The 56,981-nt window shown below is 72.6% G+C and carries 49 protein-coding genes and 1 pseudogene (2 of these 50 running past the window's edge); 36 read left to right on the top strand and 14 right to left on the bottom strand.

What is annotated here, in order from left to right; genetic code table 11:
* Positions 1-174, bottom strand: the 5' end (the start) of a protein-coding gene (locus tag EW117_RS03120; protein ID WP_129783543.1) for a MerR family transcriptional regulator. It extends 222 nt beyond the left edge of the window; 174 of the gene's 396 nt are visible here — the first part of the coding sequence; its start codon is at positions 172-174; its stop codon lies beyond the left edge, outside the window.
* Positions 175-233: 59 nt separating this feature from the next.
* Between EW117_RS03120 and EW117_RS03115 the strand changes: the two genes are divergently transcribed.
* Both EW117_RS03115 and EW117_RS03110 read left to right on the top strand, forming a co-directional pair.
* Positions 234-1,469, top strand: coding sequence for an MFS transporter (locus tag EW117_RS03115; RefSeq protein WP_129783541.1), 1,236 nt, complete (start codon positions 234-236; stop codon positions 1,467-1,469).
* A gap of 134 nt (positions 1,470-1,603) precedes the next feature.
* Positions 1,604-3,298, top strand: a complete 1,695-nt coding sequence (locus tag EW117_RS03110) for a vWA domain-containing protein (RefSeq protein WP_129783539.1) — start codon at positions 1,604-1,606, stop codon at positions 3,296-3,298.
* A 16-nt stretch (positions 3,299-3,314) separates the two neighbouring features.
* On the opposite strand, the gene EW117_RS03105 is transcribed toward EW117_RS03110, so the two are convergent.
* Together EW117_RS03105 and EW117_RS03100 are read right to left on the bottom strand one after the other, a co-directional pair.
* Positions 3,315-3,593 (bottom strand): hypothetical protein, encoded by a 279-nt coding sequence (locus EW117_RS03105; protein ID WP_129783537.1) that lies wholly within the window; start codon positions 3,591-3,593, stop codon positions 3,315-3,317.
* A 119-nt stretch (positions 3,594-3,712) separates the two neighbouring features.
* Positions 3,713-4,987, bottom strand: coding sequence for a hypothetical protein (locus EW117_RS03100; protein WP_129783535.1), 1,275 nt, complete (start codon positions 4,985-4,987; stop codon positions 3,713-3,715).
* A 189-nt stretch (positions 4,988-5,176) separates the two neighbouring features.
* Between EW117_RS03100 and EW117_RS03095 the strand changes: the two genes are divergently transcribed.
* Entirely contained in the window at positions 5,177-5,449 is a 273-nt protein-coding gene (locus EW117_RS03095; protein ID WP_207211726.1) for a hypothetical protein, read from the top strand.
* A 25-nt stretch (positions 5,450-5,474) separates the two neighbouring features.
* On the opposite strand, the gene EW117_RS03090 is transcribed toward EW117_RS03095, so the two are convergent.
* Entirely contained in the window at positions 5,475-6,758 is a 1,284-nt protein-coding gene (locus tag EW117_RS03090; protein WP_129783533.1) for a DUF418 domain-containing protein, read from the bottom strand.
* A 53-nt stretch (positions 6,759-6,811) separates the two neighbouring features.
* Positions 6,812-8,959 (bottom strand): DEAD/DEAH box helicase, encoded by a 2,148-nt coding sequence (locus EW117_RS03085; protein ID WP_165362428.1) that lies wholly within the window; start codon positions 8,957-8,959, stop codon positions 6,812-6,814.
* Between the two features lie 127 nt (positions 8,960-9,086).
* Here EW117_RS03085 and EW117_RS29285 point away from each other — a divergent pair, with 127 nt between their 5' ends.
* A complete protein-coding gene (locus EW117_RS29285; RefSeq protein WP_165362427.1) occupies positions 9,087-9,740 on the top strand; it encodes a hypothetical protein in 654 nt (217 codons plus the stop codon).
* Positions 9,741-9,832: 92 nt separating this feature from the next.
* On the opposite strand, the gene EW117_RS03075 is transcribed toward EW117_RS29285, so the two are convergent.
* On the bottom strand, positions 9,833-12,847 hold the full coding sequence (locus EW117_RS03075; protein WP_129783529.1) for a TIR domain-containing protein: 3,015 nt from the start codon (positions 12,845-12,847) through the stop codon (positions 9,833-9,835).
* Positions 12,848-12,998: 151 nt separating this feature from the next.
* On the opposite strand from EW117_RS03075, the gene EW117_RS03070 reads away from it, so the two are divergent.
* Entirely contained in the window at positions 12,999-14,813 is a 1,815-nt protein-coding gene (locus EW117_RS03070) for a RyR domain-containing protein (protein WP_129783527.1), read from the top strand.
* Positions 14,814-14,852: 39 nt separating this feature from the next.
* Positions 14,853-16,022 carry a 1-deoxy-D-xylulose-5-phosphate reductoisomerase gene (gene dxr / locus EW117_RS03065; RefSeq protein WP_129783525.1) on the top strand — a complete coding sequence of 390 codons (1,170 nt, stop codon included), beginning with the start codon at positions 14,853-14,855 and terminating at the stop codon, positions 16,020-16,022.
* 101 nt (positions 16,023-16,123) lie between these two features.
* Here dxr and thiD read toward each other — a convergent pair whose 3' ends face one another.
* Positions 16,124-17,149 (bottom strand): bifunctional hydroxymethylpyrimidine kinase/phosphomethylpyrimidine kinase, encoded by a 1,026-nt coding sequence (gene thiD, locus EW117_RS03060; protein WP_129783523.1) that lies wholly within the window; start codon positions 17,147-17,149, stop codon positions 16,124-16,126.
* Complete coding sequence (locus EW117_RS03055) at positions 17,146-17,736, bottom strand: TetR/AcrR family transcriptional regulator (protein ID WP_129783521.1); 591 nt, start codon at positions 17,734-17,736, stop codon at positions 17,146-17,148. The genes thiD and EW117_RS03055 overlap by 4 nt, the downstream gene beginning before the upstream one ends.
* A gap of 123 nt (positions 17,737-17,859) precedes the next feature.
* Here EW117_RS03055 and EW117_RS03050 point away from each other — a divergent pair, with 123 nt between their 5' ends.
* Genes EW117_RS03050 through EW117_RS29280 form a run of 3 tightly spaced genes read left to right on the top strand, consistent with a single transcriptional unit; the run spans position 17,860 to position 20,092 of the window.
* Positions 17,860-18,888 carry an aldo/keto reductase gene (locus tag EW117_RS03050; protein WP_129783519.1) on the top strand — a complete coding sequence of 343 codons (1,029 nt, stop codon included), beginning with the start codon at positions 17,860-17,862 and terminating at the stop codon, positions 18,886-18,888.
* A 37-nt stretch (positions 18,889-18,925) separates the two neighbouring features.
* A complete protein-coding gene (locus tag EW117_RS03045; protein ID WP_129783517.1) occupies positions 18,926-19,909 on the top strand; it encodes an SDR family NAD(P)-dependent oxidoreductase in 984 nt (327 codons plus the stop codon).
* Between the two features lie 9 nt (positions 19,910-19,918).
* On the top strand, positions 19,919-20,092 hold the full coding sequence (locus EW117_RS29280) for a hypothetical protein (protein WP_165362426.1): 174 nt from the start codon (positions 19,919-19,921) through the stop codon (positions 20,090-20,092).
* Between the two features lie 11 nt (positions 20,093-20,103).
* Here the strand turns inward: EW117_RS29280 and EW117_RS03040 are convergent, their stop codons facing one another.
* Positions 20,104-22,410: a hypothetical protein gene (locus tag EW117_RS03040; protein ID WP_129783515.1), complete on the bottom strand. Its 2,307-nt coding sequence runs from the start codon at positions 22,408-22,410 to the stop codon at positions 20,104-20,106.
* Between the two features lie 139 nt (positions 22,411-22,549).
* Here EW117_RS03040 and EW117_RS03035 point away from each other — a divergent pair, with 139 nt between their 5' ends.
* From EW117_RS03035 to EW117_RS03025, 3 genes are all read left to right on the top strand, one after another.
* Positions 22,550-23,872: a M50 family metallopeptidase gene (locus EW117_RS03035; RefSeq protein WP_277986436.1), complete on the top strand. Its 1,323-nt coding sequence runs from the start codon at positions 22,550-22,552 to the stop codon at positions 23,870-23,872.
* A gap of 72 nt (positions 23,873-23,944) precedes the next feature.
* Positions 23,945-25,087, top strand: a complete 1,143-nt coding sequence (gene ispG / locus EW117_RS03030; RefSeq protein ID WP_129783788.1) for a flavodoxin-dependent (E)-4-hydroxy-3-methylbut-2-enyl-diphosphate synthase — start codon at positions 23,945-23,947, stop codon at positions 25,085-25,087.
* Positions 25,088-25,113: 26 nt separating this feature from the next.
* Positions 25,114-26,073, top strand: coding sequence for a GNAT family N-acetyltransferase (locus EW117_RS03025; RefSeq protein ID WP_129783513.1), 960 nt, complete (start codon positions 25,114-25,116; stop codon positions 26,071-26,073).
* A gap of 28 nt (positions 26,074-26,101) precedes the next feature.
* Here the strand turns inward: EW117_RS03025 and EW117_RS03020 are convergent, their stop codons facing one another.
* Positions 26,102-26,653 (bottom strand): putative glycolipid-binding domain-containing protein, encoded by a 552-nt coding sequence (locus EW117_RS03020; protein WP_129783511.1) that lies wholly within the window; start codon positions 26,651-26,653, stop codon positions 26,102-26,104.
* Positions 26,650-27,576 (bottom strand): DNA-formamidopyrimidine glycosylase family protein, encoded by a 927-nt coding sequence (locus EW117_RS03015; protein WP_129783509.1) that lies wholly within the window; start codon positions 27,574-27,576, stop codon positions 26,650-26,652. Before EW117_RS03015 ends, EW117_RS03020 begins: the two co-directional genes overlap by 4 nt.
* Positions 27,577-27,802: 226 nt before the next feature.
* On the opposite strand from EW117_RS03015, the gene EW117_RS03010 reads away from it, so the two are divergent.
* Positions 27,803-29,629 carry a proline--tRNA ligase gene (locus EW117_RS03010; RefSeq protein ID WP_242504058.1) on the top strand — a complete coding sequence of 609 codons (1,827 nt, stop codon included), beginning with the start codon at positions 27,803-27,805 and terminating at the stop codon, positions 29,627-29,629.
* 73 nt (positions 29,630-29,702) lie between these two features.
* Here EW117_RS03010 and EW117_RS03005 read toward each other — a convergent pair whose 3' ends face one another.
* The gene (locus EW117_RS03005; protein ID WP_129783507.1) at positions 29,703-30,662 is read right to left on the bottom strand and encodes a DUF4439 domain-containing protein; all 960 of its coding nucleotides are present in this window, start codon (positions 30,660-30,662) and stop codon (positions 29,703-29,705) included.
* A 291-nt stretch (positions 30,663-30,953) separates the two neighbouring features.
* Between EW117_RS03005 and EW117_RS03000 the strand changes: the two genes are divergently transcribed.
* From EW117_RS03000 to truB, 6 genes are all read left to right on the top strand, one after another.
* Complete coding sequence (locus EW117_RS03000; protein ID WP_165362425.1) at positions 30,954-31,547, top strand: ribosome maturation factor RimP; 594 nt, start codon at positions 30,954-30,956, stop codon at positions 31,545-31,547.
* Between the two features lies 1 nt (position 31,548).
* Entirely contained in the window at positions 31,549-32,598 is a 1,050-nt protein-coding gene (gene nusA, locus EW117_RS02995; RefSeq protein ID WP_129783505.1) for a transcription termination factor NusA, read from the top strand.
* A 6-nt stretch (positions 32,599-32,604) separates the two neighbouring features.
* Positions 32,605-32,949, top strand: a complete 345-nt coding sequence (locus tag EW117_RS29995) for a DUF448 domain-containing protein (RefSeq protein ID WP_129783503.1) — start codon at positions 32,605-32,607, stop codon at positions 32,947-32,949.
* 176 nt (positions 32,950-33,125) lie between these two features.
* On the top strand, positions 33,126-36,113 hold the full coding sequence (gene infB / locus EW117_RS02985; RefSeq protein WP_129783501.1) for a translation initiation factor IF-2: 2,988 nt from the start codon (positions 33,126-33,128) through the stop codon (positions 36,111-36,113).
* A gap of 90 nt (positions 36,114-36,203) precedes the next feature.
* A complete protein-coding gene (gene rbfA, locus EW117_RS02980) occupies positions 36,204-36,641 on the top strand; it encodes a 30S ribosome-binding factor RbfA (protein WP_129783499.1) in 438 nt (145 codons plus the stop codon).
* 130 nt (positions 36,642-36,771) lie between these two features.
* Entirely contained in the window at positions 36,772-37,827 is a 1,056-nt protein-coding gene (gene truB / locus EW117_RS02975) for a tRNA pseudouridine(55) synthase TruB (RefSeq protein WP_129783497.1), read from the top strand.
* Positions 37,828-37,849: 22 nt separating this feature from the next.
* Here the strand turns inward: truB and EW117_RS02970 are convergent, their stop codons facing one another.
* The gene (locus EW117_RS02970; protein ID WP_129783495.1) at positions 37,850-39,028 is read right to left on the bottom strand and encodes a hypothetical protein; all 1,179 of its coding nucleotides are present in this window, start codon (positions 39,026-39,028) and stop codon (positions 37,850-37,852) included.
* A gap of 122 nt (positions 39,029-39,150) precedes the next feature.
* Between EW117_RS02970 and EW117_RS02965 the strand changes: the two genes are divergently transcribed.
* The 12 genes from EW117_RS02965 to EW117_RS02905 all read left to right on the top strand — a co-directional run bounded on the left by EW117_RS02965 (position 39,151) and on the right by EW117_RS02905 (position 52,690).
* Positions 39,151-39,744, top strand: a complete 594-nt coding sequence (locus EW117_RS02965; RefSeq protein WP_165362423.1) for a TetR/AcrR family transcriptional regulator — start codon at positions 39,151-39,153, stop codon at positions 39,742-39,744.
* 116 nt (positions 39,745-39,860) lie between these two features.
* Complete coding sequence (locus tag EW117_RS02960) at positions 39,861-40,883, top strand: bifunctional riboflavin kinase/FAD synthetase (RefSeq protein WP_129783491.1); 1,023 nt, start codon at positions 39,861-39,863, stop codon at positions 40,881-40,883.
* A gap of 59 nt (positions 40,884-40,942) precedes the next feature.
* Positions 40,943-42,376 carry an ATP-binding protein gene (locus EW117_RS02955; RefSeq protein ID WP_129783489.1) on the top strand — a complete coding sequence of 478 codons (1,434 nt, stop codon included), beginning with the start codon at positions 40,943-40,945 and terminating at the stop codon, positions 42,374-42,376.
* Positions 42,377-42,437: 61 nt separating this feature from the next.
* Positions 42,438-43,118: an ABC transporter ATP-binding protein gene (locus EW117_RS02950; RefSeq protein WP_129783487.1), complete on the top strand. Its 681-nt coding sequence runs from the start codon at positions 42,438-42,440 to the stop codon at positions 43,116-43,118.
* Positions 43,115-44,659, top strand: a complete 1,545-nt coding sequence (locus tag EW117_RS02945; protein WP_129783485.1) for a DUF6297 family protein — start codon at positions 43,115-43,117, stop codon at positions 44,657-44,659. Before EW117_RS02950 ends, EW117_RS02945 begins: the two co-directional genes overlap by 4 nt.
* A 144-nt stretch (positions 44,660-44,803) precedes the next feature.
* Complete coding sequence (locus EW117_RS02940) at positions 44,804-46,690, top strand: peroxidase family protein (protein ID WP_129783483.1); 1,887 nt, start codon at positions 44,804-44,806, stop codon at positions 46,688-46,690.
* 119 nt (positions 46,691-46,809) lie between these two features.
* A complete protein-coding gene (gene rpsO / locus EW117_RS02935) occupies positions 46,810-47,079 on the top strand; it encodes a 30S ribosomal protein S15 (RefSeq protein WP_020016810.1) in 270 nt (89 codons plus the stop codon).
* A 221-nt stretch (positions 47,080-47,300) separates the two neighbouring features.
* Positions 47,301-49,544 carry a polyribonucleotide nucleotidyltransferase gene (locus tag EW117_RS02930; RefSeq protein WP_129783481.1) on the top strand — a complete coding sequence of 748 codons (2,244 nt, stop codon included), beginning with the start codon at positions 47,301-47,303 and terminating at the stop codon, positions 49,542-49,544.
* A 1-nt stretch (position 49,545) separates the two neighbouring features.
* The gene (locus EW117_RS02925) at positions 49,546-50,874 is read left to right on the top strand and encodes a M16 family metallopeptidase (RefSeq protein ID WP_129783479.1); all 1,329 of its coding nucleotides are present in this window, start codon (positions 49,546-49,548) and stop codon (positions 50,872-50,874) included.
* Positions 50,875-50,959: 85 nt separating this feature from the next.
* A complete protein-coding gene (gene dapB / locus EW117_RS02920; RefSeq protein WP_129783476.1) occupies positions 50,960-51,733 on the top strand; it encodes a 4-hydroxy-tetrahydrodipicolinate reductase in 774 nt (257 codons plus the stop codon).
* Entirely contained in the window at positions 51,730-52,242 is a 513-nt protein-coding gene (locus EW117_RS02915; protein WP_242504056.1) for a hypothetical protein, read from the top strand. Before dapB ends, EW117_RS02915 begins: the two co-directional genes overlap by 4 nt.
* Before the next feature lie 76 nt (positions 52,243-52,318).
* Positions 52,319-52,690: an SDR family NAD(P)-dependent oxidoreductase gene (locus tag EW117_RS02905; RefSeq protein WP_242504055.1), complete on the top strand. Its 372-nt coding sequence runs from the start codon at positions 52,319-52,321 to the stop codon at positions 52,688-52,690.
* 57 nt (positions 52,691-52,747) lie between these two features.
* Here EW117_RS02905 and EW117_RS02900 read toward each other — a convergent pair whose 3' ends face one another.
* The gene (locus EW117_RS02900; protein WP_129783474.1) at positions 52,748-53,710 is read right to left on the bottom strand and encodes a TIGR03557 family F420-dependent LLM class oxidoreductase; all 963 of its coding nucleotides are present in this window, start codon (positions 53,708-53,710) and stop codon (positions 52,748-52,750) included.
* Between the two features lie 130 nt (positions 53,711-53,840).
* Between EW117_RS02900 and EW117_RS02895 the strand changes: the two genes are divergently transcribed.
* The 5 genes and pseudogenes from EW117_RS02895 to EW117_RS30725 all read left to right on the top strand — a co-directional run.
* A complete protein-coding gene (locus EW117_RS02895) occupies positions 53,841-54,362 on the top strand; it encodes a hypothetical protein (RefSeq protein ID WP_129783472.1) in 522 nt (173 codons plus the stop codon).
* Positions 54,359-55,588 carry an NRAMP family divalent metal transporter gene (locus tag EW117_RS02890; RefSeq protein WP_129783470.1) on the top strand — a complete coding sequence of 410 codons (1,230 nt, stop codon included), beginning with the start codon at positions 54,359-54,361 and terminating at the stop codon, positions 55,586-55,588. The genes EW117_RS02895 and EW117_RS02890 overlap by 4 nt, the downstream gene beginning before the upstream one ends.
* On the top strand, positions 55,585-56,043 hold the full coding sequence (locus tag EW117_RS02885) for a hypothetical protein (protein ID WP_129783468.1): 459 nt from the start codon (positions 55,585-55,587) through the stop codon (positions 56,041-56,043). Before EW117_RS02890 ends, EW117_RS02885 begins: the two co-directional genes overlap by 4 nt.
* 10 nt (positions 56,044-56,053) lie before the next feature.
* Positions 56,054-56,413, top strand: coding sequence for a PRC-barrel domain containing protein (locus tag EW117_RS02880; protein WP_129783466.1), 360 nt, complete (start codon positions 56,054-56,056; stop codon positions 56,411-56,413).
* A 270-nt stretch (positions 56,414-56,683) separates the two neighbouring features.
* Positions 56,684-56,981 (top strand): annotated as a pseudogene (locus EW117_RS30725) (MFS transporter); its annotated part runs 830 nt beyond the window's last position; the annotation flags it as partial.

Below are 56,981 nucleotides of genomic sequence, written 5' to 3'. Positions count from 1 at the left end.
CGGTATGCCGGCCTGGACCAGTCCGGCCACCCGCCCCAACCGCTCCACATGGGCCTCGGTGTAGGTGCGGTAGCCGTTGGGCGCGCGGTCCGCGTCGAGCAGCTCCTGCTGCTCGTAGTACCGGATGAGACGGGTCGTGACACCCGTCCGAGCGGCCAGCTCACCGATCTTCATGACCCACCTCCGCGCAGGGCTTGACATTGACACCAGTGTCAAACTTTAGCGTTGCGGACATGGAGACAACAGGCATTACCCCAGTCCAGGCGGTCGCAGGTTCCCGCCCCCCGGTGCCGCCCGCCGACGTCCTGCCGTGGCCGTCGCTGCTGGTGCTCGGCGCCGGCACCCTGTTCATGGTCACCGCCGAGATGCTGCCCACGGCCGTGCTCGAGCAGATGAGCACCGGCCTCGGCGTCGCCGAGTCGAGCACGGGTCTGCTCGTCTCGATGTGGGCCGCAGTCGTGGTGGTCCTGAGTTTTCCGCTGGTCCGGCTGACCCGCCGGTGGGACCGGCGCGCCGTGATAGCCGGCGGGCTCGCCGTCCTGGCGCTGTCGTCGGCGCTCACCGCCCTCGCCCCGACGTTCCCGGTGGCGGCCGGCGCGCGCGTCCTGGGCGCGTCCGCCGTCGGGCTGCTGTGGGCCACGACCAACGCGCACGTCGCCGACCTGGTCTCCGACCGGCTGCTCGGGCGTGCGATCGCCGTGGTGCTCGGCGGCGCGACCCTCGGGATGGTGGTCGGCACGCCGCTGGCCCGGCTCGTGGCCGACGCCGCGGGCTGGCGGGCCTCCTTCTGGGCCCTCGCGGTGCTGAGCCTCCTCGCAGCGGTAGCGGTCCGGACGGTGGTCGCCCGCGCGGCCGGGCCCGACGGCACGACGCCGGACGGCAGCGTGCCCGGCGCGGAGGGCATCGCCGTCGCCCGGCGGGGGATGGGACGGCTCCTGGCGGTGACCGGGCTCGTCGCGCTGGTCCTGGTGGGCCACTACGGCGCGTACACGTACATCACGCGCCTGACCGAGGGCCCGGCGCAGGCCCTGCCGGGCGGGATGAGCACCCTGCTGCTGGCGTTCGGGCTCGCGTCGGCCGTCGGGGTGGCGCTGGCCGGCCGGCTCGGCGACCGGAGCGGGCCCGCGCTCGTGGTGAGCGTGGCCGCGACAGCGCTGACCGTGCTGGGCCTCGGCGTCGTGGACGTCAGTCCCGTGATCGGGATCGCCGTCGTCGTGGCGTGGGGAATCGTGTCGGGCGGGATGCCGCCCTTCGCGCAGACGCTGATCCTGCGGCTGGCCGGGCCGGAGCGCCGCTCGTTCGCGGGGGCGCTGATCCCGGTGCTGTTCAACGGTGGGATCGCCGTCGGGGCCGCGCTGGCGTCGCTCGTCGTTGCGGGCTCGGGTGTGTCGGCGCTGCCGCTGCTGGGCGCGGTAGTGGTCGGCGTGGCGGCGGTAGGCCTGGCCCTGACGCTCCGCCGGGCGCGATGAAATCCGGATGAACGGTCGGTATACGTACTGTTCATCCGGGCTATGTCGTACGTCTGATATGCCACGATCTCACCGTCAGGGCGCGTCTGATCGGACCTCCGGCGGACACGCGGAGCCGTCCGGAAGGGTGCGACGTGGAGACGGAGCGGAACAAGGCCGGTGGTGCGGGGCGCAGGGGACCGAAGCCGGTGATCGGGGTGCTGGCGGTCCTCGCGGTGGTCGTGGTGACGGGTGTGGCGTTCCTGATCAACCAGCGGCCGGCGAATCCGGTCACGCTCAAGGTCCTCGCGGGCTCCGAGCTCGCGGACGTCATGGGCAGTGCTGAGCTCATGGACGACCTCGAGGCCGAGACGGGCGTCACGCTCGAACCCACCTACGTCGGGACCTTGCAGGGGGCCGACTCCGTCGTCAACGGCGGAGCGCAGTGCGGAAGCGGGGCCGACACGGGGTGCGACCTGGCGTGGTTCTCGTCGAACGACTACATGGAGCTCCTGTGGGACGAGAAGCGGAGGCTGGTGGAAGGCGCCGAGGAGCCATGGGTGACCCAGAGCGGTGAGACCATGCGCTCGCCGGTCGTGCTGGGCGTGAAGACCGCCGTCGCCCAGCGGCTCGGCTGGACCCAGGACCGGACGGTGCCCTGGAACGAGATCGCCGACAGCGCGGCCGACGGCTCGCTCTCCTTCTTCATGACCAACCCGGCGACGTCGAACTCGGGCTTCTCGGCGCTCGTGGGGGTCGCGTCGGGCTTCGACAGGAACGGCGACGACCTGAACCTGGAGGACGTGGACCCGGCGCGGGCCGCCGACCTGTTCTCCGGCCTGATCCGGACCGCCGGGAGCTCCCAGTGGCTGACCGACCAGTTCGTGGCCCACCAGGACGAGGCCGATGCGATAGTCAACTACGAGTCCGAGCTGATCGCGCTGGCCGGCTCGGGCAGGCTCGCCGAGGACCTGGTGATCGTCTACCCGGAGCGCACGGTGTATGCGGACTACCCGGTCCAGCTCCTGGACCCCGCCCACCAGGACGCCTACGGCGCGATGGTCGAGTGGCTCGCGGACACGGGGACGCAGGAGCGCATCTCCGCGGCCACCCATCGCCGTCCGGCCGCCGAGAGCGGGGTGCTCGCCGACTCGTCGATCCCCCGGATGGACCCGGTCCCCGTGCCCCTGCCCGAGGACCTGAACACCGCCAACGGGCTGATCGACAACTACCTGCGCGACTATCGCGACCCGGCGCACACGATCTACGTGCTGGACACGTCGGAGTCGATGTCCGGGGCTCCGATGAACCAGCTCCGGCAGTCGTTCGGCGACCTCACGGGCAACGACTCCTCGGTCACGGGCGAGTTCACGCGCTTCCGCCAGGGCGAGCGGATCACGATCCTGCCGTACGACACGGTGCCGGGTACTCCGGCGCAGTTCACGCTCGAGGATCCGGAGCTGGACCCGCAGGAGCTGGACCCGCTGCGCGAGCATGTCTCCGGGCTGGTCCCCGACGGTGAGGGGACCGCGATCTACGCCGCGCTGGAGGAGGCCTACGCGCTGGTCGAGGACTCGCAGGCCGAGGGGGAGGGGTACTACCGGTCGATAGTGCTCATCACCGACGGCGAGAACAACGACCCGGACCTCGGCCTCGCCGGGTTCGAGGAGAACTTCGGCGCGGAGAGCGGCGGGTCCCTCGGCACCCCCACGTTCATCGTCATGCTCGGGGACGACGACCGCTACGTGCGGGAGATGGAGTCGGTGGCGGAGCTGACGGGCGGCCGGGTCTTCGACGCCGCGCAGACGTCCATCCGTGCGGCGTTCAAGGAGATCCGCGGCTACCAGTGAGCGCCGGCCGGCCCGGTCACCGTCCGTCATCCGCCCGCAGCGCGATGATCCAGGCGCCGATCAGCCCCGTGACCAGCACCGCCGCGGTGCCGACCAGCCAGACGTTGTCGTGCGCCAGGAGCGACACGATCGTGAGCACGAGGCCCAGCCCAGCGCTGCCCATGATCACCGAGAACGGACCCGGCCCGCGCCCCTTGGCCCAGATGGCGGCGCACAGCGCGACGATCATGGCCACGAGCAGGCCCCCGATCACGCCCCCAGCGACATTTCCGAAGAACTCCCTGATCGCCTCCATCGTGCGGCGCATCCTCCCTCACTCGTCGCGCCGCGGTGTCCCGGGCGGTGGATCCCGCCGGAAGTCTTCCACGCGCGGGCACGCCTGTGGAAGGGAAGTACGAGGGCTCGGCGAGCGAGTCAGCAGGCAGGGGCCACCGGGTCCGGCGAGCCCGTGTTGACGTACGCGTCCGAGACCCAGTTACCCGGCCCGATCCGGTTCCACACGTTGGTGGTGCCGTAGGTCCCGGTGACGGTGGTCCCGGTGGCCGTGCACTCGATGACGACGTTCGCGTAGTTGCCCGCCTGCCCGACGGCGGCGGTGCCGGTGCCGGGTCCGGAGCGCACGGTCAGCGGTCCGCCGCTGGTGCGCACGACGCCCTTGGGGCCGCTGCCGGTCCACAGGTAGGTGACGTCGGTCCAGGCGTTGTCGGTCAGCCCGACGGCGTCCCAGAAGGTGCCGTCCCCGAGGTCGATGCCGGCCGGGTTGGCGACCCGGCGGCCGAACCCGTCGAGCCCGCCGTTGTAGCCGTCCTGATAGGCGGCCTGCGCCTCGGGCTTGCCCTGGGGCAGGTCGGTCCAGGACTGCCGGGTCCCGGCCGGGTTCCAGTAGTCGTCGGTGGTGTTCCACGGGCCGACGTCCCACACGGGTGCGTACGCGCAGCGGCCCGTGCTCGGCGCGCACACCCGCACCGAGTAGCTGCCCGAGTTGTTCGACGACAGCCCGCGCCGCGACGGCAACGCGACGAAGTGGTCCCGGTTCGTGATGACGTGCCCGTTCGCGGTGGTCCCGCCGACCAGGCCCTCGCGGGTGGCGTAGACCCGGTACGTGTTCTCGCCGGACGTCGTCCCGGCCTCGGCCTCGACGTCCTGGAGCGACCGTGACCGGGGTGCCTCGGGCGTCAGCATCACCTCGCGCACGGCCGGCCCGGCGTCCGGCTCGCCGAGGAGCGTGACGCGGGCCTGGACGGTCTCGGACGGCACGGGGAGCGCGGAGCCCGCCGGGACCCACTCGGTCCAGGAGTCGGGGCCCTGGTCGGCGAGCCGCCCGCGGACATCGACCAGCACGGAGGTGCCGGCCGGTGCCGTGGCGTCGACGTCGGCGGCGACGGCGCCCGCGGGGGAGTCGAGGACCACCGGCTCGGCGACGAGCTGCCCGGACGCCTCCTGGCGCTGGGTGATGCCGGAGCCGGCTGCGGTCTCGAGCCGGAGCGCCCCGCCGGAGTGGCGCACGCCGGCGTCGTCGGCGGTGCGGGTGGTGAGGTCGACGGACCAGGCCTGCGCGGCGGGGCCGGCGTCGGAACCGGTGCCCGGAGCGAAGGCGGCGACGGTGGTCCCCGAGGCGATCACGAGGGCGCAGGTGGTGGCGGTCAGGAGGGCGGCACGGCGGCGGGTCCTGCGTACCTGGGTCAGCATGTGCTGAATCTAAGCGTCCTGCTATTTCACCCGCCAGGGGAAGCGGGTGAATTCCCGGTTGATGGGCGCCCTGTCCGGCAATCCCGGACGAGGACTGCCGGGTGGCGCCGCAGGTGTCCCGTGCACCCGGCCGCGTGGTGCATGATCGGGGGAGCAACCACGAGCAGGTAGACGAGCAAGGAGAACCCCGTGTCCGAGTTCCTGGCCGACAAGCCCGGCAAGTACGACCTCGACGGCGACGGCATCACCGACATCGAGGTGGCCGACACCGACGGCGACGGCGTGGTGGACGCCCAGTTCGAGGACTACGACGCCGACGGCGTCCCCGACGTCGAGCTGCACGACACCAACGGTGACGGGCGGCCCGACGTCGTCATGGAGACGGCCGGCGGGACGCGGACGATCTCCGTGGACACCGACGGCGACGGCGAGGACGACGCGGTCGACTCGTTCCCGGCGTAGCTCCGGGATCGGGCCCGTTCCGGGCTCAGGCCTGGACCGGTGCCTGCACGGGCCGCCCGTAGACCAGCCGGCGCAGCAGCACCTCGGCCGGCCCGCGCCGGCCCGTGCGCTCCTGCCAGACGGCGAACGCCACGGTCAGCGCCCAGACGAGCACGGCGTACAGCAGCATGCTCCACGAGGTGAGGTGCTCGCCCAGCCCGAACCCCCACGCGGTGAGGATCGGCGCGCAGAGCACCGACTGCAGCAGGTAGGACGTCAGCGACCGCTTGCCGACCGCCTGGACGGCGCCCGCGAACGGGCCGTCCGTAGCGAGCAGGTTGCGCGACGGCGCTCCCGTGCGGCGCTGGGCGACCCAGTGGCCGATCAGGCCGAACAGTGCGACGTAGCCGAGGCCGCCGAAGAAGCCCGTGAAGATCTGCACGATCCAGAAGACCCAGGCCGCGTGGTCGGGCACGCCGATCGCGCCGACGTGGTCCAGCGCGGACGGCAGCGGGCCGAGCCAGCCGATGGTGATGCCGACCACCGCCACGCGGCGCAGCAGCGGCAGGTGCTCGCCCGGGTTCTCCAGGATGCGGCGCCGTCCGGCCCAGAACGCGAGCAGCAGCATCATCGGCACCACGAGCATGAAAACGCCCTGCACGACCGTCCCGGTCACCCAGTACTCCAGCCGTTCGACGATGGAGTCGAGGTACGACGTCGTCGCCATCGAATCGGTCGTGGGGGCGAAGTCGGCGGCGATCGCCTGCGCCTCGGCGTCGTCGGCCGGGATCTGGGCCGTGAAGTACGCGCCGATCACGGCGAGCACCGTGACGATCGCCAGCAGGGCGCCGAACACCCAGGTCCACACGATCAGGGTGGCGTCCTTGGCCTTGAAGAAGAGCCACACCATGAGCAGGCCGGCGAGGCCGTACGCGCCGAGCACGTCGCCCATCCAGAGCAGCGCCGCATGCACTGCCCCGAACGCGAGGAGCAGCCAGTTGCGCTTCTGCAGGAGCCTGCGGGCGGAGGCCTCCGACGTGCCCGAGGCGACCTGACGGTTGTAGAGCTGCATCATCCCGTAGCCGAACAGGAACGCGAACATCGGGTAGGTCCGCAGGTCCACGAGCGTGATGATGAGGAAGTCGGCCACCTTGTCGATGGTCGAACCGTCGAGGGGGTGGGAAGCGCCGGGGTTCATCTCCCGACCCCAGAGGTAGAACGGCGTGTTCGCGATGGCGATCAGCAGGAGCATGAACCCGCGCGCGAGGTCCGGCGCCGGTGAGCGCTCAGCGGCCTGGACGGGTCCCCTGGTCAGGGCTGTGGTCGACATGGGTACATCACAGCAGGCCGGGGGCAGGACCGCGAGGAATCCCCCGGAGGTACTTACGCCGCGGACTCGCCCAGCCGGGCGCGTTCCTCCTCGACGATGCGCCGCGCGAGCTCGGCGTCGGCGACGTCGGCCCCAGGCGTCACCGCGACCGTGGAACGACCGGCGTACTCCGCGAACAGCTCGGCCTTGGTGCCCAGGATCTCCAGGAGCCGCTCGTCCACGCTGTTCTCGACGAGCAGCCGGTGCACCTGCACGGTGCGGACCTGGCCCATTCGGTGCGCCCGCGCGATCGCCTGCGCCTCGACGGTCGGCTTGACCTGCGGCTCGCACAGGATCACCACGGAGGCGGCCTGGATGTTCAGCCCGACGCCGCCCGCCTCGATCTGGCTCACCAGCACCTTCGGCTCCGCCGCCCGCGTGAACTCGTCGACCAGCTCCTGCCGCCGCCGGGCGGGCACGGAACCGGTGATGGGCCCGATCGCGAGCGGGCCCAGCTCGGCCAGCACCGTCTCGATCACGTCACGGAAGAACGAGAAGACGACGACCTTGCGGTTGTTGTCCATCGCCTCGGCGACGATCTCGCGCAGCCGCACGAGCTTCGCCGTCGGCTCGGGGGCATGGACGAACGCGGCCCGGCGCATGTCCGCGAACGAACGCTTGAGCACCGCCCGCCGGTAGGCGGCGCCGTCGTGCTTGCCGAACCGCTCCCACTCGTCGACCTGGACCAGCTCGGGCAGCTCCGTGAGCACGTCCTCCTGGTTGCGCCGCAGGTACACGGTGGAGACCGACCGGCGGAACGCCGCGGCTCCGGCCAGGCCCGCCGCCGGGTCGATCGACTCCGCGACCTCGGGCTTGAGGTAGTCCACGAGGCTGCGGAACTCGTCCACGGTGTTCTCCATCGGCGTGCCGGTCATGAACAGCACGCGCTCGGCCGTGCCCGCCCAGGCGGCGGTCCGCTCCGAGCGCTGGGCGCGCGGATTCTTCACGTAGTGCGCCTCGTCCACGACGAGCAGTGCGGGCCGCGGCATCCCCGCGGCGCGCAGGTGCCCGAGCTGCGGGAAGGTGACGATACCGACGCCGCCGTCCGCCACCCAGGTGCGGATGCCGCCGTCACGATCGTCGCCCTGGAGCACCCGGACCGCCAGGTGCGAGTGTGCGGCGACCTCGCGGGCCCAGTTCGCGGCCACGCTCGCGGGGCAGATCACGAGGAAGTGCCGGCGACCTCGGGCGGCGAGGTGCGCCATGGCGGCGATGGCCTGGACGGTCTTGCCCAGCCCCATCTCGTCGCCGAGGATCGTGCGACGCTGCACCAGTGCGTACCGGGCGCCGAACGCCTGGTATCCGCGCAGCGAGACGGTCAGGAGCGAGGTGTCCAGGTCCTGGGCGAGGACCTGGTCCACCACCTCCTCGGGCAGGTAGCCCTCGGACGCCTCCACGTCGATGCCGAGGTCGACGAGCTCGCCCAGCGCTGTGAAGTAGGTGGCGGCGCGGGCCTCGTAGTCGCGCCAGACCTCCGCGTCCGACGTGCCGGTCAGCGTGCGGTCCAGCCGTTCCAGGGCTTCGGTGACGGCGGAGGCGTCGAGGCCGTCGACGGTCTCGCGGAGCCGGGTCAGGGCCGTGTCGGCCGTCGCGGTGCGCTCGCGGCCCGCGAACAGCCGCTTGACCAGGGTCGCGCGCAGGGCGCCCACCTCGGCCAGCCGGGCCAGCTTCGGCACGTCGACGTCGACCCGCTCGCCCCACGCGTCGAAGAACCGGTTGACCTGCTCGTGGGCGTGCAGCGCGCGCACCAGGTCGGTGGCGAGCGGGTCGCCCGGGTCGTGCTCGATCCGGAAGGTGAGCGCGTCGTCGACGGCGTCGAAGATCTGCTGGGCGGTGTCGCGCAGCAGGCGGGCGGTCCTGGGCCCGACGCCGGGGATCGCCTCGAGCTCGGCCGCGTCGGCGTCCAGCACCTGGGCGACCGTGCGGTAGCCCGCGGCCTCGACGGGCCCGAGGCGCAGGGGTGCGGTGCTGACGTCGCGGATCCGGTCGGCAGGCACCTCGGCGAGCTCGGCCCGCACTCGCGCGTCGCGGGCGACGCGGTACGCGACACGCACCCGCTCCGGGGCGGCGTCGCGCTCGGTCAGCGCGTCCGTGCCCAGCGTGTGGCGGGTGCGGGCCTGTCCGAGGAGGTCGCGGGAAGCGGCGCGGGACCAGTTCTCCATGGCGGCTGACGGTACTGGGTGCGTGCCGGGACGGGGGCGCGCACGCGCCGTCGTCCGGCGACTGGGGTGCATACCGGACTGAACGCCCGTTCTGGTAGTTTCGTCGCACCGTGGACAGGAGGAACGAGTGAGCACGGACGCACTGCCTCAGCAGGCACAGGCGGCGCAGGTCACCGCAGCAGGGGAGACGACGTCGGGCGTGACCACGCCGGGCGTCCCGACGTCGGGGGCGACGCCGGCCGTCGCCGAGGACGCGGGCACGCAGCAGGTCGCGGGCCCGGAGCAGGACGAGACCGCGGAGCGCGAGGACAACCTCGAGACGCGCACCGCCGCCAGGCTGCACGAGCTGGTGGTCTCGGGCGCGGAGAAGCTGCCCGGCGAGACCGGCAGCACCGTGTCGAAGCTGGCCGTGGCGCTGCTGTCGTTCGGCAGCCAGGCCGCGGCGAAGGACCAGGAGAAGCCGGCCACCAAGCTGATGGGCGAGGCCGTCCAGCTGTACAAGAGCCTGGACGACGACGACCCCACCAAGCAGCGTGCCGTCCTCGAGCACGCGCTGGAGACGTTCACGACGTCGACGCTCGGCGGCAAGGAGCGCTCGCAGGTGCTCGAGGTCGCCGAGGAGGCGATGAGCCTGTGGGGCAAGCTGCGCGGGACGTCGTCCGACCTCGTGAAGAGCGACGCCGCCACGTCGATGCGCTCGCTCGCAGGCGTGCTGCGCAAGGAGGGCCGCGACGAGGAGGCGGACGAGACGGAAACCGAGGCCAAGCGCCTGGAGTCCTGACCTTCGTCTCGCCGAGGTAGAACTGCAGCGAGGTAGAACTGGGGCCGGAGCGCTGATCAGCGCTCCGGCCCCAGTTCTACCTCGCTGCAGTTCTACCTCGGCGAACCGGGCGGGCAGGTGCGGCCCGGCATCAGGCTGACGCCGTCCGGCATGTCGGCCGGGGTCGGCTGTCTGCCCGCCATGGCGCAGGCGCGGGCGATCATCTGGTCGTCCGAGAAGGTCCAGCCCGTGGTGACGCCGTGGTCCTGGACCACGAGGAGCTGGCCGTCGGCGGCGTGCACGTCGCTCGCCGCCGCCTCGCCGCCGGGCGAGTACAGCCGGGTCGCGAGCTCGCCGACCTTCTGACCGGTCCTGATGTCGAAGAACGCGAGGGCGGCGCCCTCGTTCCGTGCCACGAGGTCCGGCCCCGGCAGCACGGCCATGACGTCGCCGTAGGTGCCGGTGAGGTCCAGTCCCTCCGGCTCGCCCGGCCCGACGACGGGGCGCAGCCGCACCTTCGCGTCCAGGCCGAGCGTGACGAGCTCGTCCGGCAGGGAGGTGTCCTCCGCGCTGCTGCGCGCCCCGATCATGTGCACCTGCGCCACGCTGCTGCCGCGTACCGTCCACACGTCCGTCTCGCCCCGGGCGGCGGCCGCCAGGTCGGCGACCCGCAGCGAGAAGTCGCGGGGCGCGACGGCGACCTGGCTCCCGTCGTCGGCGACCGTGACCCGGCCGGGCTCTGCCCACTCGGGCCGGAGCCGCGGCTCCTCGCCCAGCGGGCCGGGCACGTACACGGCCCGCTCCTGGAGCCCGGCGTCCAGCAGGTGGAGCCCGGAGCACGCGTCGACCAGCAGGACGTCGTCCCGCGTGCGCTGGGCGCTGACGATCTTGGCGCACTCCGGGCCGCGCCGGTCGAGTCCGGGCGCGATGAGGTCGCGGAAGCCGGCCTCGTACCCCGCGGCGGTCCCGCCCTGGGTCTGGTAGGCGTCTCCGGCCTGGGTGATGAGCAGGAGGCGGTCCCGGTCCAGCCAGACGGGCAGCAGCGGCCGCCCCGCGTCCTCGGTGTCGGCCGGCAGGGTCACCGTGCCGAGGCCGTGGATCGTGACCGTGCCGTCGGACCAGGACGCGGCGGTGCTGGCCTCCTGCGTCGACGCGTCCCGGAAGGTGGCCAGGACCGGCTTAGGGCCGGGTTCCCGAGCGGCCGCCGCCGCGCCCGCCGCACTCGGCAGCGGCACGTCGCCGCGCGTGCCCGCGGTGCTCCACAGCGCGATCCGGCCGTCCGACGCCGCCGCTACGCGGTCGACGCCGACCAGCACGGGCGGGCCCGTGTGCCGGATGCCCGACAGGTGCCACGTGCGGTGCACCTCGGCGTCGGCGGAGATCTCGCACGCGACCAGCCCGTCGTCGGTGGCGACCAGCGCGCGCGTGGTGCCGTCGTCGATCGCCACGATCTCCGGGTCGGACCAGGCGCGCGGGACGGGGCAGTCCGCCGCGCGCATCGAGCCGTCGGCCCAGTGGTGCACGGTCACCGTGGTCCCGTCGGGGCCGGAGCTCAGGGTCGCCCAGTCGTCGAGCGAGGGTGAAGGGACGGCGCCGTCGGGCAGGTCGACCGGGTCCGGCCTGGCCAGCCCCAGGGAGTCGAGGCTGCGGATCTCGAGCGTGCCCGCCGCGGCGTCCGCCACGGCCACGGTGCGGCTGGAGCCGACCGCGAGGGACGTGACCGACAGCTCCGTGTCCACCGTGCTCCGGAACGCCAGGCGCTGCTCGGAGGGCAGCGCCGAGCCGTCGCCCGACGCCAGCAGCGCCAGGTCGCGGCCTGTGAGGCCGATGCTGCCGATCCGGTTCTTCCCCGTCGTGCCGTCGTACCAGGCGACGAGCAGCGTGTCGCCCTCCGGCGTGACCGCCACCGCCGTCGCGCCCGGCAGGTCGAGGTGCGTATGCCGGCTGGTGCTGCCCTCCGGCAGCGGCCCGAACCTGCCGACCGTCACGCCGAGGTCGTCCACCGCGGCGACCACCGCGCCGTCAGAGCTCCCGGCCACGACCGGCCCCCGTCGTCCCGGACCGGCGACCTCGCCGAACGGGGTGCGGTCGCCACGCAGCACGGCGGGAGCGCCATCGTCGGGGTTCCACCGCACCAGGTCGCCGTTGTCGGTCCGGCCGACGACGCCGGTGCCGGTCGGGGCGACGTCGGCGAGCCCGGTCTCGTCGGGCACGTCCACGGTGCGCAGCAGGTACGGGTCCGCGGGCTCGTTCGCCGTGACCGCGTTGAACAGCGCGGTACGGGTCTGCCCGTCGCGCAGCCGGTGGACCGCCTCGACGGCCAGCAGCTGCGCCGTCGCGGGATCGTCCTGGTGCACCACGTGCGACGTCGCGCCGAGCAGGTGCGCCGCGTTGGCGTTCACGGCGTCGTTCGCCCGGGTCGCCTCCCGCTCGGCGAACGCGAACGCGCCGACCGACAGGGCCAGCATGACGCCGAGCGCCAGGTTCACCAGGCGGTTGCGCATGCCGGCGGAGCTCTGCCGGGCGATGTGCGCGCCGAGGATCTCCTCGGTGCTGACGTCCGGGCCGCGCAGCGGCGCGACCAGCTCGGCGAGCGCGGTGGGCCGGTCCGGGTGGTGCCGCCAGAACCGACGCTGACGCAGCCGCGTCAGGTCCGTCCACTTCGGTTCGTGGTCGAGCCGCTCGGCGAGCGGCGCTGGCAGCGCGGTCGTGCTGATGGTGTCGATCTTGTTCGCGGTCTGGTCCCAGACGATCTTGCCGCTGGTCAGGGCGACCAGGAGGGTCTCGGGCTCGCGGTTGTCGAGCCACCAGGCCACCTCCTTGGCCACGTAGTGCGAGCTGGCGGCGCCCTCGGAGGCGAACAGGATGAGGTAGTCCGACCGCTCCAGCTTGCGCTCGATGGCGTCCCACAGGCTGGGGTTGTTCGCCAGGCCGGTCCGGTCGAGAAAGACGTTGAGGTCGGGCACGTCGTCGCGCCTGTCGAACTCGAGGAGCTGCGCGTGGAACGCCGGCGCGAACTCGCCGTCGGAGTCGCGGCTGTAGGAGAGGAACCCGTCGTACCGGTCGTGGCGCGGCACCGCGTGCGCCAGGCTGCTGGGCAGCAGCGAGCGGACTCTCCGATCGGTCATCCTTGCCCCGCAGCCTTTCGTCGGCAAATGTCGCGGTCCGGAGAGAAATGTATCCCCGGTGTGTAGTGTCGCCGCTGGTCATGACGCTAGCGACCTTTAGTCTGAAATGCACCGTTGGGTGTGCAGGCGGGTCGGACGAGAGAGGCATCAGATGGCGGCACCGGAGCTGGTGGTCCCCCGCGGCGGACCCCGGAGGCTGCGCGTGCGCCGGTCGTGGGTGCGCGCGGGCTTCACCGCACTGTTCGGCGTCGCGTTCGGGCTGGGCCTGTGGGGCTTCTGGATCTACCGGACCTCCCCGGACTTCGCCTGGGGCACCACCGGGTGGGACATCGTCTACTACTCCGTCCAGCTCTTCGTGCTCGGCGCGGAGGCCACCAACGAGGGCGGCGACCTCCCGTGGCAGCTCCAGGCCGCGCGCTTCCTCGCCCCGGTCGCCACCGGCTACGCCGTGTTCGAGACCGTGCGCTCCCTGTTCTCCGACCAGTTCGTGCTGATGCGCACCCGCCGGATGCGCGGGCACGCGATAGTCGTCGGCCGGACGCCGGCCGCAGACCTCATCGCCGAGGCGCTCGCGGCCCGGGGTGCGCTCGTCGCGCGGACCACCACCGGCGACGCCGAGTCGTTGCGCAACGCCGGGGTGGCCGGGGCCGCCGTCCTGTACGCCTGCGAGGCCGAGGACGACGAGCCCGGCGTCAACGTCCTGACCGTGGCCGTGGCCAAGCGCGCGGACCGGTACCCCGACCTGCCCGGCCTGCGGCTGAACGCCCACGTCAGCGACCCCGAGCTCGCCCTGGCCCTGCAGGCGCGGCACCTGAGCCACCCGCAGCCCGGCGTCGACTTCTTCACGCTCGGCGAGCTCGTCGCCCGATCCCTGGCCCGGCGCGACCAGACCGTCGCCCGTGGCGAGGCCCCGCACATCTCCGTCGTCGGGCACGGCACGTTCGGCCGGGCGCTCGTCGTGGCGTTCGCCCGGCTGCGGAGCGTCGAGATCGCGTCCGGCGGGGAGCCGCTGACCGTGACCCTGGTCGGGCCCGGCGCGCGGGACGCCGCCCAGGCGCTGCGCGCCCGCTGGCCCAGCGTCCGCGCGGCCTGCCGGCTCGTCCCCGTGGAGACGTTCGCCGACGTCCGGGCGATCGGCACGCCCCAGCGGATCTACGTGTGCCACGACGACGACGGCGACGCCCTCCGGCACGCCCTGCGCGACAGCGACCTCTGGCGCGCGAGCGAGGGCGCGGTGGTGCTCCGCCTCAACCGGCTCGCGGGGCTGGGCGGCCTGTTCGGCGCCCACGACGGCGCGATCCTCGACGATCTCGGCGGGCGGCTCGACGTCGTCGAACCCGGCACGCTGCTGCGCAGGGCGACCGCGCCCGGTGTGCTGGTGCACGACGACGTCTACGACCTCATGGCCGTCTCGGCGCACCTGACCTACCTGCGCAACCAGCGCGCACGCGGCGTGGCCTGGCAGAGCACGGCCGCCATGGTCTCGTGGCCCGAGCTGTCCGACGACCTGAGGGCCGCGAACCGCGCCCAGGTGCGCGCCATCCCCGACCGGCTCCGCCAGATGGGCTGCACCGTCGCACCCGCCGCCGACGCCGAGCACGGCCGGATCCCCGAGCCCGTGGTCGACGCGCGAGCCGTCGACGAGCACGAGCGCTGGATGGCGGAGAAGCTCGCCGGCGGATGGACCTACGGGCCCGAGCGGGACGACGTCCGCCGCCTGCACCCGGACATGAAGGCCTGGGACGAGCTGTCCGAGCCCGTCCGCGAGAAGGACCGCGCGGCCATCCGCGCCATCCCGGTGATCCTGGCGGACTTCGGCCTCCACGTGGTCCCGCTCGACGACGACGCCGGCTGGGAGGCCGCTGGCGAGGCCGTTCCCGAACCCCGCGGCGTGGTGCGGGGCTGGCGGGTGTTCGGCCGCGGCCGGGGCGAGCAGGTGCGGGCCGAGCAACCAGGCGAGGGCTGACGTGTGGGGCTGACATCGGGGGCTGACAGGATGGGCACCATGCGAAGCGTCACCCTCCTCGGCTCCACCGGCTCCATCGGCACGCAGGCCATCGACGTCATCGAGCGCAACCCGGACCGGTTCCGCGTGGACGCGCTGTCCGCCGGCGGTTCCGACCTGCCCGCTCTGGCGCGGCAGGCGGCCGCCCTCGGCGTCGGCGCCGTCGCCGTGGCCGACGACGCCGCGCGCCCCGCCCTGACCACCCTGCTCCGCGAGGCAGGGGCCGACGGCGTCGAGGTGCTCGCCGGACCCGGCGCCGCGACCGAGCTGGCCGGCCGGGGGAGCGACGTCGTGCTCAACGGCATCACCGGATCCGTGGGCCTGCGCCCCACTCTCGCCGCGCTCGCGGCCGGCTCGACGCTGGCGCTCGCCAACAAGGAGTCGCTCGTGGTGGGCGGCGCACTGGTCAAGGCGGCGGTGCGGCGCGAGGGCCAGATCGTGCCGGTGGACTCGGAGCACTCCGCCATCGCGCAGTCGCTGCGCTCGGGTGCCTCGTCCGAGGTCCGCAAGCTGGTCGTGACCGCCAGCGGCGGACCGTTCCGCGGCCGCTCGCGTGCCGAGCTGCGGGACGTGACGCCCGCGCAGGCCCTCCGGCACCCCAACTTCGCGATGGGGCGCGTGATCACCACCAACTCCGCGACCCTGGTGAACAAGGGCCTCGAGGTGATCGAGGCGCACCTGCTGTTCGACGTGCCGTTCAGCGCCATCGACGTGGTGGTGCACCCGCAGCAGATGATCCACTCGATGGTCGAGTTCGTCGACGGCTCCACCATCGCGCAGGCCGGGCCGCCGCGGATGCTCGTGCCGATAGCGCTCGGCCTGTCCTGGCCGGAGCGCCTGCCCGACGTCGACGTGGCCGTCGACTGGACCCAGGCCGCCACCTGGGAGTTCGCGCCCCTGGACGACGACGCCTTCCCCGCCGTCCGCCTCGCCCGGCAGGTGGGCGAGGCCGGCGGCACCCACCCGGCGGTCTACAACGCCGCGAACGAGGTGTGCGTGGAGGCGTTCCACGACGGCGCGATCGGGTTCCTCGACATCGTCGACACCGTGGCCGCCGTCGTCGAGGCGCACACGACCACGGACGCGGGCGACGCGAGCTCGGTCGAGGGCGTCCTGGAGGCCGACGCCTGGGCCCGCTCCCGCGCGGCAGAACTCCTCAAGTCCGCCTGACCCACCTCCTCCCGCTGGTCCCGCCGAGGTAGGACTGTGGCGAGGTAGGGCCAGGGCGAAGTAGAACCAGAGCGGCGCTGCAGTCCTACCTCGCCACAGTCCTACCTCGGCGGGACGAGCGGGACGCTGACTCGACGCTCCCGGGTCGCCGAGTCAGTTGGTCGGTGTTGGCCCGACGCGAAGCCGTGATCGACGGGGCCGTGTCCTTGCCACGGGCCCGGCGTCGTGCCGGTGCCGCCGATGACCAGGCCGTCCGCCGCGCGGAGCGCCCCGGTGAGATAGTCCTTGGCGGCACGCACCGTCGGCACCCACCCGTCGTGCACCGGGCGCAGGACGGCGCACGCCGAGCTGAGCGTGCAGCCCGTGCCGTGCGTGTTCCGCGTGGGGATCCGCGGGGCGGTCAGCGCCACGACGCCGTTGTCTGCCGCCCCGGTCGTCGAACCGCTGTCCGGGGCCGCACCCGGCCCGGCGGTCGTTCCGGCACCGAGCCCCGGCCCCGCGAGGTGGTCGACGGCCTCGGCCGACCCCAGGTGCCCACCCTTGACCAGGGCGAACCGCACCCCGAGCCCCAGCAGCGCCCGGGCCTGGTCGGCCGCCTCGGCGCCATCCCGGGCCTGCTCGACGCCGAGCAGCACGGCGGCCTCGGGCAGGTTCGGCGTGACGAGGTCGGCCAGGGGCAGCAGCTCGTCCCGCAGCACGGCCTCTGCGTCGGCCGCCAGGAGCCGATCGCCCGACGTCGCGACCATCACCGGGTCGAGCACCACGAACGGCGATCGTCCGGCGGACCGCAGGTCCCGAAGGGCCGCGGCGATCGCCCGGGCGACGGCGGCGTCCGTGGTCATGCCGATCTTCACCGCGTCCACCGCGACGTCGGCGAACAGCGTCTCGAGCTGCGCGGTCACCATGTCGGCGGGCACGGGAAGCACGCGCGTGACGCCGGTCGTGGACTGCGCCGTCAGCCCCGTGAGCACGGCGCAGCCGTAGCCGCCGAGCGCCGCGAAGGTCTTCAGGTCGGCCTGGATCCCGGCGCCCCCGGAGGGGTCCGACCCGGCGATCGTCAGCGCCACGACGGGATGGCCGGCCGGGCGGGTGCGCGCGACGGCGTCGGGCGAGGTGGGTGCGTTCATGAGGCGGGGGTCTCGCCCGCCCCGTGCTGCAGCCCGTCGACGAGCAGGTCGACCATGCGCCGGCCGTGGTTCGGCTCGTCGTCGTGTATGGGCACGCACAGCTTGGAGACCGCGTACAGGAGGTCCTTGGGGCTGGCGACGGCACGGATCTCGCCGGCGTCGACCGCGACGTCCATGAGCGAGCCGACGGCGGGACCCAGCCGCCCGATGAAGTAGCCCGGCAGGGCGTCGAACGCCGGGTCGCCCGAGTGCAGGGCCGAGGCGAGGCCGCGCTTGGTCTCGAGGAACTCGGTGTACCGGTGGAGCCACTTCTCGAGCGCGACGACCGGCTCGTGCTGCTCGGCGAGGGTAGTGGCCGCGTCGGCGCAGGCGTCCACCTCGTTCTGGAACACGGCCTTGACCAGGTCGGAGCGCTTGGGGAAGTGCCGGTACAGCGTGCCGACGCCGACGCCGGCCAAGTCGGCGATCTCCTTCGCGGGTGCGTCCACGCCCGACGTGCCGAACGTCGCCTTCGCGGCGTCGAGCAGCGCGTCGATGTTGCGCTGCGCGTCGGCGCGCAGCGGTCGCGGCGCGGTGTTCTGGGTCACTTCTCTCCGATCCCTTGCTATCCGGAACGGCTTTCCATATAGTTCTGGAAGAGCGTTCCGCTTAACGTCCAGACTACGGCATGGCCGGGGCGCTCACCAGACCCTCGTCCCCAGGAGGAACCCATGCAGTACCGCAGCCTCGGCCGGACCGGCATCAAGGTCAGCCCCTACGCGCTCGGCGCGATGATGTTCGGCGCTGTCGGCAACCCCGACCACGACGAGTCGGTCAAGATCATCCACAAGGCCCTCGACGCCGGCATCAACTTCATCGACACCGCCGACGCCTACTCGCACGGCGAGTCCGAGGAGATCGTGGGCAAGGCGCTCAAGGGGCGGCGCGACGACGTCGTGCTGGCCACCAAGGTGCACCTGCCCATGAGCGACGACCCCAACCACCGCGGCAACTCGCGCCGCTGGATCATCAGCGAGGTCGAGAACTCGCTGCGCCGCCTGGGCACCGACCACATCGACCTCTACCAGATCCACCGGCCCGACCCCGAGACGGACGTCGAGGACACGCTGGCGGCGCTGACCTACCTGATCAACTCCGGCAAGGTGCGGGCCATCGGCTCGTCCACCATGCCCGCCGCCGACATCGTCCAGGCCCAGTGGGTCGCCGAGCGGCGCGGCCTGGAACGCTTCCGGACCGAGCAGCCGCCGTACTCGATCCTGAACCGCGGCATCGAGCGCGACGTCCTGCCGGTGGCGCAGCAGTACGGGATGGGCACCCTCGTCTGGAGCCCGCTGGCCGGGGGCCTGCTGACCGGCCGGTACCGCAAGGGCCAGGGCAACAACACGCACCGGGCGCAGTTCGGCTTCGAGCACCTGCGCGACGAGCAGCGCCTCGACGTGGTCGAGCAGCTCGTTCCGGTCGCCCAGGACGCCGGAGTGCCGCTGAACCACCTGGCGATGGCGTTCACGATCGCCCACCCCGGAGTCACCTCGGCGATCATCGGCCCGCGCACCATGGAGCACCTCGACAGCGCGCTCGCGGGCGCGGAGGTCGTCCTGGCCGACGACGTCCTGGACCGGATCGACGCGATAGTGCCGCCGGGGACCGACGTCGGCCGCCTCGACATGGCCTACGACCCGCCAGCGATCCAGCACGCACCCCTGCGCCGCCGGCCCGCCGAGGAGCGCGCGGCCGCCTGACCGGGAGCGCGCGAACCACGGCACGAGGAGAACCGTCATGACGCACCAGCAGCACCCCATCGGAACGGGATTCACCCCAGCCTCGACGGCCGACGACGTGCTGGCCGGCATCGATCTGACCGGCAAGAACGTCATCGTCACCGCCGGCCACTCCGGGCTCGGCCTGGTGGCCACCCGCGCGCTGAGCCGGGCCGGCGCCTCGGTCGTCGTCGGCTCGCGCGACCCGGAGCGTGCCGCGGCCGCGGTGGCCGGGATCGAGCGGGTGGAGGTCGGACGGCTCGATCTCATGGACCCGGCCTCGATCGACGCGTTCGTCGCGCGCTACCTGGAGTCCGGCCGGCCGTTGCACATCCTGATCAACAACGCCGGCTACTTGGCCCCCGCCGAGGTCGTGCGCGACGCACGCGGCTACGAGGCGCAGTTCGCGACCAACCACCTCGGGCACTTCCAGCTCACCCTGGGCCTGCACCCCGCGCTCCAGGCGGCCGACGGCGCCCGGGTGGTCACCACGACGTCGGGTGCCCAGCGCTTCTCGGACATCCTGTGGGACGACCCGACCTTCGCCCACGGCGGCTACGACCCCGGCCTTGCGTACGCGCAGTCCAAGACCGCCAACGTGCTGTTCGCGGTCGAGTTGGACCGCCGCTGGGCGCACGAGGGCATCCGTGCCTTCGCGGCGCACCCGGGCGTCATCGCCACCACGTCCTTCAACAGCTCCGTGGGCGCGGAATCGCAGCGCGCCCAGGGCCTGATCGACGAGGCCGGCCGGCCCATCATCGACCCGGAGAACGGCAAGAAGACCGAGGAGCAGGGCACCGCCACCATCGTGTTCGGGGCGACCAGCCCGCTGCTCGACGGCCTTGGCGGCGTGTACCTGCTCGACAACGACGTCTCGGCCGTGAACGACGACGACCTGCCGCTGACCGCGAGCTCCGTCCCGGCCGAGGTCGTGTCGCACTCGATCGACCCGGGGTCGGCCGAGCGGCTGTGGGCGTTGAGCAAGCGCCTGCTTGCGGTGTAGCGGGGCGCCGTGACGATCCTCAGGAGAGTCAAGAGCAAGAAGTCCGACGTCACGGTCGCGGCAGGAACGCGGGTGCACAGCATTCGGTTGCTGCACCGTAGCCACGACGACCGTGTCGTCGCTGTGATGCTGCCCGGCGTAGGGCTGGCCCGCATCGGGCCGAGCCTGGTCAGGAAGGCCTGACGCGTGCCTGCTCAGCGCCCCCGCGTCCAGTTGAAGACCGCCAGGCCCGTGATCAGCGCGCCCACCGTGACCAGGGCGGTGGCTGTGACCGCCTGGATCGGGCCGATCAGCTCCGCGTCCAGCGCCACCTGGACCGTGCCGATCAGGGCGTAGACGCCGGCGAACACCGTGATCGCCGAGAGCGTGCCGTCCATCAGCCGACGGCGCCCGCGCTCGCGCCTGGCCTCGGCGGCCCGCTCGCGGTCGCCGTGCAGCCGTTCGAGGGCGGCGAGCCGCGCGGCGATGGGCTCCTGCAGCAGCTCGCGGAGCCGCTCGGTGACCACGGCGGCCTGCTGCTCGAAATGTGACGCCTGCAGGAGCTGGTTCAGCATCCTCGACTCGAGGGCGGAGGCGAGGAACGTCGGCGAGGTGATCGTGGTCAGCGTGGTGCGGACCTCCGAGGCGAACTCGTGCAGGCGCAGCTGCTCGCGGGTGAGTCGTTCCTTGCGCTCGGCGAGGTCGGCGCCGTTGTTCACGTCGTGGTCGGCGAGCATGGCCGCGACGATCCGCAGGTGGTCCGCGAGGGTGGCGTTCCACGCGCTGAACAGCCCGTTGAGGCTCGCGACGAACTCGGCGAGCGAGCCGTACTGCGAGATCTTGAAGTGCGCGGTGCCGACCAGCGCGACGGTGGTGGAGTTGGTGGCCACCGCCACGACGTCGCCCAGGTGCCGCACGCCCTCCAGCAGCACCGGGTTGCGCTGGGGCAGCGTCCAGTCGCACAGCGTGGCCGTGCCGTACGACACGGGCTGCAGCAGCACCTGCGAGCCGAACGCGGCGAGCAGCTCGTCGCCCATGCTGACCGGCGTCCGCTCGGCCCGGGGTGCTGCCGGGCCGCGCCCGCGGCTCGCCTCGTAGACCGTGGTGACGACGTGCGCCCGCCCCTGGGCGATCTCCGTGCCTTCGCGGACCAGGTCCGTCGTGGCCCGCTGCAGCAGGTCGGCCAGGTCGAACAGGCGCTCCGGCGGCAGCCCGTCGCCGTGGTCGACGGCGACGGGCGAGCCGTCCGGGGCGATCCACCGCACCCGGATGTCCGCGTGCAGGTTGGACAGCCGGAACCGGGCGTCCCGGACCTGCTGCGGGGACTGGTCGCGCGCCGAGTACCGGAACCGCACGTAGTGGTTGCCGAACTCGGTGAACCGGACGTCGCACGACAGCTCGGCGATGAACGACCCGTCGGGCTGCTCCAGCCGCACGTTCGGCATCGACAGCGACACCCCGCCGTACGGGCGTGCGGCCCGGTCGACGCTCGCCCAGACGTCGTCCATCTTGAGCCGGCCGCGGACCGCGAAGGCTTGGACACCGAGCAGCACGGGCCGCTCGTCCCGGTCGGCGATCCCCCGGATCGCCGCCACGGCCGCCGCCGGGCTGACGTCGCGCAGCCCGAACGGGTAGATGTAGACGGTGCGCAGCCGGTCGAGCGTGAGCCAGGCCGAGTCGAGGTTGCGGTGCAGCTCGGCCAGGTGCATCCGGTAGGAGCGCAGCTCGCTGGCCAGGATGTAGTTGAGGTGCCGGTCGGTCTCGGCGGCGCGCAGGCCCTCCAGCGCCGGGCCGAGCCGTGCCGGCTCGCCCGCCATCGCGTCGTCGGCCGCGCGGGCGGCCTCGGCGAGCGCGCGAAAGTAGCGGATCCGGGTCACGGCCTGCGGCACCAGGACGCGGCGGAACGGGGACGTCGGGTCGGGGATGGCCCGTGCCGTGCGGAGCAGGTCGGCGCACCGCTCACCGGCCTGGGCGGCGGCGTCGGCGAGCCGCGGCAGGTTGCCCGCGCTGCGGGCGGCAGAGGTGTGCATCTGGGTGATGAGCGTGCGCAGGAGTACTGCGACGGCGTCGCCCTCGGCCCGACAGACGTCGTCCGGGGCCTCGTCGCGGCAGGCCGCCCAGGTCTCGACGAAGGCGCGCAGCGGGACGATGATCCGGCCGTGCCGGAACGTGTACTGCAGTGCGTCGCTCGCCTGCGACCACAGGTAGACGCCGAGCAGGGCGGCGGCGCGGGGCCGCGCGGCGACCGCGGTCAGGGCCGCGGCGGTCTGCGGCCCGCGCGGGTCGCCGGGCAGCGGATGTCGGCGGTTCGGGGCCTCGCCGTCCTCGCCCATGTTCCAGCGGGAGGCCGCCCAGATGGCACTGACGTCCACGCCGATCTCGCGCAGCTGCCGCGCCACCCGCGAGTCGCCGTCGGCGCCGGGCCAGGCCTCGGTCTGGAACATGGAGGTGAGGCTCTCCACGAGCGAGGAGGGTCCGTGAGCGTGCAGCTGGCGGAACCCGGGAACGGACGAAACCGACATGCCGTCAGGTTAATGATCAGTAACCGATGTTTCAACGAATACCCATGGATTCGGAACGAAGTGAACGTCGCGTGGCTCTCGGGAGGGGAGAGGCGTGCTGCCTTCCGGGGTGTCGGAGGGGTGCCGTAGTCTCGGTCCCGTGAGCATCGTTCCGCACATCGTTGGTGTGCTCGTCCTCCTGCTGGGCGTCATCGTCTCCGTCGGGCTGCACGAGCTCGGGCACATGGTCCCGGCCAAGAAGTTCGGCGTGCGCGTGAGCCAGTACTTCGTGGGTTTCGGGCCCACGCTCTGGTCGCGGACCAAGGGAGAGACGGAGTACGGCATCAAAGCGATCCCGCTCGGCGGGTTCGTGCGCCTCGTCGGCATGATGCCGCCCGCACCGGCGGGCACGCGCCGCGGCACGGGCTTCTGGAGCGAGCTCGTCGCCGACGCGCGCGACGCCTCCGTCGCCGAGGTGCGCCCCGGCGAGGAGCACCGCGCCTTCTACAACCTCTCGACGCCCAAGAAGCTCATCGTGATGTTCGGCGGGCCGTTCATGAACCTCGTGATCGCGACGGTCCTGATGGGCGTGATCCTGATGGGCTACGGCACGATGGTCACGTCCACGACCGTCGCCCAGCTCTCGGAGTGCGTGCCCGCGTCGGCCACGTCCACCGCGAGCGGCGAGGACTGCGAGGGGCAGCCGCCCGCACCGGCGGCGGCGGCCGGCCTGGAGCCGGGCGACGAGGTGGTCGCCTTCGGCGGCACCGAGGTGGCCAGCTGGCAGCAGCTCGTCGGCCTCATCAACGAGTCCGCCGGGCGCCCGGCCGAGGTGACGGTCCTGCGTGACGGCGAGCGCATGAACCTCGAGGTCACCCCCGCCCCGGCCGACCGTCCCGTCGTGGACGAGCAGGGCGCGTTCGTCGTCGGTGACGACGGCGAACCGGTTGTCAGGCCCGGCGGGTTCGTGGGCTTCTCGCCGCTCCAGGTGCGCGAGCCGCAGCCGCTGTCGAGCGTCCTGCCCGCCGTGGGCGACATGACCTGGCAGACGGCGACCATGGTCGCCACGCTCCCGGTCCGCGTGGCCGACGCAGCGACCCAGGCCTTCACCGCCGAGGAGCGTTCGCAGGACTCCGTGCAGTCGATGGTCGGCGTCGCGCGGATCAGCGGCGAGATCATGGCGCTGGACGAGGCGATCCTCGACCGCGTGATGATCTACCTCAGCCTGCTGGCCAGCCTGAACATCGCGCTCTTCGTCTTCAACATGATCCCGTTCCTGCCGCTCGACGGCGGGCACCTGGTCAACGCCCTCTACGAGGGCGGCAAGCGCACGGTCGCCCGGGTGCGCGGGGCAGCGGTGCTGCCCGGCCCGGCCGACGTCGCCCGCATGACTCCCGTGGCCTACGTGGTGTTCCTGATCCTGCTCGGGGTGGGCGGCGTGCTCATCGTGGCGGACCTGGTGGATCCGGTGCGGATCACGTGACGCCAGACACCAAGTGCGTTTTGCACCTTCTGAAGCGTGGATACTGATCTCGTGAGCGCAATCAGCCTCGGCATGCCAGCAGCACCCCCGCCGGTCCTCGCCCCCCGCCGCAAGACTCGAAAGATCAAGGTGGGCAAGGTGGAGGTGGGCGGTGACGCACCCATCAGCGTGCAGTCCATGACCACCACGCCCACCACCGACATCAACGCGACCCTTCAGCAGATCGCGGAGCTCACGACGGCAGGCTGCGACATCGTGCGCGTCGCCGTCCCGACCTCCGACGACGCCGAGGCGTTGCCGATCATCGCGAAGAAGTCCCAGATCCCCGTGATCGCGGACATCCACTTCCAGCCGAAGTACGTCTTCGCGGCGATCGACGCGGGCTGCGCCGCCGTCCGCGTGAACCCGGGCAACATCCGCAAGTTCGACGACCAGGTCAAGCAGATCGCCCAGGCCGCGAAAGATGCCGGGATCTCGCTCCGCATCGGCGTGAACGCCGGCTCGCTCGACAAGCGCCTCCTGGCCAAGTACGGCAAGGCCACCCCGGAGGCCCTGGTCGAGTCGGCCGTCTGGGAGGCGAGCCTCTTCGAGGAGCACGACTTCCACGACTTCAAGATCTCGGTCAAGCACAACGACCCCGTCATCATGGTCCGCGCCTACGAGCTGCTCTCCGAGCGCGGCGACTGGCCGCTGCACCTCGGCGTCACCGAGGCCGGACCGGCGTTCCAGGGCACCATCAAGTCGGCGACCGCGTTCGGCTCGCTGCTCAGCAAGGGCATCGGCGACACGATCCGCGTCTCCCTCTCGGCCCCGCCGGTCGAGGAGGTCAAGGTCGGCAACCAGATCCTGCAGGCCCTCAACCTGCGTCCCCGCAAGCTGGAGATCGTGTCGTGCCCGTCCTGCGGCCGCGCCCAGGTGGACGTGTACACGCTGGCCGAGAAGGTCACCGCCGGGCTCGAGGGCATGACCGTCCCGCTGCGCGTCGCCGTCATGGGCTGCGTCGTGAACGGACCGGGCGAGGCCCGCGAGGCTGACCTCGGAGTGGCCTCCGGCAACGGCAAGGGCCAGATCTTCGTCAAGGGCGAGGTCATCAAGACCGTCCCCGAGTCGATGATCGTCGAGACCCTCATCGAAGAGGCGATGCGGATCGCGGATGAGATGCCGACGCCGGAGAATGAAGTCCAGGCCGGTTCCCCGGTCGTCTCGGTCGGCTGAGAATCTGATTTCGAACGGAGCAGAGCATGGCCCGCTGGCGCACCCCGGTTCCCGCCGGGGCGCGCCCGAACGGGCCATTGCAGCCGGGCGAACAGGGCAATCTGACGCGTCGTGAGAAGGGCCCCGTTGCGCGGGCCCTGACCCGCGCGGACCTGACGCAGGCGCTCGCGGTCTGCGCCGTCGACCCCGTCTCGTCAGTGCTCGCCACCGCACGCCTGGAGATCGCGGCGCGCGCCGGGTTCGGCGCCGCCGCGGGCCAGGCGTGGGGGTTTCCCGACGTCGGACCGCTCGAAGCGGTGTGCTGGGCCGGGGCCAACCTGGTGCCGGTGATCCCGATCGCCGACCCCGGCCGGCGCGCGGAGGCGGTCGCCGCCTTCGCGGAGGTGGCGCGCGTGCACGGGCGGCGCTCGTCGTCGATCGTGGGGGACCAGTGGGCGGCGCTGGCCCTCTGGGAGCATTTGTCGCCGCACTGGCCGCCGGCGCGTGACATCCGGGCGGACCAGCCCTCCATGGCCATCGGGACGGCGCCCTCGCTGCCGCCCGAGCCCACCGTCCGCCGTTCGGTGCCTGCCGAGCTCGGCCTCGTGCTTCCGGCCTGCGTGCGGATGTTCACCGAAGAGGTCGGCTACTCGCCGGTCGCCACGGGTGGCTCCGCCTACGCCGAGCGCGTGCGGTCGCTCATCACGGAGGGCCGCTCGTTCGTCCGTGTCGTGCCGGACGTCGGAGGCCGTCCTGCTGTCGCCTTCAAGGCCGAGCTCGGTGCCGTCGCGGGCGGCGTCGCCCAGGTGCAGGGCGTCTGGGTGGAGCCGGCGTTCCGGGGCCGAGGCTGGTCCGAGTCAGGCATGGCGGCCGTGGTCACGGCCACGCGCGCGTCCATCGCCCCCGTGGTGTCGCTGTACGTCAACGCCTACAACGAGCGGGCGGTCGCCGCCTACCGGCGGGTGGGCTTCGAGCAGGTGGGCACGTTCGCGACCGTGCTGTTCTGATCGGCAGCGCTGTTCCGACCCGCCTTCGTCACGCCGGCTCCACGCGCTCGAACAGGTCCTCGTAGCGGACGACCAGGCCCGCATCGTCGAGGGTCAGGTCCGCCTCGAAACCCTGGGACAGACCCAAGTCGACGTAGCGGACCTGGCCGGGCCCCCGCGGTTCATAGCGCTGCCGGGACCGCGCGACCGTGAGCGCCGGCCCGTCGATGAACGCGGTGTCCAGGGTCAGGTCAGCGTCACCGCGCATCCGGCGGATCGGGAGGCTGTTGCAGAAAGGGGTGACCGACAGGTCGGGCTCCTGCGCTCCGTCCAGGTCGAGTCGCGGTATGCCGTCGACCAGCCAGCCGTCCCCGGCGCGGTCCAGGCGCAGCGCACCCTGGGCGCGCGGCCCGTGCACCACCACCCGCACGTGGAGGGCGTGCCAGTCGGGATCCAGCGACCACGTGTGGTCGAGCCGAAACCCGCCGTCCTCGAGGCAGATGATGGTCCCGGACGCCGTCACTCCGCCGGGGCCCGTCGTCAGCTCGAGGCGCTCCAGGCCCTCGACGTCGGTCCGCCGCCAGTAGAGGACGGTGCTCACCGCAGCAGCTTCGACATCCGGCGGTCCGCCAGCGGTTTGCCGCCCGTCTGGCACGTGGGGCAGTACTGCATGGACCGGTCCGCGAAGGACACCTCGTGCACGACGTCGCCGCACGGGACCCCGTTCCAGCCAGGGCAGGGCAGGCCCGCGCGGCCGTGCACCCGCATCCCTGCGCGCTTGGCGTCCTTGAGCTCCTTGGCCGGCTTGCCCGACGCCGCAGCGATCGCCCCGGTCAGCACCTCGCCGATCGCGGCGTGCAGCCGGGCGGTCTCCTCGGGCGTGAACGACCTGGTCTGCTTGTACGGGCTGAACCGACCCGCGTGCAGGATCTCGTCGCTGTAGGCGTTGCCGATGCCCGCGATCGCGCGCTGGTCCCGCAGCAGCCCCTTGACCTGCTGGTTCTTCGCGGACAGCAGGTCGGCCAGGACCTCGATGGTGAACTCGGGGGCGAGCGGCTCGACGCCCAGGGAGGCGACCATCTCGATCTCGGCTGGGTCGCGGACCACGTGCACCGCCAGGCGTTTGCGGGTGCCGGCCTCGGTCAGGTCGAACCCGGAGCCGTCGTCGAGCCGCACGCGCAGCGCGAGGATCGCGCCGCGGCTGGACCCGCCCAGGGAGGGCCGGACCGGTTTGGTGGACAGCGCGTCCGACCAGCGCACCCACCCGCCCCGCGAGAGATGGAAGACCAGGTGGAGCGGGGCGCCGTCGGGCAGCGCACGGGCGGGTGCGGGGGAGACGACGAGATCCAGCCACTTGCCGTGCCGCGCGACCTCGGTCACCGCACCCCCGGCGAGCGCCTCGACGGGCGGGTCGAACGTCTTGAGCGCGGCGATCGAGCCGACCTCCACCGCGGCGACCGTGTGCCCGGCGGTCCGCGCGCGCAGGAAGTCGGCGAGCGCGGCGACCTCGGGCAGCTCCGGCATGCGCTCATCCTCCGAGACTTCCCGGACGTCGGCAAGGCCTGCTGGCCGCGGTGCGCGACTCCGAACCGCAAGTCACACGTCGGTTCATGTGCCCAAGCGCAGGTTGCTGGTCCATCCGGGCGCGGATGGACCAGCAACCTGCGGCTCGGCGCCGGGCGAGGGCGCGCAACTTGCGGTTCGGAATTTCCGGCGAGCCGGAGCGCCCCTCGCGGATAGGCTGTGCCTCATGTCTTCCGCACGCCTCATCCAGGGCGACGTGCTTCGCATGTCGTCCCTCTTCGTCCGTACCCTGCGCGAGGACCCGGCCGAGGCCGAGGTCGCCAGCCACAAGCTCCTCGTGCGGGCCGGGTACATCCGCCGGGCCGCCCCGGGCATCTACTCGTGGCTGCCGCTCGGCCTGCGGGTGCTGGCCAAGATCGAGGCGATAGTCCGCGAGGAGATGGTCGCCATCGGCGGCCAGGAGGTGCACTTCCCGGCGCTGCTGCCGCGGGAGCCCTACGAGGCCACCGGCCGCTGGGAGGAGTACGGCGCCGCGCTGTTCCGCCTGAAGGACCGCAAGGAGGCCGACTACCTGCTCGCGCCCACGCACGAGGAGATGTTCGCGCTCCTGGTCAAGGACCTGTACTCGTCGTACAAGGACCTGCCGGTCATCCTCTTCCAGATCCAGACCAAGTACCGCGACGAGGCGCGCCCCCGCGCGGGCCTGATCCGCGGGCGCGAGTTCATCATGAAGGACTCGTACTCCTTCGATGTCAAGGACGAGGGCCTCGAGGTCAGCTACCAGAAGCACCGCCAGGCGTACGAGAAGATCTTCACGCGCCTCGGCCTGGACTACGTCATCGTGTCCGCCATGTCCGGCGCGATGGGCGGGTCCCGCTCCGAGGAGTTCCTCTCGCCGTCCCCGATCGGCGAGGACACCTTCGTGCGGTCGCCCGGCGGCTACGCCGCCAACGTGGAGGCCGTGGTCACGCCCGTCCCCGAGGCGATCCCGTACGACGACGCCCCCGCCGCGCACGTCGAGGACACCCCCGACACCCCCACCATCGCCACGCTCGTCGCGGTCGCGAACGAGAAGTTCCCGCGCCCCGACCGGCCCTGGACCGCCGCGGACACCCTGAAGAACGTCGTACTCGCACTGGTCCAGCCCGACGGCACCCGCGAGCTCGTGGTGGTCGGCCTGCCCGGCGACCGCGAGGTCGACCTCAAGCGCGTCGAGGCCGCGGTCAACCCCGCCGAGCCCGAGGCCGCCACCGAGGAGGACTTCAAGAAGTTCCCGCAGCTGGTCAAGGGCTACCTCGGCCCGCAGGTCCTCGGCCCCCAGGGCGAGCAGATCGAGGGGTCCGACGGCCAGAAGGTGCCTGCGATCCGTTACCTGCTCGACCCCCGCGTCGTGCCCGGCACCCGCTGGATCACAGGCGCCAACGAGCCCGGCAAGCACGTGTTCGACCTCGTCGCCGGCCGCGACTTCACGGCCGACGGCACGATCGAGGCCGCCGAGGTGCGCGCCGGCGACCCGGCGCCCGACGGCTCCGGACCGCTGGAGCTCGCCCGGGGCATCGAGATGGGCCACATCTTCCAGCTCGGCCGCAAGTACGCCGAGGCCCTCGGTCTGGTCGTGCTCGACGAGAACGGCAAGCAGGCGGTCGTGACCATGGGCTCCTACGGCGTCGGCGTCACGCGGGCGCTCGCGGCGCTCGCGGAGGCGAACCACGACGAGCTCGGCCTGGCCTGGCCCGCGCACGTCGCCCCGGTGCATGTACACCTGGTCGCCACCGGCAAAGGCACCGAGGTGTACGAGGCCGCGGAGTCCATCGCGAACGATCTCGCCGCCCGCGGCGTCGAGGTGCTCTACGACGACCGGCCCACCAAGGTCTCGCCGGGCGTGAAGTTCAAGGACGCCGAGCTGCTCGGCGCGCCGCTCGTCGTCGTGGTCGGCAAGGGCCTGGCCGACGGCGTGGTCGAGGTCCGGCCGCGCGCCGGCGAGCCGGAGCAGCTCCCGCTGGCCGACGTCGCAGCCGCAGTGGCGGACCGGGTGACAGCCCTCCTCGCCTGACTTGGTTGTGGGCGTGATCGTTGCGACTACGAGTCCGCTTTAGGCGCAGATCACGCTCACAACCAAGAGATGGTCAGGCGTGCTCCGGCAGGCCCGGGAAGGGGACTGCCGGAGCGCCCCACGGGGCGCTGGCCAGGGTGGCGTCGGTCAGGAGCGAGACCAGGATCGCGCGGGTGCCCGGTTCCGCCACGCCGGCCAGCGAGGCGTAGTTCTGCGCGAGGTCGTCCTCGAGGTCACGGACCAGCTCCTGCGTCGGGGTCGCGGGCACCGCGTAGGCGACCCGGCGCGGGTCCTGGTCGGTGCTGGCGATCCCGGCCACCTGCGCCCAGGCCTGGGCACGGGTCCGGTGCAGCTGGGCGCGTTCGTAGGCCCGGGCGCGGACGTCGCCGTCGGCCTGGGCCGCCCGCACCTCGAGCGCGTAGCCGGCGGTGTCCTCTGCCAGCACCAGGGCACTCAGGTCCTCGGCCGACAGGCCGGTCGGGACGACGGCGGGGTCGGCCGAGGCCAGAGCCGGGGTCGCCGAGGCCTCGTCGCCCTCCGAGGGCTCGCCGCTGGGCTCGGCGGGCTCGGGTATCCGGGTCGGCGGCGGCTCGGGGGCCGGAGCGCCGGTCAGCTGCGCGAGGTCCGAGGCGTAGCGCGTCTGGGACGCGGAGATCGACGCGAGCAGGCGGCCGAGCGGCCCGAGCTGGGCCTGGTCGGCGGCGGCCCGGGTGCGGGTGGCGGCGTCGACCAGCGACGTGACGACCGCGCGCGGCGTGTGCTCGGGGGTGGTCGCCGAGGGCGAGGCCCCCGACTGTTCGGCCACGATGTCGCCCAGGCCGGAGTCGTACTCGCCGCCGAGCTGCTGCGCCTGCACGGTCGTGGCCTGGGAGATCTGGTGGAGCTCGACCACGACGTCGGCCCTGGTCCCCTTGGCGGCCGCCGCCGCGTCGGCCTGGTCGGCCACCAGCAGCGCGTCCGCGACCGCGGTGCGCCGCACGACCTCCAGCGCGTCCGGGACCGGCTCGGTGGGTGGCGGTGTCTCGAGCCGCACGCCGCAACCTGAGAGAATGATCGCGCAGGTCAGAGCCAGCGCGGTCAGACCTGACCGGCGTCGGGTGCGGGCCCTGGGGCCGTTGGGGTTCATCGTGGCCGATGATGCCATGTTCCAGAACCCGATTCGTGCCCGGGCCGATTGCGGTCGGGTCACGGACATCACGTTCCAGGCGAAGTGCCGAGGTCCGGCGCTTCGTTACGCTTGACGCAGACAACAACAGCACATCGGTCGAACCGTTCCGGCTCGAACCGTGCCCCCGCACGTGGGGAAGCCGACGGAAGGCAGTCGATGACACAGCAGGCGGATGCGGTCCGCGAGGTGGTGGGACCGGTGGTCGAGGCCGCGGGGCTGCACCTCGAGGAGGTGACCGTCACCCGGGCGGGCAGCAAGTCGGTGGTGCGGATCACCATCGACCTGCCGGACGACGCCGTGGGCAGCCTGGACTCCGACGCGCTCGGCGAGGCGTCGCGCGCGATCTCGGCGGCGCTGGACGTGGACGACGTCGTCGCCGGCGCTTACACGCTCGAGATCTCGACGCCGGGCACGTCCCGGCCGCTGACCGAGGTGCGGCACTTCAAGCGCGCCCGGACGCGGATGGTGACGCTGAAGCTCACCGACGGCAGCCGGGCAGAGGGCCGATTGACCGACGTGCTCACGGACGGCGACGACGCCGTCCTGGTGCTCGACGACAACCGGCGGGTCCCGGTCGGCGACGTCCGCCGGGGCAAGGTCGAGGTCGAGCTCAAACGGCTCGAGGACGTCCAGGATGCCGAGGCATCGGAACTGGGCGAGAGTGCAGGTGAAGACACCGACGAGGACTCGGACGGTGCTGGTACGGACGACACGACCGAGGGTCACCCCGGCCGCAACGAGGAAGGCTGACATGGACATCGACATGACCACTCTGCGGATGCTGGAGCGCGAGAGGGATCTCAGCCTGGACGTCCTCGTCGCGGCCATCGAGCAGGCGCTCCTCTCGGCCTACCACCGCACTCCCGGTGCCTACAACCGGGCCCGCGTCGAGGTGGACCGCTCGTCGGGCCACGTCACGGTCTGGGCGCGCGAGGAGCTGCCCGTCGCCGCGGACCCCGACGACCTCGACGCGCGCCCCACCGTGGAGTTCGGGCCCGAGTTCGACCACACGCCGCAGGACTTCGGCCGCATCGCCACCGCGACGGCCCGCCAGGTGATCGTGCAGCGGCTCCGCGACGCCGAGGACGACCAGGTGCTGGGCACGTTCCGCGGCAAGGAGGGCGAGGTCCTGGCCGGCGTCATCCAGCAGGGCCGCGACCCGCGCATGGTGCTGGTGGACGTGGGCGGCACCGAGGCCGTGCTCCCGCCGCACGAGCAGGTGCCCACCGAGGAGTACGTGCACGGCGAGCGCCTGCGCGCCTACGTGGTCGAGGTGAGCCGCGGAATGAAGGGCCCGCAGATCACGTTGAGCCGTACGCACCCGAACCTCGTGCGGAAGCTCTTCGAGCTCGAGGTCCCGGAGATCGCGGACGGCTCGGTGGAGATCACCGCCATCGCCCGCGAGGCGGGGCACCGCACCAAGATGGCCGTCCGGTCCCGGGTGTCCGGGCTCAACGCCAAGGGTGCGTGCATCGGCCCGATGGGCGCCCGGGTCCGCGCGGTGATGGCCGAGCTGCACGGCGAGAAGATCGACATCGTCGACCACAGCGACGACCCGGCGGCCTTCGTGTCGAGCGCTCTTTCACCCGCCCGTGTGTCGTCGGTCACAGTGGTGGACGCCGATGCGCGTGCCGCGCGGGCCATCGTGCCCGACTACCAGCTGTCCCTCGCGATCGGCAAGGAGGGGCAGAACGCCCGTCTCGCCGCGAAGCTGACGGGCTGGCGCATCGACATCCGCTCTGACGAGGCCGCCGACTCCGACGCAGGTGGCGCGGCCGCCGACGCACCGAGCGGCCGGTAACGCCTGGTGGGTCGGCGCGGTAGACTGTCCGAGTCTGGGCCACGCGCCCGTCTTTTGACGCATCCCGTTCCTTCCCTCAAGGGTCCGGTGCGCACGTGCGTCGGATGCCGGGGGCGCGACCAGCGGTCTGCACTCCTGCGTCTGGTGCTGGGCTCGTCGACGGATGATGACGTGGCAGAGCCACGGCGCGTCGTCGTTGATGTCCGTGCCTCCCTGCCGGGTCGCGGTGCCTGGGTTCACCCGGAGCCGCGGTGCCTGGAGCTCGCTGAGCGTCGCAGGGCCGTACCGCGCGCACTGCGCGTCGACGGGCCTCTCGATCTCAGCGAGGTACGAGCACACCTCGGCCGGTGAGTGCGTGGCCGCAGGACAGTCCCGACCGGGCGCAACCGTGCGTCCGGCCGAAACATGCGATTCGTCGACAAGGAAGCGGGTCAGAAGCCGATGGGCACCCGATGAGTCCCCAGCGATGAGTACTCAGTACTAACGGTGGTCCTCCCTGTCTTGGGATGGACCGAGACAGGAGAGTTGTGGCAAAGGTCCGCGTCTACGAGCTCGCTAAGGAGCTCGGAGTGGAGAGCAAGACCCTGCTGGCCGAGCTGAAGTCGGCAGGCGAGTACGTTCGCTCGGCGTCGTCGACGCTCGAGCCGCCCGTCGTGCGGCGAATGCGCGACAAGTTCCCCGCCGGTGGCGCTGCCGGCCCGTCCGACAAGGGCGCGGCGGCGAAGCCCGCGGCGAACGCACCCAAGCCGGCCGCGAAGCCCGCGGCCCGCAAGCCCGCCGAGCCGACCCCGGCTCCGGCACCGGCCCCCGCGCCGGCACCCCGCAAGACCGAGGCAGAGGCCGCGCCCGCACCGGCGCCCGCCCCCGCCCCGACTCCGAGCCCTGCGCCGGCGGCACCCGCCCCGGCGCCTGACGAGACCCCGGTGGCGCCTGCGGCGTCCGCCAAGCCCGCAGCAGGCCCCAAGCCTGGTGCGCCCAAGCCCGCAGCAGGCCCCAAGCCCGGTGCCCCCAAGCCGCCCGCCGCGCCCTCCGGCGCGCGTCCGGCTCGGGACGGCGGCCGCGGCGGCCGTCCGGGTGGCGACCGACCCGGTGGCGGTACCCCGCGTCCGGGTAACAACCCGTTCGCGACCAGCCAGGGCATGCCCCGTCCCGGTGGCGGCCGTGGCCGTCCGGGTGCTGGTTCCAGCGACCGGCCCGCCGCGCGTCCGGGCAACAACCCGTTCGCGACCAGCCAGGGCATGCCGCGTCCGGGGCAGCGCCCCGAGCGCAGCGACGCCCCCAGCGGAGAGCGTTCGGGCGGTCCTCGTCCGGGCGGCCCGCGTCCTTCGGCCCCGCGCCCGGGTGGTTCCGGTGGCGGCGGTCCGCGCCCCAACCCCGGCATGATGCCGGGCAAGACCTCCATGCCGCGTCCGGGTGACCGCCCGGCGCCGGGTGGTGGCCGTGGCCGTCCTGGTGGCGGTGGCCGTCCCGGTCCGGGTGGCGCAGGCGGCGGTGCCGGTGCCGGCGCCCCGGGTCGTCCCGGTGGCGGCGGCGGTGGCGGCTTCGGCGGCCCGCGTCGCGGTGCCGGCGGTCGTGGTGCGACGCAGGGTGCCTTCGGGCGCGCCGGCGGCAAGCCGGTCCGCGGGCGTAAGTCGAGGCGAGCGAAGCGCCAGGAGTTCGAGGCCATGCAGGCCCCGTCGCTCGGCGGCGTGCAGGTCCCTCGCGGCAACGGAACCACCGTCGTCCGGCTGCGCCACGGTGCGTCGCTGAACGACTTCGCGGACAAGATCGACGCGAACCCCGCGGCGCTCGTGACCGTGCTGTTCCACCTGGGCGAGATGGCCACGGCCACGCAGTCGCTCGACGAGGACACGTTCGGCACGCTGGCCACCGAGCTCGGCTACCAGATCGAGATGGTCTCGGCCGAGGAAGAGGACCGCGAGCTGCTCGGGTCGTTCGACATCGACCTGGAGGCCGAGGAGGCCGACGAGTCCGACGACGACCTGGCCATCCGGCCGCCGGTCGTGACCGTCATGGGTCACGTCGACCACGGTAAGACCAAGCTGCTGGACGCGATCCGCAAGTCGGACGTGGTGGCAGGCGAGCACGGCGGGATCACGCAGCACATCGGTGCGTACCAGATCACGCACGAGCACGAGGGCGCCGAGCGTGCGATCACGTTCATCGACACCCCGGGTCACGAGGCCTTCACCGCTATGCGTGCCCGTGGTGCGCAGGTCACCGACATCGCGATCCTCGTGGTCGCGGCCGATGACGGCGTGATGCCGCAGACGGTCGAGGCGGTGAACCACGCGCAGGCCGCAGGTGTGCCGATCGTGGTGGCCGTCAACAAGATCGACGTCGAGGGTGCGAACCCGGCGAAGGTCCGTCAGCAGCTCACCGAGTACAACCTGGTGGCCGAGGAGTACGGCGGCGACACGATGTTCGTCGACGTCGCGGCGAAGCCGGGCATCGGTATCGACGACCTGATCGACGCCGTCCTGCTCACCGCGGACGCGTCGCTCGACCTGCGGGCGAACCCGACCAAGGACGCCCGCGGTGTGGCCATCGAGGCGAACCTCGACAAGGGCCGCGGTCCGGTGGCGACGGTGCTGGTCCAGGCCGGCACGCTGCACGTCGGCGACGCGATCGTCGCGGGCACGGCCTACGGCCGCGTTCGTGCGATGTTCGACGAGCACGGCAACTCGGTCGAGGCGGCCACCCCGGCCCGCCCCGTCCAGGTGCTGGGTCTGACGAGCGTCCCGGGTGCCGGCGACACGTTCCTCGTGGCGCCGGACGACCGCACCGCCCGCCAGATCGCCGAGAAGCGCCAGGCGGCGGAGCGCGCTGCGACGCTGGCCAAGCGCCGCAAGCGGATCAGCCTCGAGGACTTCGACGTCGAGCTCAAGAAGGGCAAGGTCGAGAGCCTCAACCTCATCCTCAAGGGTGACGTGTCCGGTGCCGTCGAGGCGCTGGAGGACGCGCTGCTCAAGATCGATGTGGGCGAGGAGGTCGAGCTGCGCGTCATCCACCGTGGTGTGGGTGCGATCACGCAGAACGACGTCAACCTGGCCACGGTCGACAGCGCCGTGATCATCGGCTTCAACGTGAAGTACGGCGAGCGCGTCGAGGAGCTGGCGGAGCGCGAAGGCGTCGACGTCAAGTTCTACTCGGTCATCTACCAGGCGATCGAGGACGTCGAGGCGGCCCTCAAGGGCATGCTCAAGCCGGAGTACGAGGAGGTCCAGCTCGGGTCCGCGGAGATCCGTCAGGTCTTCCGTTCCTCGAAGTTCGGCAACATCGCCGGTTCGGTCGTCCGTTCGGGCAGCATCCGCCGCAACTCCAAGGCGCGTGTGCTGCGCAACGGGACGGTCGTGGGGGACAACCTCACCATCGAGTCGCTGCGCCGCGAGAAGGACGACGTCACCGAGGTCCGCGAGGGCTTCGAGTGCGGTATCGGTCTCGGGTCGTTCAACGACGTCAACGAGGGCGACACCATCGAGACGTTCGAGATGCGCGAGAAGCCGCGCGCCTGACGCTGATGGCTCATTGAGTGCGGGGTATTCGCCCGGCCGGCTGGTCCGGACCGGGCGAATACCCCGCACTCACGCTGAAAGGAACTAGTCATGGTCGACAATCCGCGGGCTCGTAAGCTCGCCGACCGCATCAAGGTGATCGTCGCGCAGATGATCGATACGCGGATCAAGGACCCGCGGCTCGGTTTCGTGACGGTCACGGACGTCCGGGTGACCGGCGACCTGCAGAACGCCTCGGTGTTCTACACGGTCTACGGCTCGGACGAGGACCGGGAGGGCACGGCCGCGGCGCTCAAGAGCGCCACGGGCCTGATCCGCTCGGAGGTGGGGAAGCAGACGGGTATCCGCCTGACGCCCACCCTGGAGTTCCATCTCGACTCCGTGCCCGACACGGCCGCCAACCTCGACGCGGCACTGATCGAGGCCCGCACGCGCGACGCGGAGCTGGAGGCGCTCCGCGCGGGCGCCGTCTACGCGGGCGAAGAGGACCCCTACAAGAAGCCCCGCGGGGAAGACGAGGTCGAGTGACCTCCGGCTCCACCTGCGCCGTCACCGCCACCCGCCGTCCGGCCGGGACGATCTCGCTCCGGCCGGCGCGGGTGGCGTAGGCGTCTCCGGACGCCGTGCGGCACCCACGAGTCGCGAGATACTGGTACCCATGATTTCACCCACCCCGCAGGCGCCGGTCCGCCGTCCGACGGCGGCCGACGGGTTCGTCGTCGTCGACAAGCCGGCGGGCTGGACCAGCCACGACGTCGTCGGGCGCATGCGGCGGCTCGCCGGGACGCGCAAGGTCGGCCACGCGGGCACGCTGGACCCGATGGCGACGGGCGTGCTCGTGCTGGGCATCGGCAAGGCGACCCGCCTGCTCACCTACGTGGTGGGCGCCGACAAGGACTATGAGGCCACGATCCGGCTCGGCGTCGCCACCACCACGGACGACGCCGAGGGCACCGTGGTCTCCGTGGCCGGCACCGGCGCAGTCGAGCGCGTGGACCGGACGGCGCTGGACGCCGCGATCGCCCAGCTCACGGGCGACATCTTGCAGGTGCCGACGTCGGTGTCCGCGATCAAGGTGGACGGCAAGCGCGCCTACGCGCGGGTCCGGGCGGGTGAGGAGGTCGCGCTCCAGGCGCGGCCCGTCACCGTGTCCTGCTTCGACGTCCTGGACGTCCGCCCGGTGACCGCGGCGGTGCCCGACGCCGACGCCGTGGGCTCGTACGAGGTCGCGGCCCAGGACCCCGACGCGGAGCCCTCGACGGTCGGGCCGGTCGAGACCCGCGACATCCCCGCGATCGACGTCGACGTGCGGGTCACGGTCTCCTCGGGCACCTACGTGCGCGCCCTGGCCCGCGACCTGGGCGCCGCGCTCGGAACCGGCGGGCACCTGACCGCGCTGCGCCGTACCCGCGTCGGGGGCTACGACCTGGCCGGCGCCCGCACGCTGGAGCAGATGGAGGCGCAGGCCGACGCGGACGGCACGCTCGCCACCCTCCCGCTGGCCGCGGCCGCCCGTAGCACGTTCCCGGTGCGCGAGCTCGACGAGGTGGAGGTCCGCGCGCTGGGCTACGGCCAATGGGTGGAGCCCACGGGCCGCCCGGAAGTAGTGGCGGCGCTGTCTCCGTCGGGCGTGCTGGTGGCGCTGCTGGAGGACACGCGGCGCCGGGGCGAGAACCTCGCCAGGCCCGTGCTGGTACTCGCACCGGCCACCTGAGCCGGGCGCGAGCACCAGGGGATCACGCCGGCCCCGCCAGCACCTCGGCCCGCCGGGCGGCGCCGGTCGCGCGGGCGTGGCCCACGAGCGAGAGAAGCACCCCGGCCGTGGCCCAGATACCCAGCGCCAGCCAGGCTGCCGACGCGTCGGTGCCGGGGAAGTAGGAGACGTCGCGCAGCAGGGTCGCGCTCGCGCCCGGCGGCAGCCACTGGCCGATCTCGCCCCAGTTCCACGGCAGGAACTCGGCCGGCATCGCGGCGCCTGAGATCGGGTTGCCGACCAGCATCATGAGCACGGGGCCGAGGGCTATGCCGGCCGGGCCGAGCACGGCGACGAACCCGGTGATGGGGGCCGCGATCGCGGCGATCGACAGCGCGAGGACGCCGCCGTCGAGCAGCCAGTCGCCCTGGACGGTGCCGAACCAGAAGTGCAGGATCCCCACGAGGATCCCGCCGCCCACCACCGAGTAGACGATCACGGCGAGCACGCGGCGCAGGGCGCCGGTGACGGCGATCGAGATGCCGATGCCGCCGATCATGCCGCCCAGCAGGATCGGGAACAGGGCCGCGGTGAAGCCGGATCCGCGCGGGTCGTCGGCCGACAGCGGGACCACGTCGGTGACGGTCACCTTCGGGACCTCCGGCAGCTCGGGGGGCTCTGCCTCGCCCGACGGCGGCGCCTGCGGCTGCTCGCCCCGCGTGGCGGCCTCGAGTGCCTGCTGGACCGCGGTCTCGACCGCCTCGGCGGCCTGCGCCTGGGCGTTGGCCAGCGCTTCGGCGGTCGCGGCGTTGGCCTGCTCCTGGATGCCCTGCTGCATCTGGGTGGCGAGCTGCGTCATGAGCTGGTGGGTGACACCGCTCGCCGCGGACGCCGTGAGCACCTCGGGTGCCTCGCCCGCGGCCGGGTCGCCGAGCACGACACCGCCGTAGACCTCGCGGGTCTCGATGGCCTCGACGACGTCGGCCCGGTCGTCGGCCTCGATCAGCTCGATGGCGCCGGGCTGCGCCTCGTCGAGGGTGTCGCGGAAGGTGCTGACGGCGTCGTCGGAACCGACGACGGCGACGGGCAGGTCCCGCGGCTCGGCGGTGACTGACGGCCACGAGAACGCGAGCACGAACACGGTGAGCACGAGGGTGAGGGCCAGGGCGACGCCGATGACACGGCCCGCCGGGGTGTGGGGCGCTGGTGCGTCGTGGGACATGGGGGATGCTCCGTCTCGATAAAAAACGAACGCTCGTTCTTTATGGCAACCATGCTCCCGCGACCGTATGCTTGTCAATCGTCCCCGGGGTCGGTCCGGGCGAGACGATGGGGAGGTGGGCCGTGCCGAAGATCAGCGACGCTCGTCGTGACGCCCGCCGCAACGAGATAGTCGCCGCCGCCCAGCGCGCGTTCACGGCCAAGGGCTATCAGCACACCTCGATGGCGGATGTCATCGCCGAGGCAGGGCTGTCGACCGGCGCCGTCTACGGGCACTTCGAGGGCAAGCGCGAGCTGTTCGCCGCGGTGGCCCGGTACGTGTTGGGCCGCCGGAACGCGGACCTGGTCGAGGCCGCGGCGGACGGCGACCCGCCGGCCCCGCCCGAGGTGCTGGAGATCGTGCTCAACGGCGTGCTGTCCGAGGACTTCGACCCTCGGCTCCTGGTCCAGCTCTGGGGCGAGGCCACGGTGGACCCGGAGATGCGCGAGGTCTTCAACACCGGGGTCGGCGTGCTCAGGGCTGCCTTTACCACCGCGCTGGGGCGCTGGTTCGAGGCGCACCCGGAGCATGCCCCGGACGGCGTCGACGCGGCCGTAGCGCATCTGCTGCCCGTGTTCATGGGCATGGGGCAGGGTTTCATCCTGCAGTCGGTCATGTTCGACGACTTCGATGCCGAGGCCTATCTGGACGGGGTGCGCCGGATCCTGCCCCGCTGACCGCCCGCACTGAGCGCAGGGCATCCCCCGGTGCCGGATAGGCTTGACGACCGGTGCGGGATGTCGCGCGAGCGGCCACTGCGCCCGCGCCATCCGATTCATGAGGAGCAACCCGCGTGCAGCTGTGGACGGACCTGGAACAGGTTCCCCCCGGATTCGGGCCATCAGTGGTGACGATCGGCAACTTCGACGGCGTCCACCGCGGCCACCAGGCGGTGCTGAGGCGCATCCTCAGCCTCGCCCGGAGCGACGCGGCCAGCGCCGTCGCCGTGACGTTCGAACCGCACCCGTCGGCTGTGCACCGGCCGGACTCGGCCCCGGAGCTGATCACCGGCCTGGAGGACCGCCTGGCGCTCATGGAGCGCACCGGCCTCGACGCGACGCTGCTGGTCAGCTACACGCTCGACTTCGCCGCCCAGACGCCCGAGGAGTTCGTGTCCCGGTACCTCGTGGACGGCCTCGGGGCGCGCACGGTGGTGGTCGGGCACGACGTGCGCTTCGGCAAGCAGAACGCCGGCACGCTGGCCACGATGGTCGAGCTCGGCGGGCAGCACGGCTTCGAGGTCGTCGCCATCGAGGACGTGGGCGACTCCCTCCCGGCCGACGGCGACGGGCACCAGCGGTGGTCGTCGACGGCGGTGCGCGCACTGCTCGCGGAGGGCGACGTCGACCAGGCCGCCGACGTGCTCGGCCGCCCGCACCTCGTGCGTGGCACCGTGGTGCACGGCGACGCCCGGGGCCGCGAGCTGGGCTTCCCGACCGCCAACCTCGGCGACATCACCGGACTGGTCCCGGCTGACGGCGTCTACGCCGGGTGGCTGCGCCGCGGCACGGCCGCGACCTGTGCGAGCCTCGCCCGGCCGGAGGGCGACCGGGTCGCCGTGGCCGGCACGGGACTCGGGCAGGAGGAGATCCTGCCCGCCGCGATCTCGGTCGGCACGAACCCGACGTTCGACGGCGTCGAGCGGCGCGTCGAGGCGTACGTGCTCGACCGCACCGACCTCGACCTGTACGACCAGACGGTGGCGCTCGAGTTCGTCGCGCACCTGCGGCCCACCCTGCGCTTCGAAGGCATGGAGCCGCTCATCGCCCAGATGAACGACGACGTGGCGCGCGCCCGGAAGATCCTGCGGGCGTAGACAGCGTGGGTAAACTAAGATTGGATCTTAGTAAGATTCGATCTTAGTTGAGGAGCCAGATGCGGTTTCACGGTCGGGATGCTGACCTGCGGCGGCTCGCGGGACTGCTGGAAGCCGTCGAGACGGGGGCCGGTACCACGCGGGGTAAGGCCGCGATCATGACCGGCCGCCGCCGCGTCGGTAAGTCGCGCCTCGCCCAGGAGTTCTGCGACCGCACCGGCGGCGAGTACTTCGTCTTCCAGGCGACCCGTGGGCGCAACGCAGTGGCCGAGCGGCGCGAGTTCCTCGCCTCGCTCACCCAGTCCGGCCTGAACGCGCCCGCCATCTTCGCGCACCTGAGCCCGCCCGACTGGAACGGCACGTTGCGTGCGCTCGCCGAGCTCCTGCCCGACGACAGGCCGACCGTCGTCGTGCTCGACGAGGTCCCGTGGTTCGTCGAGCAGGACGCGGAGTTCGAAGGAGCGCTTCAGACGGTATGGGACCAGCACTTGTCGGCGAAGCCGGTGCTCCTCCTGCTGATCGGCAGCGACCTGTCGGTGATGGAGGCTTTGCAGACGTACGGCCGCCCCTTCTTCGGACGGGCTACGAAGATCGAGGTCGCGCCTCTGAACGTGGCTGACGTCCAGAAGATGACCGGCCTGGGTCCTGCCGATGCGGTCGACGCTCACCTCATCACCGGAGGGTTCCCCGAGATCGCTCAGACCTGGCGATCCGGACAGCCGCGAGTGGAATTCCTTCGGGAGATGCTCAGCGACCCGCTCTCGCCGTTGCTCGTCGCCGGCGAGCTGTCACTGCTCGGTGAGTTTCCCGAGTCCTCGCGCAGCCGCGCGATCCTCGAGGCCATCGGTGACGGCGAGCGGACGTTCACCGCCATCGCCGCCGCGGCAGGGAGTTCGGGCGCCCTACCGGCGGGTACCTTGAATCCCCTGCTCAGGACGCTGGAGGCCAAGCGGATCGTCGAGACCGACCTCCCGCTGTCGACGTCGTCCGACACGAAGAACAAGCGGTACCGCATCAGCGACCCGTACCTGCGGTTCTGGCTCGCGTTCCTGCGCCGGGCGATTCCCTTCGTCGAACGAGGGCGCGGCGACGTGGCCCTGGACCGGATCGAGCGGTCATGGTCGACCTGGCGCGGGCGGGCGGTGGAACCTCTCGTCCGGGAGTCGCTGATGCGTCTGCTGCTGGACTCCGCGTGGGCCGACGTCGAGGCAGTCGGGGGCTGGTGGAACCGGCAGAACAACCCTGAGGTGGATCTGATTGGTGCGGATCGCACACCGACGGCACGACGTGTGGAGTTCATCGGATCGGTGAAGTGGTACGACCGGGACACCTTCGGGACACGGGAGCTCGAGGACGTCGCCCGCGCCCGTGGCGTGGTGCCGGGTACCGGAGACGACACGCCCCTGGTCGCCGTCTCGCGGTGTGGTGTCGAGCCAGGTCTTCCGCTGGCGGCGCACTGGGGGCCGGACGAGATCGTCGGAGCCTGGAGATGAGGCCAGGGGAGATGAGCCGGGGACCGGGAGAACCAGCCCTCGTTCGCGCGTTGAGGTGGGCATGACGCTCCTCGAACTGTCCGACCTGGTCGTCGGGTACGGCGGCAACGCCGTCTGCCAGCCGGTCTCGCTCACGCTGGACCCCGGCGACGTCGTCGCGATCATCGGGACCAACGGCACCGGCAAGTCCACGCTGCTGCGCACGGTGCTCGGGCTGCAGGAGCCGCTCTCCGGTACGGTCCGCGCGTTCGGTCGCGCCGTCGACGAGCGGGAGCGACCCTTCCGGGCGCGCGTCGCGGGCGTGCTGGACGACGACGCCTTCTTCCCCGGCGTGACCGTCCGCGAGCATCTCGTGCTCACCGCGCGCGGCCACGGCGTGCCCGACGCCGGTGCGGTCACCGACCAGGTGCTCGACCACATGGGCATCACCGGCCACGGCGGCGCCATGCCGCACACCCTGTCGTCCGGGCAGCGCCGCCGGTTCCTGCTGGCGAGCGCCCTCGTGCGGCCACGGGACCTGCTCGTGCTCGACGAGCCCGAGCAGCGCCTCGACACCGCCATGCGCGGGCGGCTCGGCGACACGGTGCGCGCCGAGGCCGACGCCGGCACCGCCGTCCTGTTCGCCACGCACGACGACCGGCTCCTCGCCGCGACCGGGGCCAGGGCCCTGCACCTGTCCGACGACGGCGCGGTGCTGGTGCAGCCCGGCGACGCGCCGGGCGTGCTGGCGGGCTTCCGGTGACTCGCGACGAGGCCGGCGCCGCCGTCGGACCCGCGCTGCCGCGCCTGGCCGGGAACGAGGACGAACGGCTCACCGGCGCCGAGCTGCGCCGGCTGACCGCGCGCGTCCGGGCGCACAACCTGCCGGCCGAGGCGGGCCGGGTCGCCATGGACGTCGGCGAGGTGGTCATCTCGCTCGCCATCGTCGCGCTGTACGTGTGGGGGTTCGGCGCACCCGTGCGGGAGCTGCTCGCGTCCGACGCGACAGGATTCGGGTTGGGGCCCGGTCTGGTCCAGGCCATGGTGCTCGCCCTCGCGGTCGTCGCGGGCGCCATGGTGGCACTGCGCCTGGGTCCGGCCGGTCTGCCCGCCGCAGGCGTGCGCTGGTGGGTACCCACCCCTGCCGACCGGACCGGCCTGACCTCGCCGTCCGTCGTGCGCGCGGTGCTCGCCGGGGTCGGCGCGGGTCTGCTCGTGGGAGGCGCGCCGGCGGCCTTCGTCGGGGTGAGCCTCACCGGGATCCTCCTCGACGCCGCGCTGGGCGGGGCGCTCGGGCTCGTCGTGGTCGCCGGGACGGGCGTGCTCCAGGTGACCGGGGCGGCGTCGGGCGACCGGCCGGGGCGCGTGCTCACCCTGCTGCTCGCCGCCGTGCCGGTGGTGGGCCTCGGGGCCGCACACTGGGTCCCCGACTGGCCGGCTTGGACCGTCCCTTGGCCGGTGCCCGCGGCCCTCGCGCTCGCCGGCGGCGCGGCGCTCGCGGTCTGGGCCACCGGGCTGGAGCGGCTCCGGGCCGGCCAGCTGCGGGCCCGCGCATCAGCGGCGATGCAGGCCTCGGCAGCGGTGCTCTCGCTCGACAGCGGCGGCATGAGCCGGGCGCTCCTCAGCGGCGGGCCGACGGCGTCGCGCGCCCTGCGCCGGCTGCCCGGCTCCGCACGGGGCCCGGCCGGCGCGCTGCTCGCCGCCGACGCCGTCCTCCTGGCCCGTTCGCCCGCCGCGCTGGCCGGACTGGTCGCGCTCGCCGCGACCGGCGCCGTCGTCGTCCAGGTGCCGGTGCTGGCCGGCGGGATCGGGCTGTGGGCGGTGCTCGCGGGTGTGGGGTACGCGGGGGCGATCGCGGGCGCCGTCGGCCCACGGGCGGCGGGGGAGAACCCGCGGCTGGACGCGCTGGTGCCGCTGGGCGCCCGGGCCACCCGGGCCGTCCGCACGGCATGGCCGGTGCTGACCGCCGCGGTCGTGGTGCTGGCCGTCGCGGTGGCGGTCGGGGGCGGGCAGTGGCTCGCGGTAGCGGCGCCCGGCGCCGTCGTGCTCGGGGCCGCGGCCGTGCGGACCGCGTATCGCGGCCCGGTGCCGTGGGACGTGCCGATGATCGCGACACCGGCAGGCGGCGTGCCGACCGGGCTGGTGCTGCACCAGCTCAAGGGGCTGGACCTGGCGGTGCTGGGCACACTTCCGCTCGCGTGGGTGGCGGTGTCGGGGGTCGTGTCGCCGTCTGCGGTCGTCCTGCAGGCGCTGTTCGCGACCGGCGCGGTCCTCTGGGCGGCGTACGTCAAGCGCACCCCCTGACGTGTCAGACCGTCAGGTCACCCGGGTGACCTGACGGTCTGACACGTCGCCGGGGTGATTCGGGTCTGGCCGAATCGGTCACTGCCCGCGACACCCCTGCTCTCTCCCTTGGTGAAGGCCTTCACCCCCAGCGAAGGAGAGACCATGGCCCAGACCACCGAGGCACCGCCCCAGGGCGAGCCGAACCACACGCCGCACGAGGAGGTCGACCTGGCGCAGACGCCGGCCGGCCGTACCGTCCGGCGGATCGGGCACGGCGGTGTGTTCGTCCCTGCCGGCCCGGACGACGCGGCCGAGCCGCACGAGAGCACGGCGACCCTCATGCCGCGCACCGAGGAGGCAGTCCGGCGCGACCTGCGCGAGCACCGGTTCGACGCCACGACGTCGTTCGACTACCTGCTGCGCGGCCCGGCCGCGCGCTACCCGCACGCCCACCTGCCCGCGGGCAAGCGCCTGGACGAGACTCGCGACGCCCTGATGCGGCTCGGAGCCGCGATGATCGAGCCAGCGGCCGCGCCGGTCCCGCTCGACTCCACGGTCCCCGCCGTCTACACGTACTGGGGCCAGTTCATCGACCACGACATCACGCTCAACACGAACGGCCCCGACGACGCCTCCGGCCCGGGCGGCGACCGGGCGCTCGGCGACATCATCAGCGACCCGTTCCGGGTGTTCCGGCCGGGCGTCGTCGTGCGCAGCCTGCACAACGGGCGCATCCCGCTGCTCGACCTCGACAGCCTGTACGGATCGGGCCCCCGGTTCGAGGGCGAGAAGGACCACGGCACCACCCGCAGCGAGGCCGCGTACGTGCCGGGCTCGGCGAAGCTCCGGCTCGGCCGCGTCTCGACCGGGGCCATCCCCGGGTTCCAGCTCGTGGCGCCCGGCGACGACCCGCAGCGCGACCTGCCGCGCGGCACCGAACCGGGCAGCGAGCGCATGCCGCTGATCCCCGACGGGCGCAACGACGAGAACCTGATCGTCGGGCAGTTCCACGTGGCGATGATCCGGTTCCACAACGCCACGGTCGACTGGGTGGCGCGGCACGAGCCGTGGTCGGCCTCCACTCCGCGCGAGCTGTTCGACCGGGCGCAGCAGCTCGTCCGCTTCCACTACCAGTGGCTCGTCGTGCACGACTACCTGCGCACCCTTACCAAGCCCGGCGTGCTGGACGCGGTGCTCGCGACCGGGCCGAAGCTGTTCCGCCCGGCGCGGCGCGTCGCGATGCCGCTGGAGTTCGCGGTGGCGGCGTTCCGGTTCGGGCACTCGATGGTGCGGGGCACCTACGACTTCAACGTGAACTTCACCCGGAACGGGCGCGGCGGGGTCGCGACCCTGGACCAGCTGTTCCAGTTCACGGGCAACGGCGGGCTGTCCCCGGACCCGGCGAACCCGCTGCCCGCGCTGCCGTCGAACTGGCCCATCGAGTGGTCACGGATGACCGACAAGGGTGACCCGGCGGCGTTCCGCAAGACACGCAGGATCGACCCGTTCCTGGCCGACGGCCTGGGCGACCTGCTGAACGAGGGCAACGGAGCCCCCGTCCCGGTGAAGGCGCTGCTGAAACAGCTCGCACAGCGCAACCTGCTGCGCGGCTACATGCTGGCGATCCCGACCGGCGAAGCGGTCGCCGCCGAGCTCGGCGCCCCTCCGCTCACCCCGGAGCAGCTCCGGCAGAACGCGTCGCCCGAAGTGGTGGCCGCGCTCGACGACCTGGACGGCACCCCGCTGTGGTACTACGTGCTCAAGGAGGCCGAGGTCCAGGGCAACGGCAACTTCCTGGGTGCGGTGGGCAGCCGGATCCTCATCGAGACCTTCGTCTACCTGCTACGGCTGGACGACGAGTCGTTCCTGCGCCAGCCCGGTCGCGACTGGACGCCGGCGTACGGCGTCCGGTTCGAGGACCGGAGCCTGATCACGACGGTCTCGGACCTCCTGGCGTTCGCCGGCGTCCTCCCGATCGGACAGGACGGCGCCGGCCGGCCGGTCTTCCGCCGCACGGGTGACGGCTACGCGGGCCACGACGGCGCGTGAGCGTGCGGGCGCAGGGGCGCGGCACTGGTAATGTAGTACCGCCGTCTGAACGGCCGCGGATCGAGAGCGCCCCGGTGAACAAGTCCCGGAGCACCGCGCAACGACACTGAAGGAGAGCCATGCCGCTCGACACTGCCACGAAGCAGCAGATCATTTCCGAGTACGGAACCAAGCCGGGCGACTCGGGCTCGCCGGAGGTGCAGATCGCGCTCCTCACGCAGCGCATCAAGGACCTGACCGAGCACCTCAAGGAGCACAAGCACGACCACCACAGCCGTCGTGGTCTGCTGCTCCTCGTGGGCCAGCGCCGTCGTCTCCAGGGTTACCTCAAGGGGATCGACATCGAGCGCTACCGCGCCCTGGTCGACAAGCTCGGCCTGCGCCGCTGACCTAGACACCTACCAGCCCGGCCCCCGCTGCGGGGGCCGGGCTGGTCTGGTGAGATGCTGTAGTACGACAACACGAACAACGCCGCCCGTGACCTCGTCCGGTCCTCGGTAGTGGCTTCCCGAACCTCCTCGCCTCGCGAGCGACGGTTCGGTAGGCCTCGATCGATGACCGTCGGGCACGGGGGCGTTCCAAGAGAACACCCAACAGAAGGAGGGCACCCGTGGAGGGTCCCGAGATCCAGTTCGCCGAGGCCGTCATCGACAACGGTCGCTTCGGCACCCGTACCGTCCGGTTCGAGACCGGGCGCCTCGCCAAGCAGGCCGCCGGCGCAGTCGCCGCGTACCTCGACGGCGAGACCATGCTGCTGTCGACCACCGCGGCCGGCAAGCACCCCAAGGACCAGTTCGACTTCTTCCCCCTGACGGTGGACGTCGAGGAGCGGATGTACGCCGCGGGCCGCATCCCCGGCTCGTTCTTCCGCCGCGAGGGTCGCCCGTCGACCGACGCGATCCTGACCTGCCGCCTGACCGACCGCCCGCTGCGCCCCCTGTTCGTCAAGGGCCTGCGCAACGAGGTCCAGGTCGTCATCACCGTCATGGCGCTGCACCCGGACGACGCGTACGACACCCTGGCGATCAACGCCGCGTCGGCGTCGACCCAGATCTCCGGCCTGCCGTTCGACGGCCCGGTCGGCGCGGTCCGCATCGCGCTGGTCGACGGCCAGTGGGTCGCGTTCCCCAAGTACTCCGACAAGGAGCGCGCGGTCTTCGACATGGTCGTGGCCGGCCGTGTCGTCGGTGACGACGTCGCGATCGCCATGATCGAGGCCGAGGCCACGGACGACGCCTGGACCCTCATCAAGAACGAGGGTGTCGCGGCGCCGACCGAGGAGGTCGTCGCCGAGGGCATCGAGGCGGCCAAGCCGTTCATCAAGGCCCTGTGCGACGCGCAGGCCCAGCTGGCCGCGCAGTCCGCCAAGGAGACGCAGCAGTTCCCGCTCTTCCCGGACTACCAGGACGACGCGTACGCAGCCGTCGAGGCGGCCGTCGCCGCTCCGACGCGCGACGCGCTGACCATCGCGGACAAGCAGCAGCGCGAGAACACCCTCGACGAGATCAAGGCGGGCCTGCAGGAGCAGCTCGCGGGTCAGTTCGAGGGCCGTGAGAAGGAGCTGTCGGCCGCGTACCGCTCGCTGCAGAAGAAGCTCGTGCGCCAGCGCGTGCTGACCGACGGCGTCCGCATCGACGGCCGTGGGCTCGCGGACATCCGCACCCTCTCGGCCGAGGTCGAGGTGCTGCCCCGCGTGCACGGTTCGGCGATCTTCGAGCGCGGCGAGACCCAGATCCTGGGTGTCACCACGCTGAACATGCTCCGCATGGAGCAGCAGATCGACTCGCTCGGTCCGGAGACGCGCAAGCGCTACATGCACAACTACAACTTCCCGCCGTACTCGACCGGTGAGACGGGCCGCGTGGGCAGCCCGAAGCGCCGCGAGATCGGCCACGGTGCGCTCGCCGAGCGTGCCCTGGTGCCGGTCCTGCCGAGCCGCGAGGAGTTCCCGTACGCGATCCGCCAGGTGTCCGAGGCGCTCGGCTCCAACGGTTCGACCTCCATGGGCTCCGTGTGCGCGAGCACGCTGTCGCTGCTGAACGCCGGTGTGCCGCTGCGCGCCCCGGTCGCCGGCATCGCGATGGGCCTCGTGTCCGACACCGTGGACGGCGAGACCCGCTACGCCGCGATGACGGACATCCTGGGCGCCGAGGACGCGTTCGGCGACATGGACTTCAAGGTCGCCGGTACCAAGGAGTTCGTCACGGCCATCCAGCTCGACACCAAGCTCGACGGCATCCCCGCCTCGGTGCTCGGTGCGGCGCTGGGCCAGGCCCGCGACGCCCGCCTGACCATCCTCGAGGTGCTCGACGAGGCGATCGACACGCCGGACGAGATGTCCCCGAACGCCCCGCGCGTCATCACGGTGAAGGTCCCCGTCGACAAGATCGGCGAGGTCATCGGCCCGAAGGGCAAGATGATCAACCAGATCCAGGAGGAGACGGGCGCGGACATCTCCATCGAGGACGACGGCACCGTGTACATCGGTGCCACCGACGGCCCCTCGGCCGAGGCCGCCCGCGCGGCGATCAACGCGATCGCCAACCCGCACGTCCCCGAGGTGGGCGAGCGGTTCGTCGGAACCGTCGTCAAGACGACGTCGTTCGGCGCGTTCATCTCGCTGTCCCCGGGCAAGGACGGTCTGCTGCACATCAGCCAGATCCGCAAGCTCGTGGGCGGCAAGCGCGTCGAGAACGTCGACGACGTGCTGTCCATCGGCCAGAAGGTCCAGGTCGAGATCGGCGAGATCGACCCGCGCGGCAAGCTCTCGCTGGTCGCCGTGACCGACGAGGACGAGGCGGCCGAGGCCGGCGCCGAGCCGGCCGCCGAGGCCACCGCACCTGCGGACGCCTGACATGGTGTGGCACCTGCCGCTCGTTCCCGCGGGCGAGCCCGGTGCCGAGCTGACCGCCGGGCAGGACGGGGCGACGATTCGTCGCTCCGTCCTGCCCGGCGGTGTCCGTGTGCTCACCGAGAACATGCCGGGCCAGCGCTCGGCGACGGTGGGCGCGTGGATCGGCGTCGGCTCGCGGGACGAGACCGACGGCCACTTCGGCTCGACGCACTTCCTGGAGCACCTGCTCTTCAAGGGGACCTCGCGGCGGTCCGCGATGGACATCGCCGAGGCGTTCGACGCCGTCGGCGGTGAGGCCAACGCGGCCACCGGCAAGGAACACACCTGCTACTACGCGCGGGTGCTGGACTCCGACCTGCCGATGGCGGTCGACGTCATCGCCGACATGGTCACCTCCGCGCGCCTGGACTCCGACGAGCTCGAGACCGAGCGCGGCGTGATCCTCGAAGAGCTCGCGATGAACGACGACGACCCGGCCGACGTCGTCCACGAGCAGTTCTCCGCCCTCGTCCTGGGCGACCACGCCCTGGGCCGCCCGATCGGCGGCACACCGGAGACGATCAACGCCGTCCCGCGCGACGCCGTCTGGGACCACTACCGCTGGAACTACCGGCCCGAGACCCTGGTGGTCACGGCCGCGGGCGGGATCGACCACGACAAGCTCGTGCAGCAGGTCACGCAGGCGCTGTCCGACGGCGGATGGGGCCTCGACGCCGCCGCCGCACCGCGGGACCGTCGTGCCGACACGGAGGACCGGGCCGGCGTGCCCGAGGCCGGAGCCGAGCGGACGGTCAAGCGGACCGTCGAGCAGGCCAACATCATCATCGGGTCCACCGGTATCTCCGCGACGGACGACCGGCGCTTCGCGCTGTCCGTGCTGAACGCGGTGCTGGGCGGCGGCATGTCGTCCCGGCTGTTCCAGGAGATCCGCGAGAAGCGTGGCCTGGCGTACTCGACGTACTCGTTCGCCTCCGCGCACGGCGGGCTCGGCACGTTCGGGCTGTACGCGGGCTGCGCGGCCGCCAAGGCGGACCAGGTCACCGACCTGCTCGTCGAGGAGCTGGAGAAGCTCGCGAACGACGGCATCACCGAGGCCGAGCTGAAGCGTTCCGTGGGGCAGCTGTCCGGCGGTACGGTGCTCGGGCTGGAGGACTCCGGCTCGCGCATGAGCCGCCTCGGCAAGGCCGAGCTCGTGTACGGCGACCTGCTGTCGCTGGCCGAGTCGCTGGAGCGCATCCAGGCGGTCACGACGACGGACGTCCAGTCCCTTGCCGAAGACCTGGCCGCCCGCCCACGCTCGATAGTCCGCGTAGGCCCCTTCGAAGCCTGACACCCTTGGTTGTGGGCGTGATCGTTGCGCCCAAACCGGACTTGAAGACGCAAAGATCACGCTCACAACAAAGAAGGCGGGAATCGTGAGTGACATCAAGGTGGCCGTGCTCGGGGCCGGCGGGCGGATGGGGGCGCAGGCCTGCGCTGCCGTCGAGGGCGCCGACGGCATGCGGCTGGTCGCCCGGCTGGGCCGCGGCGACACCGTCTCCGCAAAGACCCTCGCCGGCGCCGACGTCGCCGTCGACTTCACCGTCCCGGCCGTCACCGAGGCCAACGTGCACGCGGTGCTCGACGCCGGTGCGCACGCGGTGGTCGGCGCCACCGGCTGGGACGACGACTCGCGCGCCCGCGTCGCGGCGCACCTCGCCGAGCTCTCGCCCCGCGGCACGGGCAGCCAGGAGTCGCTCGGCGTGCTCATCGCCCCGAACTTCGGGCTCTCGGCCGTGCTGGCCATGACGTTCGCCGCGAAGGCCGCGCGCTACTTCGAGTCGGCGGAGGTCATCGAGCTGCACCACCCGAACAAGGTCGACGCGCCGTCCGGCACCGCGCGGCACACCGCGGAGGCCATCGCCACGGCCCGCGCCGAGGCCGGTCTCGGGCCCTCGCCCGACGCGACCGAGGCGGGCTGGGAGGCGCGCGGGGCCGACGTCGACGGCGTGCGGGTGCATGCCGTGCGACTGCGCGGGCTCGTGGCGCACGAGGAGATCCTCTTCGGCAACGAGGGGGAGCAGCTCGTGATTCGCCAGGACTCGTTCGACCGGGCCTCCTTCATGCCGGGGGTGCTGCTCGCGATCCGCTCCGTGGTGTCGCGCCCGGGGCTGACGGTCGGCCTCGAGCACGTGCTGGACCTGTCGTGAGCGAGCACCGGGCCGACGGCGCCGACCGACCGGGCCGGAAGCTGCCCAAGGGGCTGCCGGGCGCGCTGGCCGTGACCGCCCTGCTGGTGCTGTACGTGTGGCAGATAGCGGGGCGCGGCGTCTCGATGGTGGGTACCGGCGAGCCGGTGCTGATCGCCATCGGCCTGGGCGTGCTCATCATCCCGCTGCTGGTCATCGGGCTGATCGCGCGGGAGTACTGGCTGGCCGCGACGGTGCAGCGGATGGCGGACACGCTGTTCGCCGAGGGTGACCTCCCCGTGGACGACCTGCCGCGCTCGCCCGGTGGGCGCATCGACCGCGCCGCGGCGGACGAGGCGTTCGAGCCGCGCCGTGCGGCCGTCGAGGCCGCGCCAGACGACTGGCGCGCCTGGTACCACCTGGCGTTCGCGTACGACGCCGCGGGCGACCGCCGTCGGGCCCGCGAGGCGCTGCGCAAGGCCGCCGGGTTCTACCGCGCCAAGCCCGCGGCAGGGGGCGACGGAGGTTAGCGGGCGCCGTACCGCGCGACCATCGTAGCGACCGCGTCGCCGACGGCGCGGGCCGTCTCGGCCTCAGTGGGTCAACGTGACCGGACCGTTCCTGGGCATCCGCGCCGTGACGCCGTCCATGCGGAGGGGCGGCGGGGGCGCCGTCGTCAACATCTGCTCGACCATGGGCAACGTCGGCACGGCGTACTACTCGGCCTACACGGCCAGCAAGTGGGCGGTGCGCGGCCTGGCCCGGTCGGCCGCGCTGGAGCTGGGCCGCGACGGGATCCGGGTCAACTCGTTGCACCCCGGCGTGGTCTCCACGCCGCTGATCAACTCCCCGGTCGCCGAGGGCGAGCGCCTCATCGCGGACTTCTACTCGCCCGAGCCGTTCGCAGTGCCGCGGCTGGGGGAGCCGGCCGAGCTCTCGCAGCTCGTGCTCTTCCTGACCTCGGCCGATGCCGCGTGATGGACGACGCCGTGCGGCGGGCCGTCAAGATCATCCCGGCCGCCTCGACCCGGCACCCTAGAGCGCCCGCAGCCGCTCCACCAGCGGCCCAGCCGCCTCGGCGAGGAACCGGTCCTGGTTGTGGTCGCCCACCTGCACGATCGCGAGGTCGGTGAATCCCGCGTCCAGGAACGGCCGGGCGCTCTCGGCCAGCTTGTCCAGGTCCGGCCCGCACGCGATCGACGACGCGACGTCGTCCGGGCGCACGAACCGCGACGCTCCGGCGAACCCGGCCGGCGTCGGCAGGTCGGCGTTCACCGACCACCCGCCCCCGAACCAGCGGAACTCGGAGTGGGCGCGCTCGATCGCCTTCTGCTCGTCCGGGTCCCAGCAGATCGGCACCTGCCCGAACACACGCGAGCCGCCGGGGTGCTTGTCGTTCCAGCCCTGCACCACTCCGGCGTCGGGCATCGCCTGGACCAGGTGGTCGGCGAGCGGGGCGAACCGCTCGATCCCCTGCTTGCCGGACAGGGCGACGCCCAGTTGCACCCCGGCGTCGGGGACGTCCCAGAGGCGCGCCGAGTCGACGCGGAAGTGCTGGCCCTCCCAGGTGACCAGCTCGCCCGTGAGGAGCTCCCGGATGATGTGGGCGGCCTCCTCGAGCATGTCGTGCCGCACCGCGATGCTGGGCCAGCCCTCGCCGATCACGTGCTCGTTGAGGTTCTCGCCGGCGCCCAGCCCCAGGGTGAAGCGCCCGTCGGCCAGGAGCTGGAGCGTCGCCGCCTGCTGGGCGACCACCGCCGGGTGGTACCGCATGGTCGGGCAGGTCACGAAGGTCATGAGCTCGACCCGGCTGGTCGCCTGAGCCACCGCACCCAGGAGCACCCACGCGTTGGGCGCGTGCCCCTGTTCGGAGAGCCAGGGCGAGAAGTGGTCGCTGGAGAGCTCGAAGTCGAAGCCGGCGTCCTCGGCCGCCACGGCGTACCGCAGCAGCTCCCGCGGCCCGCTCTGCTCGGTCATGAGGGTGTACCCGATGTGCATGGGTTGCTCCTTCCCGCGTCGTCGTCTCGACGATAGGCAGGGTCCGGGCCGCTCGCCTCGTGGCCCTGGCAAGGGTCGACGCAGGCTGGTCCGGCATGCGAGCGCCGCCGATCCGGGTGACCATTCCACGGTGACGAACCGCCGGTACCGCCAGCCCGCCCGGTGGTGCGTGCTGGCGGTGCTGGTCCTGGGCCTGGGCGGGACGGTTGCGGCGTGCGGACCCGCCGCTACGCGGTCGGACGACGCGGGCGCGCTCGGCAGCGTGTCCGACCACCTCGACGACGCGAGCTCGGCGGTCGCGACGGCGGAGCTCGCCGTGCGGGAACGTGCCGCCGGGCGCCTGCCGGCCGTGACCGCGGACGTGGCGGTCGGGGACGCGGTCGAGACCGCCACGGGTGCCGTGCACGGCATCGGGACCCTGGTCATCGCCGCCGACGGCGCGGGGCGGGTGCGGGACGACGCGCTGGACGCCGCCTCGGGCGCCGTCGGCCCGGTCGCGGCGGCACGCACGTGGCTGGGCCGGCCGATGTCGCCCGCCGACGGCGTCCTGCGGGCCCTCGAGGACGCCGCCGGCGGGCTCGACGACGCGAGCGGAGTGGTCGAGCGGGAGCGGGCGCAGACCGCGGCCCGCGCCGAACGGGCGACGCCATGAAGAGTCGCCTGCTGACCGTCGCCCTGGGCATCCTCACCGCGATCGGCGGGTTCCTCGACGCCGGAGACCTGGTCACCAACGCCGTGGTGGGCTCCCGGTTCGGGCTCTCCCTGGCCTGGGTGGTCGGCGTGGGCGTGGTCGGCATCTGCGTGTTCGCGCACATGTCCGGCAAGGTCGCCGCGGTGTCCGGGCGCGCGACGTTCGAGATCATCCGGGAGCGCCTCGGCCCGCGCACCGCCGGGCTGAACCTGGTGGCCAGCCTGGCCGTCACCGTGCTGACCCTCATCGCCGAGGTTGGCGGCATCGCGCTGGCCCTCCAGCTCGCGAGCAGCGTGGACCACCGGCTCTGGGTCCCGGTCGCGGCGCTGGCGGTGTGGCTCGTCCTGTGGCGCGTGAAGTTCGACGTGATGGAGAACGTCACCGGGCTGCTGGGCCTGGCGCTCGTCGGGTTCGCGGTTGCCGTGTTCCTGCTCGGGCCCGACTGGGGCGACCTCGGCGCACAGCTCGTCCCGCAGGTGCCGGCGCAGGAGAGCGCCGCCGTGTACTGGTACTTCGCCATCGCGCTGTTCGGCGCGGCGATGACGCCCTACGAGGTCTTCTTCTTCTCGTCCGGCGGCGTCGAGGACCGCTGGACGGTGCGGGACCTCGCGACGTCCCGCCTGAACGTGCTGGTGGGGTTCCCGCTCGGCGGCCTGCTGTCGGTCGCCATCGCCGCGTGTGCGGCCCTCGTGCTGCTGCCCGCGGGTATCCAGGTCGACTCGATGTCCCAGCTCACGCTGCCGGTCGCGCAGGCGGGCGGGACCCTGCTCGTCGCCGTGGTGATCGTCGGCCTGGTGGCCGCCACGTTCGGTGCGGCGCTGGAGACCGCGCTGTCCACCGGGTACACGCTCTCGCAGTACCTGGGCTGGTCATGGGGCAAGTTCCGACGCCCCGCCGCGGCCCCGCGGTTCCACCTGGCGATGATCCTGGCGCTCGTGGTCGCGATCGGCGTCCTGATGACCAACGTCGACCCGATCGCCGTCACCGAGTACTCGGTGGTCTTCTCCGCCGTGGCGCTGCCGCTGACGTACCTGCCGATCCTGGTCGTCGCGAACGACCCCGAGTACATGGGCGAGCACGTCAACGGGCGGGCCATGAACGTGCTGGGCACGGTCTACCTCTTCGTCCTCGTCGTGGCCGCGCTGGCCGCGATACCCCTGATGATCGCGACGGAGGCGGGCGGATGAGGCGCACCCGGACCGGCCCGCGGGATCTGTCCCGCGAGCCCGAGCCCCAGCAGCCGGGACGGATCCTGGACGCGCGGCTGCACCTGCTGGACCGCCAGGTGCTCGACATCGACGACCTGCCGGTGTGCACGCTCGACGACCTCGAGCTCGAGGTCGCCGGCGGGGAGCCGGCCGACCGCGTGCCAGCCGAGGACGGACGGATCGACGGCAGCGTCCCGGTCGTGATCTCCGCGCTGCTCACCGGCCCGGTGCTCGGCACCCGGGTGTTCGGGGGGCGCCCGCCCGCGTCCCGCTGGTACCGCCTCCCGTGGGCGCACGTGTCGGACGTCGGCACGGTGGTGCACCTCAGCGTCCGGAGCGCCGGTCTTGACGCGACCTGGCTCGAACGGTGGACCCGCGACCACGTCGTCGGGCGGATCCCCGGCGGCACGCACGACCCGGAGGGATCGGGATGAGGAGCTCGCGATGATCGCCTCTGACCTGCTCGACACCCCGGTGCACGACGACGCCGGGGCGCACCTCGGCTGGGTGGTTGACCTCCGCTTCGTGCTCGACGGGCGGCCCAGCACGTATCTCGCCGGCGCGCGCCTGCACGGGCTGGTGGTGTCCCCGCGCACCCGGACCTCGTTCCTGGGCTTCGAGCGGTCGGACGTGCGGCACCCGTGGCCGGTCGCCCCGCTGCTGCGGTGGCTGCACCGTGGCACGTTCCTCGTGCACTGGCCCGACGTCGCGCGGGTGCCGGGGGCGGACGACGACACCGACCGGGGCCGCGATCCCGTCGTCGTGCTGCGCGCCGGGTACGTGCGCTACGAGCCCGGGCTCTGAGGGCCTCCGGGCGCGGTGAGCAGCAGAGACGGCGGTCACCTGCGACCTTGCTCACGATCGGCCGCCGGAGGTAGAGCGCACCCCGAGCCGGTTGTTTGAATTGTCGCCGCTGCGATCAGCGGTACCGGCTGCGCGGCGTCCTCCTGCCTGAAAGTTGCTGTGCTTCTCCCTGCCTTCCTCCGCGCGCGCCCGCGTGCGCAGAACATTTATTCCGTACCAACCTCGACCAGCTCCGGCCGTTCCCCGTGGCGGGCGCTGCGCCACCCCGCGATGCGCTGGTGGACCGGCGCGAACCTCGTCTCCAGCGCCGGGACGTGGATGCAGATGACCGTCCAGAACCTGCTCGTCCTGCAGATCACGGGCTCCCCGGCGGCGACAGGGCTCTCGCTGGCCGTCCAGGCCGCGCCGGGCCTCCTCTTCGGCGTGGCGGGCGGTGCCGTCGTGGACCGGTGGCCCCGCAAGGCCGTGGTCGCGGCGAGCCAGGCGGTGCTCGGCGCCGTAGCCCTCGCGACCGCGGTGCTCGTCGGCCTGGACGTCCTCAACCTGCCGCTCCTGCTGGCGCTCTCGG

The organism is Promicromonospora panici (assembly GCF_900608595.1).
In the GTDB taxonomy this organism is placed as follows: Bacteria; Actinomycetota; Actinomycetes; order Actinomycetales; family Cellulomonadaceae; genus Promicromonospora; species Promicromonospora panici.
Note: the sequence above shows the minus strand (reverse complement) of the source record. Positions and strands in the feature narration are given on the sequence as shown.

What these genes read in the sequence shown, in the direction of transcription:
- EW117_RS03070 (WP_129783527.1), top strand. Translation starts at nt 12,999, where the DNA reads ATGGCGGCACCGGAGCTGGTGGTCCCCCGCGGCGGACCCCGGAGGCTG.
- EW117_RS02885 (WP_129783468.1), top strand. Translation starts at nt 55,585, where the DNA reads ATGAGGCGCACCCGGACCGGCCCGCGGGATCTGTCCCGCGAGCCCGAG.
- EW117_RS03045 (WP_129783517.1), top strand. Translation starts at nt 18,926, where the DNA reads ATGACGCACCAGCAGCACCCCATCGGAACGGGATTCACCCCAGCCTCG.
- EW117_RS03090 (WP_129783533.1), bottom strand. Translation starts at nt 6,758, where the DNA reads ATGTCGACCACAGCCCTGACCAGGGGACCCGTCCAGGCCGCTGAGCGC.
- EW117_RS02890 (WP_129783470.1), top strand. Translation starts at nt 54,359, where the DNA reads ATGAAGAGTCGCCTGCTGACCGTCGCCCTGGGCATCCTCACCGCGATC.
- EW117_RS02955 (WP_129783489.1), top strand. Translation starts at nt 40,943, where the DNA reads ATGCGGTTTCACGGTCGGGATGCTGACCTGCGGCGGCTCGCGGGACTG.
- EW117_RS02900 (WP_129783474.1), bottom strand. Translation starts at nt 53,710, where the DNA reads ATGCACATCGGGTACACCCTCATGACCGAGCAGAGCGGGCCGCGGGAG.
- EW117_RS03025 (WP_129783513.1), top strand. Translation starts at nt 25,114, where the DNA reads ATGGCCCGCTGGCGCACCCCGGTTCCCGCCGGGGCGCGCCCGAACGGG.
- rbfA (WP_129783499.1), top strand. Translation starts at nt 36,204, where the DNA reads ATGGTCGACAATCCGCGGGCTCGTAAGCTCGCCGACCGCATCAAGGTG.
- EW117_RS03010 (WP_242504058.1), top strand. Translation starts at nt 27,803, where the DNA reads ATGTCTTCCGCACGCCTCATCCAGGGCGACGTGCTTCGCATGTCGTCC.
- EW117_RS03050 (WP_129783519.1), top strand. Translation starts at nt 17,860, where the DNA reads ATGCAGTACCGCAGCCTCGGCCGGACCGGCATCAAGGTCAGCCCCTAC.
- EW117_RS03000 (WP_165362425.1), top strand. Translation starts at nt 30,954, where the DNA reads ATGACACAGCAGGCGGATGCGGTCCGCGAGGTGGTGGGACCGGTGGTC.
- thiD (WP_129783523.1), bottom strand. Translation starts at nt 17,149, where the DNA reads ATGAACGCACCCACCTCGCCCGACGCCGTCGCGCGCACCCGCCCGGCC.
- truB (WP_129783497.1), top strand. Translation starts at nt 36,772, where the DNA reads ATGATTTCACCCACCCCGCAGGCGCCGGTCCGCCGTCCGACGGCGGCC.
- ispG (WP_129783788.1), top strand. Translation starts at nt 23,945, where the DNA reads ATGCCAGCAGCACCCCCGCCGGTCCTCGCCCCCCGCCGCAAGACTCGA.
- EW117_RS03040 (WP_129783515.1), bottom strand. Translation starts at nt 22,410, where the DNA reads ATGTCGGTTTCGTCCGTTCCCGGGTTCCGCCAGCTGCACGCTCACGGA.
- EW117_RS02880 (WP_129783466.1), top strand. Translation starts at nt 56,054, where the DNA reads ATGATCGCCTCTGACCTGCTCGACACCCCGGTGCACGACGACGCCGGG.
- EW117_RS03105 (WP_129783537.1), bottom strand. Translation starts at nt 3,593, where the DNA reads ATGGAGGCGATCAGGGAGTTCTTCGGAAATGTCGCTGGGGGCGTGATC.
- EW117_RS03100 (WP_129783535.1), bottom strand. Translation starts at nt 4,987, where the DNA reads ATGCTGACCCAGGTACGCAGGACCCGCCGCCGTGCCGCCCTCCTGACC.
- EW117_RS02940 (WP_129783483.1), top strand. Translation starts at nt 44,804, where the DNA reads ATGGCCCAGACCACCGAGGCACCGCCCCAGGGCGAGCCGAACCACACG.
- EW117_RS02970 (WP_129783495.1), bottom strand. Translation starts at nt 39,028, where the DNA reads ATGTCCCACGACGCACCAGCGCCCCACACCCCGGCGGGCCGTGTCATC.
- nusA (WP_129783505.1), top strand. Translation starts at nt 31,549, where the DNA reads ATGGACATCGACATGACCACTCTGCGGATGCTGGAGCGCGAGAGGGAT.
- EW117_RS03085 (WP_165362428.1), bottom strand. Translation starts at nt 8,959, where the DNA reads ATGGAGAACTGGTCCCGCGCCGCTTCCCGCGACCTCCTCGGACAGGCC.
- EW117_RS03075 (WP_129783529.1), bottom strand. Translation starts at nt 12,847, where the DNA reads ATGACCGATCGGAGAGTCCGCTCGCTGCTGCCCAGCAGCCTGGCGCAC.
- EW117_RS02950 (WP_129783487.1), top strand. Translation starts at nt 42,438, where the DNA reads ATGACGCTCCTCGAACTGTCCGACCTGGTCGTCGGGTACGGCGGCAAC.
- dxr (WP_129783525.1), top strand. Translation starts at nt 14,853, where the DNA reads ATGCGAAGCGTCACCCTCCTCGGCTCCACCGGCTCCATCGGCACGCAG.
- EW117_RS03015 (WP_129783509.1), bottom strand. Translation starts at nt 27,576, where the DNA reads ATGCCGGAGCTGCCCGAGGTCGCCGCGCTCGCCGACTTCCTGCGCGCG.
- EW117_RS03115 (WP_129783541.1), top strand. Translation starts at nt 234, where the DNA reads ATGGAGACAACAGGCATTACCCCAGTCCAGGCGGTCGCAGGTTCCCGC.
- EW117_RS02925 (WP_129783479.1), top strand. Translation starts at nt 49,546, where the DNA reads ATGGTGTGGCACCTGCCGCTCGTTCCCGCGGGCGAGCCCGGTGCCGAG.
- rpsO (WP_020016810.1), top strand. Translation starts at nt 46,810, where the DNA reads ATGCCGCTCGACACTGCCACGAAGCAGCAGATCATTTCCGAGTACGGA.